A 41,466-nucleotide genomic window follows, 5' to 3' on the forward strand; every position below is an offset into this window, starting at 1 on the left:
ACATTATTAGAGATGATTAGCGAAGCGCAAAGAAAAGAAAATGCTACTGTTGTAGACAAATGTTAGAAAATCCTATTCCCTTAACTTTATTAAGGTATCCCTCACTTAAAAAAACATATGTAAAATCAATAAATTATTGTTGATATAAAATGCAATGGTGGGCGTGACAGGGATTGAACCTGTGACCCCTACGATGTCAACGTAGTGCTCTCCCGCTGAGCTACACGCCCATTCATTGATGTTGCATACACCATATAGAATGCCAAACGTCAATGCCTAATTTTATTTTCTCTTTCAACAGATGCAAATAACTTTAAAAAATACTTTTTAAGCAGCGATAAGGATCTTTTCAACCTCATTGACGAGTTCACGTAAGTGAAATGGCTTAGAGAGAACCTTTGCATCAGGAGGGGCATCACTATTTGAATTGAGTGCTACCGCTGCAAAACCCGTAATGAACATTACTCGTAAATCAGGGTCAATCTCAGTAGCACGTCGTGCGAGTTCGATTCCATCCATCTCTGGCATCACAATATCAGTCAGGAGAAGGGAAAATGGCTCTTCTTGTAAACGTTCATATGCGCTAATACCATTATCGAAATCGGCGACTTCGTAGCCTGCACGTTCTAGGGCTTTTACGAGAAAGCGACGCATATCGTTATCATCTTCTGCGAGCAGGATTCGTTTCATGATTATATTCCAATGGCTCCATTTGTCAGAGTTTTGCCGCATCAATTATACAATATAGAGTATTTATAAAAAAGATGGTAAAATGCTCATAATTGAAATGAATGGCAAAATGGTTAATTCTTACATTCTGATTCAAAATACAGCATATTCGTTGTGAGTTGGTTAAATTCGAAATATATGTGATTTTGAAAAAAGAAGGGGTTCTCTAAAACTACTAAGATGATTCATTACTATCTTTTCTTTTAAAGTTACTGATTATTATCAGAATTCCATTAAAAAACTTATGAAAACCGTTATTGTAGGGACTTCCTATATCGAGAAATTAAAAGAATATTATGTTAATTTATTGTTTTTAAAAAGTTCTCCTAAGAAATAGAAATTTTATAGTTATTTGTTTTTATAGAGATTTGTAATAAATATTATAAATGCGCTTTATTTCCAGTTTTTTTCCTTAAATAGATGAAAAATATTGTTTTCCTAGATATAATATTAAATTATCACTTAATAACAGATCAAAAATAGTATTTTGATGCTTTATTTATAAATATGTATCATGTTATATTAAGATAGATTTATTATTTTTATTTATATAAATAGTTTTTTATTAAGTTATTTTTTATGATATAAAATAATATTGTTTAATGTAATGATATACTTTGTATATTAGTTTTTTTATTAGAATGCGTGGTGAATATTTAGGTCATGGCTTGTCTGTAGAGGCTAGAAAACGAATCATATGAGTGGTTGGAAAGTAAAATCCATTATATTAAAAAGTGTTTGTAGATCCAATGCTCGTAGAAAATTTCTTTTTTGATAGGGCGGAGCGGAAATTAAGGTTTAGTGTTATTTTACAGATACATTATCGGGAATAAATGCATCAAATGCAGCCCAAAATTGCTTTTTATAATCTTCGTTAACCATAATTGTATCCAGTTCAGCGCCTGTAATAGTAATACTTTCTGTCAGACGTGTGTGTTGGCATAATTGCTGCACTTCAATGTTGTTTGCAATATTGTTTTGATTGGCAAGAATAAAGAGTGTTGGGATTCGTAAATCTCCATGAAGTACATTTCTCTTCACAGAATCAATCGCATTAAATACTGATGCTATCCATTGGGATGTTGGGGGCTTAATGGAAGAGAGCGGCACTTTATGTATGTGTCCCAATTGTATATTTTTTTGTTTTGTTTTGTTTAATTTTTTACCATCTTTCGCTGGTATAAAGCCAAGACCTATATCAGAAAGAAATTGTGTTAATTTATGTTGAAAACCATTTGTTTTATTGCCGAATGGAGCAAAAAGGGGAGAAACACAGAGCAATCTATTAAACTGATGATTAATGAGATCTAATCCGCTAAGTGCTATCAATCCACCTATGCCGTAGGCAAGCATAGAGTAAGGTGGCGGACAATTAGGATAAACAATATTTTTAAGAAATTTATATAAGTCATTAATATCGTTATTTATATCAAAATAATGATGTCTGTTTTGTTTTCTTATCTTGAGGGATGTTTTTTCTTGATCAAAGCAGTCAAATATTGCTGTATGAAAACCGCGTTTAGAAATTTCATTTATTAATAAAAAATATTTTTCTAAAGCATTTGCGTAGCTTTTGAGAATAACAATTGTTCCCTTAGATTTTTCCACCTCAGGATATGTTATAGCAAAACGAATTTCATGATCTATTGCTATTTTAAGAGTACCATGATGGACATTAAGAGGAGTGGCCCCCCAGTCTATGGGATAAAGAGGTGTTTCCAATTGAAATCCTTTACAGTGTATTTGCTGCTTAGTGCTTTGACATTTATGTAATGAAGAAAAAGGATTTAAAAAGGGGTATATTGCTTTTTAGATAGTTTTTATCAATTTAGGTCCCAAAGAGTTGAAATAAAGAAAAACGATTACTAGATAATATAGTGCGGTTGCCATGATGGGGCCGCAGGTTCACAAGTAAGTTTGCCATGTGGGAACTTTGTGAATTAGTTATAAATTATAGTCGCTCTAGAGGAGGGCAATATTATGCGTCAAGTAGATTTTTCACCATTTTATCGTTCTACAGTAGGTTTTGATCATCTTTTTAACTGGTTTGATTCTAGAACACAACCAGACGAAGTTTCTTCTTATCCCCCTTATAATATCGAGCGTTTAACTGAAGATTCTTATAGAATTTCTATGGCTGTTGCTGGTTTTTCTCAAGATGAAATTGATATTGAAACGCATTGTAACCAGCTGATCGTTAAGGGAGACAGAAAGTCTAAAAATGATGATGAAGAGCGAGAATTCCTTTATCGAGGTATTGCTTCGCGTGCTTTTGAACGGCGTTTTCATTTGGCTGATCATGTTAAGGTTATTGGGGCAGAACTTGGAGATGGGCTTCTTCATATTCAGCTTAAAAGGGAAATGCCAGCTGAATTAAAACCCAAAAAGATAACCGTACAGATGTCACCATCCATTACAAAAAATGATAACAGCGACGTTATCGTGTAAAGAAAATTTAGAAAATATGAGATCGGATAATTATAAATTTTTCTGAAAAATAAAAAACGCGAGGCAAAAGGTCTCGCGTTTCGTATGTGTTTTCCTAAGAACGAAGCGCATTTTAATAAAAAAGCTTATCTCGAATTTATGATAAAATATCATTGCACATTATTCTACGTTGAAGAAAAAGTTCATGTGTGTGCAATTGAAATGCATAATGATTCACTTTTTAAGTAAGCTTATTTATAGCATTTTAAAAATGGTCGGAGCGGCGGGATTTGAACCCACGACCCCTTGACCCCCAGTCAAGTGCGCTACCAAGCTGCGCTACGCTCCGAGTTCGTGTAAAACGATTAAATGACTGTTTCTTTAAAGGCAAGAGAAAAAATAAACAGAATAAAATCTAAAATGCTCTTGCACTTAGAGCTTTTGAAAGTAAAAATTTTGGACATCAATATTTTGTTGTTAATTCAAGATAAATAACGAATTTGTAAAATTCTTTGTGATCATTAAATTTTTAGCTCTATAGTTAATAGATGTATGCATTTAATTACTTTTGAGATTGTGAGGAGGGGGGTAAGATTGGTGTAGAGGTATGAATTGGAGCAAATGAGTGCTGAAGGTATATTTTTTTCTTACCTAATCGTTACTTTTCTAAAAAGATAAAGATTTTCAAAAGAAGAGGAGTGAATGTATGGTTTTGAAAAGTTTTCGTTTTTTAGAGTTTTATAGACGAGGTATTTTCATTTTATATGGATAAAAAATTGTAAGTTCTGGATTGTATAATCACAAATCTCATTTTACGGGTATGTATTTTTATCCAAATAAACAAGATCAGAATGCTTTAATTTATGTTTTGTTGTTTTTTTTCTAAAATATCAGATAAAATATTATAGAGGAAAAACTTTCAAAGTGTCTATTGAACTAAGAAAAGAGTAAAGGATGAGCCGTTTTTCGGTAATAAATTTGACGCAAGCAGCAGTGGATCGTGTTAAAGCGATTATGGATGCAAAAGATGCACAGGGTATTCTTGTTGGTATCAAAAAAGGTGGTTGTGCAGGGATGGAGTATACAATTACTCTTGTCAAAGAAAAGGGGATAGATGCGGATGTTGTTGAAGTGAATGGTGCCCGTGTTTTTGTAGCACATGATGCGGTATTATTTTTATTAGGGACGCAGATGGATTATGAAGTGACAACGCTTCAGTCTGGTTTTATCTTTAAAAACCCTAATCAAGTTTCAGCATGCGGGTGTGGCGAATCGGTGGAACTTCGTCCTGCTACGCAGGATCAATATAAAACAAATTGAGCTGAGCTAAATTATAATTTAGTAATTTTAGAGGGGCTTGTTCTTTTAGGTAGAAGAAATCTACTATTTTTTATCGTTCATTTTTAGCTTGCTTCCAAAGTGCTTCCATTTCATTCAAGGATGCGTCAGTGAGTGTTTTAGATTGAGTGGATAGCTTTTCTTCAATATAGGCGAAACGATTTCGAAATTTTATATTCGTTTTTTTTAATGCTTTTTGTGAATCAATCGCTAAGTGGCGCGCGAGATTAAGAAGTATAAAGTAGAGATCTCCAAACTCTGCTTCTATCTCTGAGTTTTGTTTATTTTTGATGGCTTCTTTGAGCTCTTCCAGTTCTTCTTCTATTTTTTCAAAAACTTTATCACTTTTTTGCCAATCAAAACCTACTTTAGCTGCTGTTTCTTGTAAAGCAAGTGCCTCTTGGTTTGCTGGCTGGATTTGTTTTACTGTTGCGAGTATGCTTATGGAGGAATTGTTGTTTTTTTCTTCGCACATTCTTTTTTGTTCAACCTGTTCTCTTTTTTTTATATATTCCCACTCCTCTTTTATAAATCCTCGTTTTTTTTGCTCGGCATTTCCAAAAACATGAGGATGGCGTCGAATCATTTTTTCCGTGATTGCATAAACAACATCTTCAAAAGTAAAGCTGCCTTCTTCTTGTGCTATGGTAGCATGATAGGCAACTTGTAAAAGAAGATCCCCAAGTTCTTCACAGAGATCCTTTCGATTCTTTCGTTCAATGGCATCGATGACTTCGTAAACTTCTTCGAGCATATAGGGTATGAGGGATTCAAAAGTTTGTTTTTTATGCCAGATACAACCATTATCAGAGTTTCGTAATGCAGTGATAATTGCAGTGAGATCTTTGATATCTTTTGAGGCTAACATTTTGCACTTCCTTTGTAAGCAATAGAGCTTATGTTAGATGTCCCAACGTCTATGTAACCACATCCATTGTCCAGGATATTCACGGACCCAAGATTCAACAATATCATTTAATTTTTGCGTAGAAGCAGCTATATCGATATCATTTTTTTCATCACGTGGAAGTTCTACATGTTCATATAACTCTAAACGATGACGTCCACTAGGCAAACGAATACAACGTGCTGGATAAATATCACAGTCATATTGTCGAGCAAGTTTTATAATTAAGGGGTTTGTTTTAAGAGGTCTGTTAAAAAATGTTCCCATGATACCGCGGCGAAATTTTTGATCAACGAGCATACCAACATTTTCACCTTCTTCTAATTTGGCTGCTAATGCCCATGCTGCTCCGGCCTTGGAGGGAACAAGGTGTCCCATAGAAGTTTGTCGTGCTTTAAGGATTCGTTTGGCAACATAGGGATTATTGGGTGGTCTAAATAATACCGTAACATTAAGATCAAAACTTTGTGCACAAATAGGCAGAAGTTCAAAATTTCCAGTATGTGCGGTGAAAAAAATATGTGGTTTTTTTTCATTTTTTAATCGCTCAAATATTTCAGTGCCTTTAACCTCAATGAAACCTGGCTCGTCTGCATGAGGATCAAAATCAAAAATTTTATCAAGAAAAATATATTCAGCTAGGAAACGTCCTATATTTTCCCACATTTCTATTGCAATCGCACGGAGTTCTTGCTCTGTTTTTTCTGGATATGCACTCCTAAGGTTTGCGAGTGTGATTTGATGACGATGTACAAGGGGACCAATTTTTTTTGCTAACCAAGCAAAAAAAGAAATTCCCATTTTGGCTGGAAAACATTTTAGAATAAATAAAGAACCAAAGAGCAGATATGCCCATAACAAGTAGGATATTTTTTTAGCTATAATTTTAATACGATATATGAGATTTTTAAGAGAAAGCTTCATCATGATTTAATCGATTTTAAGGATAATTTTACCAAAAACATCACGACTCTCCATTCGTTTTAAAGCTGTATCAATTTCATCCAGCCCAACAATTGTATCAATGACAGGGTGTACGGCTTTTTGTGCCATTTTTTGCATGGCATTTTTCATATTTTCCATACGGCAGCCAAATGAACCGAATATTTTAAGCTGTTGCTGGAATAATTGCATGAGATTTATTGGTGCTGAAACACCAGAGGTAGAACCGCAAGTCACTAAGCGTGCTCCTTTTTTCATACATAACAGAGAACCGTTCCATGTATCGACACCAACATGCTCAAAAACAACGTCAACACCTTTTTTTTGGGTTAATTTACGCACTACACCTTCAAAACGATCTTTACGATAATTAATCACATGATCTGCCCCAAGAGAGTGCGCTTTTGCAATTTTTTCATCTGAACCTACAGTTGTGATAACTGTACAGCCCATGTGTTTTGCAAGTTGAATGGCTGCAGAACCAATACCTGAGCCACCAGCCTGTACCAGGATTGTTTCTCCTGCTTGTAGTTTTGCGTTATCGAAAAGCATATGTTCTACGGTACCAAAAGTAATTGGAGCAACTGCTGCTTGCAATTCATCACATTGGGGAGGTGATGGAACTAATAAACGTGCTGGCAAATTGACAAGCTCACACGCAAATCCATCAAGGTGAAAACCATAGACTCCCTTTACATTACTGCAAAGATTATCCCGTCCTTCATGACAAGCTTGGCATACTCCGCAGGTTTGTGCACCATAAATTGAGACAATCTGTCCAAGTTGGAGATGTTCAACGCCATCTCCTATTTGTATAACCTCACCAGAGGCTTCTGCACCAATGATGAGTGGCATTTTTCTTTTCGCAAAAGCCATGCCACGCCATCCCCATACATCAATATGATTAAGAGCAACGGCTTTTATCCGCACAGTTACTTCACCTATACTAGGTGAAGATGGCGGGGAAATATTGGTGATTTCAAGCCGACGATCATCGAAGAGTTTCAGTGCACGCATTATCATCCCCCTTAAATATATTATTGGTTAGCGTTATAAAATTTTATTATTAAAGGATTATCCTTTATATGCAGTGATAACAAGACTCATATTTTGACCACCAAATCCAAATGAGTTTGACAAAACCGCATTGACACAGGACTTACGGCTATGATGAGGAACAACATCTAAAGGGATAGTAGGGTCAGGATTATCATAATTTATTGTCGGTGGAAGTATTCCCGATTGAATGGTTAAAAGCGAAAAAACCGCTTCTATTGCACCAGCAGCAGTTAATGTATGCCCAATCATTGATTTATTAGAAGAGACAGGAATATGCTCTAAAAGATCACCGAATACTGTTGATAATGCAAGATATTCCATTTTCTCATTTTCAGGTGTTGAAGTTCCGTGGGCATTAATATAGTCAATTTCATTGATGGTTATTTTTGCATCGTCTAAAGCTTTGCGAACGGATTCAATTGCTGGTGATGCATCGGGTTTTGAACGTGTACGGTGAAAGTCATCGGCGGTTTCTCCACAGCCAGCTAAAATTCCTAAAACTGTAGCATTACGGTTTAATGCGCTTTGAAGAGATTCAAGAACAAGAGCGCCTGAGCCTTCTGCCATAACAAAACCATCTCGATCACGGCTAAAGGGTTTTGCTGCTTTTTCTGGAGGCTCATTCTGAGTTGAAAGAGCAGATAGTAGCGAAAAACGAATAAGAGATTCTGCTGAAACTGATCCATCTGTCGCAATTATGAGAGCTCTATTTGTCTCTCTCCGTCTAATAGACTCAACACCTAATTGAATTGCTGTTGCACCAGATGCACAGGCAGTGGAAAGTGTAACAGGAAGTCCTTTTGTGCCAAATGTTTTTTGAAGTTTTTCTGCAATTGCACCAAATTGTGTGGATTCAAAAAGCGTCTCATGGAGTTTATCCTTACAGACTTTAAGAAGATGTGCATAAGAAGGCTCATTATTGAATTCTTCCTCTTGATCAAGACTAAAACGTGCTTTCCATTCAAGTTCAACAGGAGGAGCAGCTAGAAAGAGTGGTCCATTAAATTTTTTTTTATCAATAGTAGCTTGTTCTAAAGCTTCTTCAGCAGAAAGATGTGCAAGCTTCTCAGAGAGAGCTGAAGCACCAAGTGTACTTTCTTTAAGAAAATCAATTGTTCCAGCAATATATGTATTTAATCCCTCAACGGGAAAACGTGTTATTTTGTGGATACCACTTACACCGCTAGTTAATTTTTGCCAATTTTCATGTTTCCCTTGTCCCAGTGATGTGACAATGCCTGCACCAGTTATTGCTACAAGTGGACGCCCAAAATGATCATGATATTTCACTATAGAAATTCCCCTTCAAACAGCAGTAAGACGCACAATACCTTCAGCTCTTTTTATACCAATCGTTGTAACAAATATTTCACGTACTTCTTTAGAAAAAGGTTTTTCATGAGGACTTAACACTGGAAAACCGCGTTTTTTTTCAATTGAAAGTGCTGCAAGAGCTAGAGCTAGAGGAAATTGTGCTTCCCGCATATAACCAAATAATGTTGTAATGCCACGGTAAAATAGATCAGCATTATCAAGAGCATTTTGTTCTGCTTTTGTTGCTTCGTGAGCTCCTGAGGCTGCTGAAATGGCTAAGGCAGATTTAGCGCCCGCAGTTTTTAACATTGTTGCAATTGAATCTCTAAGTGGAATTTTGGTTCTATCTGTTTGGTCTGTAATAATTTGGCTAATTTCAGCATAAGCACGTGCGTTGCGTTTTTTGGCATGTTCTCCACTTTCAATAACTAGGAAGATCCCACCAGAACCTGCTATGACACCGCCGCCTGGATAGATTCCACGATCCCACACTGGGCTCCATCCATTATGGGTTAAAAGACCACCAAGCTCATGCGCCAACAACATATCATAACTTTGTGCATTATAGGAACTTCCTACAAGAGCATGGGTACTTTGACCTGATTTAATACGAGCTACAGCAATTTGAAGTGCAGAAAGACCACTGCCTTCTTCTCCCATAAATGTACGAGATGATCCAGTGACTTTATGAACAATTGAAATGTTTCCTGCCAAAAGGTTTGAAAGTTGTGCCAAAAATAATGTTGGACGAAGTTCAGTTGAAAGAGCAACATTTAACATAGAAGCATGATCGGCAACTGCGCGCGCTTTAGAAAGAATCTGTGTATCAACAGTAATATCACGTTCTCCCCCACTTGCCGCTACGATCATATCCATTGTTGAAGTGAGTTGTTCATTATTTTTCATGCCAGCATCATCAAGAGCAAGACCAGCCGCATAGGTACCAAGACGCTGCCATGTTCCCATTTGCCGTTGATCACTTTTTTTAGGAATTTGTAAACTCCAATCAATTTCGGGCAATTTATGAACCGTGTAAGGTGAAAAAGTTGTATAATCTAGGTTTGGTGTACGGATTGGATCATTTAAGAGATTCCAATGTTGATCAGTTCCTTCCCCCAGAGAGCTTATGAGACCTATACCAGTGATGAATACAGATTGATCATGCATGGCGAAAAAACTACTCCGCCTGTTTTAAGGCAACGAGATCATCAATTTTTGCACAAAGGTTTTTAAGAACAAAGTATTCTTCTGTTGCAACGGTACCTTCGTTGACTTCTTGTGTCCATTGTTCTAGAGGGACTTTTATTCCAAAAGCTTTATCAATAGCGAAAACAATATCAAGAAAATCAAGACTGTCGATTCCTAAATCGTCAATTGTATGACTCTCAGGTGTAATTGTATTGCGATCAATTTCACTGATTTCTGCAATGATATCAGCAACTTTATCAAACGTGGAAGGCAATGTACGGATTCCTTATTATAGAGTTAGTAAATTCAAAATACATTTAATATTGTTCTTCTAGCCTTTTTTCTCTTTAAAAAAAAGACTTAATCCAGAATATAGCTGTCTTTATCTATAGAGAAAAGAGGTTTACAGTACATGAAATACTATATCTCAATATTTAAAAAACTTTGAAATTTTATTACGCATTTATTTTACGAGACTATTTTTTCTATTGGCAGCAAGGACAGCAAGGGCTGTTATATTAACAACTCCCCGGGAAGTTACTGAAGGTGTTAAGATATGGGCGGGACGTGCTGCCCCGATTAGAATAGGACCAACATGGAGTGCATTTGTGAGGCTTTTAACAGTGTTGAGCGTGATATTGGCTGAATCAAGTGTTGGAAAGACAAGCAAATTAGCTTCACTTTTAAGACGAGAATTAGGAAAAACACGATCACGAAAAACTTTGGAAAGGGCAGCATCAGCATGCATTTCACCATCTGCTTCTAAATCAGGGTGTAATTTGGCAAGAATTTCTGTTGCACGTCGCATTTTACGCGCACTTTCTGTGTTTTTAGAACCAAAGTTTGAGTGTGATAATAAGGCTGCTTTTGGTGTTATTCCAAATGCTTCAACTTCTTGAGCTGCCAACACAGTCATTTCAGCGATTTCTTCTGCAGAAGGATTTTCATTGACGTAAGTATCTGTAAGGAAAAGAGTACGTTGTTGAGAGATAAGCAAACTCATAGCAGAAAAACGGTGAACATGAGGATCAAGACCGATAATTTGTTCAATCAATTCAAGTTGACGTTCAAAGCGTCCTTCTAAGCCGCAAATCATTGCATCTGCTTCTTCACGCATAACGGCAAGGGCAGCAATAGCCGTTGTTGATGTTCTCACTACTGTTTTTGCCATTTCAGGCGTAACACCACGCCTTCCTGTATAATGAAAAAATAAATTAACATAATCACGAAAACGTGGATCATCTTCAGGGTTTGTTAATTCAAAATCTATACCGGGACGAATTCTTAAACCAAAGCGTTTTAATCTTGCTTCTACGACATGTGGACGGCCGATAAGGAGGGGCGTTGCTGTTTGTTCTTCAATGACAACTTGTGCCGCACGAAGGACGCGTTCATCTTCACCATTGGCATAGATGACGCGTTTACGTTTTGCTGTTTTTGCTGCAGCAAAAACAGGTTTCATTGTTAAACCAGAAAGAAAGACAAATCGATTGAGGATATCATAGTAGGCCTCCATATCTTCAATGGGACGAATGGCAACACCAGTTGTCATTGCTGCTTTAGCAACAGCGGGGGCAATACGCAGTATTAAACGCGGATCAAAAGGAGAGGGGATTAGATAGTCTGGTCCAAAATTGGGTGGTTCTTTTGAGTATGCACGTGCTACAACATCTGAAGTTTCTTCACGTGCAAGGGCAGCAATCGCATGAACAGCGGCCATTTTCATTTCTTCATTAATTGCACTAGCACCTACGTCTAATGCACCACGGAAGATATAGGGAAAACAAAGGACATTATTAACTTGATTGGGATAATCAGAGCGTCCTGTGCAGATCATTGCATCTGGTCGTATAGAGCGTGCTTCTTCAGGCATAATTTCTGGTACTGGATTAGCCAGTGCTAAAATGAGTGGATTTTGAGCCATTCTTTTAAGATATTCAGGCTTTAAAACACCACCTGCAGATAGGCCTAGAAAAATATCCGCATCATCAATAATATCAGATAAAGTTCGTGCGTCCGTTTTTTGTGCGTAATTGATTTTCCAACGATCCATAAGGGTCTTGCGACCTTCATAAACAACTCCCTCTAAGTCACTAAGCCAAATATTTTCAACTTTTGCCCCAAGACGAACCAAAAGATTAAGGCAAGCGAGGGCAGCAGCACCTGCACCTGAGGTAACTATTTTTGCATTTTCAATTTTTTTTCCTGAAAGATTTAAGGCATTTAATACAGCCGCAGAAACAATAATGGCAGTTCCATGTTGGTCATCATGAAAAACTGGAATTTTCATTTTAGCACGAAGCTTTTCTTCGATGTCAAAACATTCAGGAGCCTTAATGTCTTCAAGATTAATACCACCAAATGTAGGTTCTAAAGTCGATACCGTTTGTACCATTTGTTCTATATCGGATGCATCAATTTCAATATCAAAGACATCAATATTCGCAAATTTTTTGAATAAAACGGCTTTACCTTCCATAACTGGCTTTGAAGCAAGAGGGCCAATATTTCCTAAACCAAGAACAGCAGTTCCATTGGATATAACAGCGACTAAATTAGAACGGGAGGTATATTGAGCAGCAAGATTAGGATCTTCATGAATTGCAAGACATGGTGCAGCAACACCTGGAGAATAAGCAAGAGCTAAATCACGTTGGTTATCAAGAGGTTTTGTTGCTTGTATTTCCAATTTTCCAGGTTTAGGGTACTGGTGATAAAAAAGTGCGGCACTGTCAAGTTCAGCTTTTGGTGAACTGAAATCACTATTTCGTTCTCTAGACATTTTTATGATATCCAAGTTAGCGTATGTGTATATGAGATGTTCCATCTACGATAAGGTTTTGTCCACTAATAGATCCTCATTTCTCTGAATATCAAAATGCATGAGTATGAGAAAACTCTTCTGGATCGTAAAACCAGTTTGATGATTCTTTTTGTTTGTGTGCATGAATAATTTCATTGATAGAAGCACGATTAGTTTTTTCTTTCCTTAATAAAACGCGTAAAAATTGATTAGTCTACAAACGAATAAAATATTACTAATAATTACATTACCAAGCCATTATTTTTTTTGCAATGCTTACAACTTAAGGAAAGAAAAGAAGAGTGTTTTCTATTAACTTCATCTTCTTTATTTAAATTTCTATAGGGAGGTAGAAGAAATTTTAAATAACAATTTGCAATTTATAAATTATTTTTGCAGCTATTTAAAAGGAAATTGGAACTTTAAAAATGGGAGTTGTTTTGTTTATTATTCAATTGAACTCTTAATAATGCAAACTTTATAATTTATAATGAATCATCTCGTATGTTGAATGAGAAATTTGAATACAATAAGATTCTTTTAGCTCAAACTCATCTAATATAATAAAAAATATTTACTTACATAATTCAAACGAGAGTAATATGTGGATAAAAAACATTAAAAAAAAATAAATAGAAGTGTTTCTATGAGCTATTTTAATACAAAAGCATGAATTTTTTTCACAATTAATAAAAATAATTATTACCGATTTTGTACCTTTATGAAACTATGAAAAATAAAGGAGTTAAGAAAAAGATAAGGAAATAGAAAACATGCTTTATCATTCTTAGAATGATACGTTGTTTGATAAGCCATTACGCTTCTTTAGGGTTATTGCTTAGGATATCAAAGAAAACCGCATGCCAATTATCCCAACCTTTGAAGTACAAAGCTACAGTTGAAAAAAAAGCATTCTATGATGAGCCATTAAAACAACTGGAGAGAGAAAGTGGAAAAATATCTTTTTCCACTTTCTTATTTGTTATTGGATTCGACCACTTGCATGAGCAAGCATAGTATAAACTTTTCCGGTATCTGATATCAAGTACTTGCGAACTGAGTTGGAAGAGCCAGAACTGCGCGATATATCACGTAAGAGCTTTTCGAAATCTGTAACATATTGATTCACTGAACGTTTAAACCCAAAATCGCTCATATATTTTTTCTTAATCATTTCAAATATTTTTTGTCCATTTAAGGTATAAAGGCGTTCTGTTACGATGTTTTTTTGTCCACGTTGATAATGATCCCATAGCTCAACAATGGCATTGTGATTAATAGCTTGCACTATACCAGAAGCTAATGAATTAAGAGAGCAGTTTGCAGGAGATGGTTTTGTTTGCACTGATGTTAAAACATCATCACTAGGGGGAGCATCATAAAATGTTTCTTCACGTGAAGCTCTTTCTAAGAGATTTGATACCCATTTATTTGGTCTTTTTTTGCTTTGATCTTGTTGCAAAATAGGCTTAGGTGGCACAATCTTTTTAACAGACTCAGTGGAACTGTCACTTTTTTGATTAAACATTGATGATGTAGGAAATGCTGACATTAGCTGTTTTTGTGCGCTCTTTTGATCATTTTGTATAACACTGACTAAATCTTGTAACGCTGTAATCTGTTCATTCAAAGCTGTGCGAATTGTTTGCGTTGTTTCTTTTGTTTTTTCTGGAAGTTTTTTTACATTTTCATTGATATCATTATTAATCTTTGAAAGCTCTAAACGAACTTCATCAGCGGAGCGACGTATATCTTCTGCTGCTTCTGAAAAACGCGTTGATGCTTCACTAACAAGCTTATTAAGTGATTGTTGGAATGAATTTGTGGAGTTACGCGCATTCTTATCAGAGCGTTCAAGTGCTAAGTTGAAGATTTTTTCATAATGCCCAATCATTTGATTAATTTCATGAGACTTTGAAACAAGAGCATCGCTTAATACAGAAAGCGTATTATGTTTTTCTTCAAGTGTTGCACTAAGTGAATTTTCAGACTGTTCAAGAACATGAATAGTTTGGGAAAGTGTCTTTGCATGTTCACCAAAACTGCTCGTTATATGATTAATTTGTTCAAAGGTACTCTTTGAAAGTCCTTGCAGAATTTCAACATTAGTATTGAGCGCTTGATTTGAAGCTGACAAACGCTCTGCTACTTGGTCCGTGTTGCGGAAAAAATTATTCGTACTCTCATTAAACTGCCCATCAATATTTTGAACAGCCGATAATAAAACATTACTATTTTCGTGAAAATTGTAAATTGATTGATTCAACTGTGTTAAGATGGATGAGACATTATTAACAAGCTCTTCCTTCATAATCGTTATTGTTTGAAGTGTTTCAGAGTTAGCTTTGGTTAAGCTATTCACTAAAGATTCATTATGTGCATAAATTCTTTGTTCAGCATCTTGTGTGGAAAGAGAGAGTTGTTCACCGATATGCTGTGTTAAAGAATCAATTGATTCTGTCGTATTTTGCGCTGCTTGATTTAAGTGATTTGTAAGCTCTGTTATTTTTCCAACATGTTGTGAAATTTGTGTTGTTGTTTGATTTCCAGCATCTTCCAGACGGCTCGTTACATCAGAGAGCTGATATCCTAAATTATTTTTAAGATTTTGCATAGAGTGATGAAGAACATCACAGCGTTCATTAAGAACTTGTTCTATTGCTGTTGTTGATGTGTGAATAGTTTCATTCAATAATGCTTGTGCATTATGGCTGGCTGTTGCGAAAGCTTCGACAGTATGCGCTGTTTGTTCAGACAGAACTGACAGAACTTTTTCACTGGTATCATAAACAGTTTTTTTGACATTTGATACAATGCGATTGCCTGATTCTGAGAGAATATTTTCTGCTTGTGCAGTAACATTTGTAACAGATGAAAGAATTTGTTCACTCGTAGAAGAAAGAATATCAGAAGCTTTTATAATCTTATTATGCAGGTTATCTGTCACTGTATTAACAGAGTCTTCTAAGGTTACACGCATATTGTCAACACTGCTTTCCAGCGCTTGTTGAATTATCTGACTTTGCTCATTACTAATCATGAGAGACGTTTTTAATGTGTCAGAACGTTCCTCAATAACAGATGTTTGCATATCAATGGCTTCACAGATTTGGCTAAATTTTTCAGATAATGTTTCCTCTAGCGTTGTTGTCCGTTCAAAAATTTTGTGTGCACGATCTTCTAGATCTGTATCGAATGATTCCATACGTGTTTCAAGGGTTTCAAAGAAAACACCACTCGATTGAGAGAGAGTATTCTTTAAAATTTCGGCATGGCTTTCAAGGTTTTTGATATGATCTTGAACCGTTTCAGTAATGTTTTTATTATTGGCGACAATTGCACTCTCAACTAAATCTATTTGTTGTTTCAATGCAACATCGACACGTATATCACTTTTTGCAATGAGATTATGGATTGTTTCCATGCGTTGTTCAAGTGTGCGTGCTTGATCGGCAAGAACTTCATTGAGAGAAAAACTATTAATCGCTAAAGAATCGCGCAGAGCATCGGCACGGATATCAATATTTCTCGCTTGTGCTTCTAAAGCATCTTGGGTTGTATTACAACTTTGTACAATGACATCTTGTAACTTTTCAGTGCATTGAATGATGTTTGTAATATGATTTTCAGCTTGTTTATCAACGACTTGAACATTATCAGCCAAAACTTTTTCAATATGAGAAGTATTTTGGGACAAAACATCAATTTGATTTCTTAATGTATCCGCAATTTTATTTTTCTCGTTATCGAGCATGTCTGCCATAAGAGCTCGTTGATCAGAAAGTTGTACTTTAAAATCTTGTGAACGTTCTTGTATGATATCAACAATGGCATTGTCGACATATTGAATTTCTTCTCTCAGACTTTCCTTACTTTTATCAATTGCAGAAAGAATAGCTTCACGTCCATTTGTAAATGCATGGGTAATGTCTGCTGTTTTTTCTTGGAGGTTCTCATTTATTTTCAAGACATGAGCTTCCAAGAAGTTACCAAGTTTTTCAGCATTATCCTCTAAAGCCTGACTGCGTTCTATAAAGGAATCAATGATGGAATCACTATGTTCTTTAAGAGAAAGATCAACAGTTGCTAAACGTTGTTCAAAGGCTCCAATTGCTTGCGAGGTTACGTTATCAAATTTAGAAGAGAGTTTATGTGCTTGGTCGTCGAGCTTTAAGATCTTCTCATCAAAATTCTGTAGAGATTGATTATTACGATCAATAAGAGCTTTATCCAAGGCTTTAAACTTTTCATCAACAGCGTGCAAAGTTTGATCTGTTACTGCTTGTATATGTGTTGCAATTTTAGCAACATGTACTTCTGCTTTTTCAGCTGTTTCATTAAAAGTTTTTTCTATTTGTTTTTCATTATAATCAAATCGTTTTGCAAAACCATCAAAGTTTTTTCCTAATTCATGAAAAAATTCCGTGTTTTTCTGCTGAATTTGTGTTGTTGTTTTGTTAAATTTTTCAACAAGTTGATTTGTTACGCCATCACCGGCATAGGAAAGTTTTTCAACAAGGTCTTCACCTTGTTTTTGTAAAGTTTGAGAAAGGGTTTGTGCAAGCTTTTCAACATTGGTCACAATGTTAGAGGTAACCAAACCAAATTCATCACTCAGTTGTTCTTGGGTTCCTTTAATTGTTGATTGTACGCGATCTGCGTGATTCAAAATGGCTATGCGTTCATTACTCAATTCTTTGATTAATGTGTGAATGCGTGATTCATTCTCAGCATAGGCTTGTTCTAGATTGTGAACTTCACCTTGTATGATTGCTTCAAGTTCAACAGCACGTCCGAGGGTACGTTCAATACCTTCGTTCATTGCCGCTACTTCTTCACGAATGGTTTGCCCTATAGCAATAGCTTGTTTTTCAGATAGATGTTGTGGTTCACTAAGGCGCTGTGCAGCATTGGTCATAAGAAGCGCAATATTATGCAAGTCGTTTGAACGTTTTGTTAATTGAGCAACGCCCCAAGATATAAGGATAGGAATTGCTGTTCCGGCTGCTACAGCAAGTCCTGTTGGGGATGTAACAAAAGTGCTGATATTGGATAAGGAGCTGAGTCCGGTAGGTGCGAGTTTATGCGCAATAAAAGCTCCTCCCGTTGCCCATAAAGCACTAAGCGCTGTTGTATACCAGTAGACTCGAGAGGAAGAACGCTGCTTGAATGGTCCAAAATTTACAGGGGTTGTTATATCATCATTTGCAGGAAGAAGTTTTGTAGGCAATAATGTATTATGAACAGTTCCACCTGAAATATCAGGTGAAGGTTTTGGAGCAAAAAGCTGTTCAACAACGGATTTATCAATAACAGCGTCATCATGAATATTAGAAACAAAAGTTGACGTACCGTTTTCAGCAAAAAATTCTTCTTCTGCCATTGCAATTTTTTGAATCAGATCATCGACATTAACAACATTTTCAGAATTATTGGATGATATCGTTTCAAATCCTGTGTCATCGAAATCAAAGTTCATAGCTTTTGTGAGGGCTTCTTCAACTTCAACTTCAAATGTTTGCAATTTTGTTCTGCGTGCCATACTCGCCTCGTACTCTTACAGCCGGAAAAGGGATACGTCCTCTTCCACATAATTTCTACATACTAGCTGTTAATTATTTAGAAAGGAATATGCTTAGGGAAAAATTTTAAAAACTTATCAAGATAAAGTTAACGCGGTTTCTTGTACCCTGTTTAAAAATGTTATAAAATATAGTAAAAACAATTTATTATTTAAATCTAACTAAAACAAAAATACTGTTTACAACTTGTGTTTATAGAAAGCTTTATAAGCCGGCAGTCTTTGAAATAAGGACAATTTAATAGCGGTTATATATACAGTAAGGTGCGAATGTCTCTCTTTAATATCGATAATCGTTAATAAATGTTGTTGTCCGCTTACTTTTATTGATTCTAAACGAAGCAGATTTATCATCACATATAGTCTGTAATAGCTTAGGATGTATAAAAGTATGCCTTTGAATTGTAAGCTCATAAAAAAGTAAACGTGGAAAAATTTTTAATTTAATATAGCTTTTCGTAAGTTGTACTTTATTATTGTCTTAAAGAGCTGTTTTTTCTCTAATTTCAGTTGTTTGTTGCTGAATTTTTAAGCTTCTACGTTGACAATTGGATATTTTTCAGTCGATATGCATGCACGAATATTTTATGCAATCTAGATAAAGGTGTAAGAATAATGGCAGAGCGATCACAACACCTGCAAGATGTGTTTTTAAATACGGTGCGTAAGCAAAAAATTTCCCTTACAATTTTTCTTGTCAATGGCGTTAAACTCACGGGTATTGTAACTTCATTTGATAATTTTTGTGTTCTTTTGCGCCGAGATGGACACGCGCAATTGGTTTATAAGCATGCTATTTCTACGATTATGCCTGGACAGCCTGTACAGATGTTTGAGGGTGAAAGTCCTGAGTAAACATATCATTTTAAGATAGACCTCTTATCCCATTTAAAAGTACTTAGATTGCTATGATAAATGAAAATGAGAGATTAGGAGGGGTATTTTCGCAGAATACAGGACAGGTGCGCGCACTTGTTTTGATACCGATTTTTCAAGAAAATAGAAGTGAAAGCTCTTTGAGAGAGTGTTCTATATCTTCTCGTGTTAAAGAATCATTGGGGTTAGCACGTGCTATAAGGTTAGAAGTTGTTAATTATGAAACGATTAATATTGCAACGCCTCGCTCTGCGACTCTCTTTGGAAAAGGTAAAGTAGATGCGTTAACCTGTTATATAGATGAATATTCTATTGAGCTTGCGATTGTAGATCACTTTTTAACGCCAGTACAGCAGCGTAATTTAGAAAAATTGTGGAATTGCAAAGTTATCGATAGAACGGCTTTGATTCTTGAAATTTTTGGGGACCGTGCACGAACAAAAGAAGGAGTTTTGCAAGTAGAGTTAGCGCACTTGTCCTATCAAAAAGGGAGGCTTGTGCGGAGTTGGACGCACTTGGAAAGGCAACGGGGGGGGCGTGGCTTCCTAGGTGGACCTGGTGAGACGCAAATTGAAGCAGATAGGCGTCTTTTACAAGAAAAAATTATTCGTATTCGCCGCGAATTGCAAACGGTTATTAAAACACGTGCACTTCATAGAGCAAAAAGGAAAAAAACATCTTATCCTGTTGTGGCACTGGTAGGATATACGAATACAGGAAAGTCAACTCTCTTTAACCGTTTAAGCGGTGCAGATGTTTTAGCAAAGAATATGTTATTTGCAACGCTTGACCCGACTTTGCGCAAAGTTGTGCTTCCCCATGGAAAAACTGTTCTTTTGTCTGATACTGTAGGGTTTATTTCTAACTTGCCAACGAATTTGATTGCAGCTTTTAGAGCAACCCTTGAAGAAGTGGTTGAAGCGGATCTCATTCTTCATATAAGAGATATGTCAGATCTTGATCATCGAGCACATGCCCAAGATGTTTTAGAAGTGCTTTCAAGTCTTGATATCGATATTGATGATATGGAGCATATCATAGAAGTTTGGAATAAGATTGATATGTTAGATGAGCAAGCATTGAATGTTTTACAAACAAGCGCAAAGACGCGATTAAATCCTGCTCTCATGGTATCAGCACTTAAGGGGGATGGACTCGATCAATTATTAAGAGCCATTGAAAAGCGAATTTTTGGAGAGGTGCAAAGCATTGAATATCTTTTACAACCTCATGAAATGTCGCTTATTGATTGGTTTTATGAAAACTCTGCGGAAATAGTGCAAGAAGGGCATGATGATGGGTCTATTACCATTAGAGCGGTTGTTACTTCTGAAGCAAAAAAACAACTAGAGAGCCTCAAAAAAAATATGAATTAAGTTCTTTAAAGCTATTTTTGAACATTTGTTCTTAAATTTTATATTTTTATTATCTCAAAATAATATGACAGCAAGTTAAGAGGATAGTTACTACTTTCTCTTAATAAAACAATATGAAGAAGTATTTTGCTGGTTAAAATAAAGATGAGTCTTACATGTAATAAAAGACTATTCGTACGTACCGTATGGCGAAGCATTTTGATTGTTTTGCTATTACAAATGCTATGTGTATCTTTGATTTGGTTGTATTATTTTGTCCAGCCTCGTGGTTACCAAGCAACTTTAACATTTTCATTATCTGATTCTGTAGGAAAGCCATTACCAATTAAAAAGAAAGACAATGTTATCGCCTTTTTGTTTTCACAGCCTATGTTCTTCAATGATTCGAATTTTTCTTTAAGTGCTTCTTATAAGAAAAAAAATCATGAAAATATCCGTTTATCGCGTCATGGTGATTTTATCGATCTTACTTTTGAAGCCGAGACACTTGAAGCAGCTCAACGTGGGTTGGAAACTTGGTTTTCCGCATTTTCACAAGCAATCATAAAACAGAAACAATTCTTGTTAAATGATAAATTAGAAGACAAACAATATGATAATATTGCAATCCTTAATATCGTGCAGGAATTTCGTAAATCTATTGATTCTTTTATTCAGCGTGGTGTAAAACAAACAGAGCTTCATGATCTTTCGATGCAATTAACGCAAGCAACTTTAAAGCGTATTCATTTAACAAGTTTGAATTCAACGATTAACATGATGCGTGAAAATGGGCAGTCTTTACTGTCTTTATCGTTTATTGCAGGCAATTCAGCAATTGCTGCTCTGGAATCTAAACGTGATCTCTTGGAAACACAAAGAGCACATATGGCTGTGCAATTAGGGTGGACACATCCTCAAATTAAAGCGATGACTGCAGAATTAGAGACAGTTTCTCATCAATTAAAAAATAAAATTTTACAAATCGTTTATCAAGTTCATTCAGATGAGGTTATTGCAACGGAATTAGAAAAACAGCTCAAAAAAAGAATGAACTTTTTTGTAAAAGATCAATCCCAATCTTTGAATGAAATATTTAACGAGTTTGAAAATAAAATAAAAGTAGCAGTCGATGCCCAAAATGAAGCGATGAGCAAGTCTGCTCAACGAAGAGAAAAAATTATTGATTCATATCGGAGATTGAGTGATGATCCTCTTCTCTTACAAAATACAAATATCCACGTGGTCACGCCAACAACGTTAGCACCAATTTCTTTTATGGCTCTTTATGGAAAAAATATTCTTGTGAGTGCATTGGTCAGTTTCCTTACTCTTTTGCTAGGAATATTGTTATTCTATCCGTGCTTTAAAAGGAAAAAAGACCAAATCTCAGAAGAGGATTTGAGATCAAAAGAAAATGATCTTAAGAAGAATGAGAGTATTTTAGTCTCTCAAGAAATGAAAAATTTTGAAGCTTTTATTACGATAGAGGGATTATCTGATGTTTTGAAATGGCGTGCTTCAACCATTATTTCAATCATTGGACCAGAAGCTGCACGGACAGCGGCAAAGCTTTCACTTCATCTCACAAAAGAGAACAAAACAATTTTGTTGGTCGATATTTCTGGTCAACAAATAGAGAAAGTCATTGGCCCACATCGCGGACTGAGTGATATTTTAACGGGCAATGCCAAGTTGCATGATGTTATTTACCGTGATTATGATACGGGGGTTGATATTCTTCCTCAGGGGTTAACAAGTGCTATTTCAGCACAAGATTTTTCAAATGATATTTTTCATATATTACAAGAATTTAAAAAAGAATATGATTTTATCATCCTAGAGATGGCAAGCGAACCAAAATATGGGGTTGAGCAATTTGCAGAGCTAACAGACTATTATATTTGTAATACTGTTCTTAATGAACAAGAATGGATGATGCGTATGGTAGACAGCTTTCCAAAGACTGTTTATCGCGTTGTAGCATCATAAGCTTCGTAAAAAAGAAATATGTATCGCATGTTATAGTGGTACGCTTGTTTTTTGCTAAAGTTGTAGTACATACTAAAATAGACAAAGAGTTAATGTTTAAATTTTAAAATGCATTTTAGTTGGAGAGAAGCGTGGGGCAATCAGAGATGGCAGTAAAGAGATTAAACAATAGCATTTTAACGCCTGTGCAAAAGGAAAATAGAAAACATATACAGGTGTGGCTTTACTCTATTTTATTGCTTTGTTTGGCAATTGTCTTAGTAGGTGGCGCTACTCGTTTGACGGGATCAGGATTATCTATAACGGAATGGAAGCCAATACACGGCGTTATTCCACCGATTGGTGAGGATCAATGGCAAGAGGAATTTTTAAAATATCAACAAATAGCACAATATAAGCTGCTTAATCCTGATATGACCTTAAGTGCTTTTAAGGTCATTTTTTGGTGGGAATGGGCGCATCGTGTTCTTGGGCGTCTTGTTGGTCTTGTCGCTTTATTGGGGCTCATTTGGTTTTGGGCGACTAAGCGTGTTGAAAAAAATATCTTACTCCCGCTTATTGTTGTACCTATTCTTATCGCCTTTCAAGGCTTTATTGGTTGGTGGATGGTTGCTTCAGGGATTGGGCAAAGTAATTTAACAAGTGTGAGCCAATATCGTTTGGCATTTCATCTTATAACGGCATGTTTTGTTATTGTTTTTGTTACTTATTTATCTCGAGGGCTTGCAGAATATTCAGAAAAACCAGCAAATAAAAAGGTGCAATATTTTGCGGCATGGCTTGTTATTCTCGTCTTGATAGAGATTTATTTCGGAGCTTTGGTTGCAGGGCTTCATGCTGGAAAAGTCTATAATACATGGCCCCTTATGGATGGGCAGATTATTCCTGATGGATTGTTGCAGCATCGTCCTGTTTGGCTCAATTTATTCGAAAATTCCTTAATGGTTCAATTTATTCATCGGTTTTTTGCTTATTTTTTATTGATTGCCTCGGCTATTCATGCTTTCTATGTACAAAAAAATGCTCCACATTCAACTCATTCTCGTCGTGCATTTCTTATCTGTGTTATGATTATTATCCAAGCAGTCTTGGGTATCTTAACACTGTTACATGAGGTTCCGATAAGTTTGGGGCTCATTCATCAAAGTATGGCATTAGTCGTGTTGTGTTTTGTTGTTGCACATTGGCGAGCAACAAAAGGGGCTTATCGCGTTGTTGAATAAAAGTTTGTGGGTAGGGAGGTTTAGTCGCTTGAAAGCATTAAATTGAGGTTTTGGATAGCTGCAGCTGATGCGCCTTTTCCTAAATTATCGAATATGGCGCTGAGATTAAAAATACCTTCACGATCATTTCCAAATACGAACAGTTTCATACCATCTTTATTGGCTAAACACTCTGGATTAAGTCTTTGAAGTGAAGCAGTTTCTTCTTGTGATGCAACTAAAATGGTATTTTGTCCATCGTAATGGTTTGCGAGAATTTCGCGCAAATCAGAACAGTTTGCTGATTTTGTGAATAAATGGCGATGCAGAGGAAGATTCACAATCATTCCTTGGGGAAAACGACCCACACTTGGTATAAAAACTGGGGGTTGATTGATTTGTCCATAGATTTTAATTTCTGGCACATGTTTGTGTTCAAGATTAAGACCATAGATAAAATAATTGTCCTGAATATTTTGTTGAGATTGATTTTCCATTTGTAAAATCAACTGTTTTCCACCACCGGTATAGCCGGAGATTGCATTAATCGAGATGGGATAATCGGCGTCTAGCAGTCCTGCTTCACGGAGTGGGCGAATCAAACTAATGGCACCGGTAGGATAGCATCCGGGATTGGTTATATAATGTGCTGCTTGGATGCGCTTTCTTTGTCCTGCTGTCATTTCAGGAAAACCGTAAACCCAGTCTGGTGCAACACGGTGGGCTGTCGAGCTATCAATAATCCTAATGTTTTTATTTTTTTGAAGCCAATGAACCGTTTCGCGTGCAGCATCATCTGGAAGACACAAAATAGCAATATCGGCTTGATTAAGATAGTCTTGTCGCAGATGAACATTATGGCGATCTTTATGAGCAAGAGAGAGTAGTTTTAAATCTGTACGCCTTTCTAAGCGTTTTTGTATTTGTAGTCCGGTTGTGCCATGTTCACCATCAATAAAAACTTTGGTTAGCATTTTTATTTGCCTTCGTATTAACTTTGCCTATTATATTCAGCTTTTCACATTATAAATTATTTTTAATCATTAAATTATTGAATTTCTTTAGATTATAGATATTTTTTGTAAAAGGTGTAAACAAATAAGAGTGTAAAAAAAGAAATGTAATCTCATTTTTTACTATTCTCGAGAGGAAAGTTTTTCGCTGTTTTTATAACAAAGAATAAGATAAATATTTGCCTCATTATTTTTGAGTGTAAGTAGTTTAAAATGTTTGGTTTGCATGGTTTGCTGTGTTATCGTTCCTTGACTTTATTTTTTTTATGTTAGGAATGTGTTTTATGACTCAGCAAGAAAATGACGCACAAAAGCGCTTTTTTAATGATAATTTACAAACTGTTGATGGTGCAATTTTTGACGCAATTAGAGGGGAGTTTGAGCGTCAACAACATGAAATTGAGCTTATTGCTTCAGAGAATATTGTTTCAAGAGCGGTCCTTGAAGCGCAGGGGTCTGTTTTAACCAATAAGTATGCAGAAGGTTATCCAAGAAAGCGCTACTATGGTGGGTGTCAATTTGTTGATGTCGTTGAAGATTTAGCTATTGAAAGGGCAAAACTGCTTTTCGGTGCTGCGTTTGCGAATGTACAGCCTAATTCTGGTAGCCAAATGAATCAAGCTGTCTTTTTAGCTTTACTTCAGCCTGGTGACACATTTATGGGGTTGGATTTAAATGCTGGAGGTCACCTTACGCATGGTTCACCTGTTAATATGTCAGGAAAATGGTTTGATGTTGTTTCCTATGGTGTGCGTCAAGAAGATCAGATTATTGATATGGATGAGGTTGAGCAGCTTGCAAAAGAACGTAAGCCAAAACTTATTATAGCAGGGGGCTCATCTTATCCACGGCTATGGGATTGGGAAAGATTCCGTGAAATTGCAGATGAAATCGGTGCTCATTTACTCGTTGATATGTCTCATATTGCTGGTCTTGTTGCTGGTGGCGTGCATCCTTCACCTGTTCCACATGCGCATATTGTAACAACAACAACACATAAATCGCTTCGAGGTCCTCGGGGTGGTTTAATATTGACAAATGATGAGGCTTTATCCAGAAAAATTAATTCTGCAATTTTTCCTGGTCTTCAAGGTGGTCCTTTAATGCATGTGATTGCCGCAAAGGCTGTTGCGTTTGAGGAGGCTTTGCGGCCCTCTTTCAAGAGTTACAGTGCCAATGTTGTCGCTAATGCGAAAACTTTAGCAAAAACATTACAGGGTAATGGTTTTAATATTGTTTCTGGTGGTACAGATAATCATTTGTTGTTGGTTGATTTACGTTCTAAAAATCTAACAGGTAAACGTGCTGAATTGGCTTTGGGACGCGCTCATATTACCTGCAATAAAAATGGCATTCCTTTTGATTCTGAAACGCCATCTATAACATCGGGAATTCGTTTGGGATCACCTGCTGCCACGACGCGTGGTTTTTTAGAAAAAGAGTTTATTCAAGTTGGTCATCTGATTTCAGAAGTTCTTGATGGTCTTCGGAGTGCAAAAAGTGATGAAGATAATCATGCCGTTGAAATGGCTGTTGAGAAAAAGGTAAAAGATATAACGAATCAATTTCCTCTTTACTCTTATCTTACCACTCGTTAAGGATACAAAGGATGCGCTGTCCTTACTGCCAATATGAGGATACACAGGTCAAAGACTCTCGTCCAGCAGAAGAGGGGGCAGTGATTCGCCGCCGCCGTGTGTGTTCCGTTTGTGGTGGTCGTTTTACAACTTTTGAACGTGTTCAGTTGCGTGAGCTCTTGGTTGCTAAAAAAAGTGGACGATGTGAACCCTTCGATCGTGATAAGTTAATGCGATCAGTTGATGTGGCTGTACGTAAGCGCAATATTGATCCCGATCATATTGAACGAGCAATTTCTGGCATTGTACGCCAGCTTGAAAGTTTGGGAGAACCAGAGATTTCTTCAGAAAAAATTGGGCATCTTGTGATGGAAGCATTGAAAAGAATTGATGATATTGCTTATATTCGTTTTGCTTCTGTGTATCGAGATTTTCGTAATGCAAGCGATTTTCACGATGTTATAGATGAATTGTCAAAGGGTATCGCGGATACAGAATCTCGTTTTGATGAATAAAAAAGTGCAAGATGAACGGTTTATGGCTGCAGCTATTCGTTTAGCAGAACGTCATGTCGGTCTTACAGGTGAGAATCCTTCCGTTGGTACGTTAATTGTGCGAAACGATAATGGTGCTGTGGGGGCTTTTATTGTTGGCTATGGCGTAACAGCTATTCATGGGAGTCCTCATGCGGAAGTGCAAGCTTTACACATGGCAGGTTCTTTGGCTCAAGGAGCGACTGCTTATGTTACTTTAGAACCTTGTGCGCATTATGGAAAAACTTCGCCGTGTGTGAATGCGCTTATTGATTCAGGTGTTTCTCGAGTTGTTATTGCGCTGACTGATTGTGACAAGCGTGTTGATGGTCATGGTATTGCTCTTTTGCGAGCGGCGGGTATTGAAGTGGTTGAGGGCATTTTAGCTGAAGAGGCTTTTGAATCCTTATGGACGCATTGGTGCATAAGGAAGATACAACGCTGTGCGGTCACTTTTAAAATGGCAATTTCTGCCGATAATGGTGTTGGAAAAAGAGAGAAGGGCAGCGTAAAAATTAGTGGAACACTTTCTCATGCCCATACGCATATTCTACGTGCTCAAAATAATGCTATCCTCGTTGGTATTGGTACTATATTAGCAGATGATCCACAACTCAATTGCCGCTTGCCAGGGATGGAGATGCGCTCACCAATTCGTATTATTTTGGATGCAGATTTATCTATCCCCCTTGATGCAAAAGTTGTCCAAACAGCCATAAAAATTCCTACATGGGTTATTTGTGATGTGGATATTTCAAAGAAAAGCAAAAAAAATGCATTGGAGCAATATGGTGTGTCTGTTTATTCGGTCGAGATGAACAATGGTTGTGTAGAACCCTTTGCTCTTTTACAGATGCTTTATAAACATGGGATTAATAGTGTTTTATTGGAAGGGGGTGTCAAGACAGGGGAAAAATTTTTGAATGCTGGTTGTGTTGATCATTTGATATGTTTTCATACCCCCATTGTTTTAGGCAAAAATCGTATTGAAGCCCCTCATTTTGGAAATTATCTCTCGCAGTTTCATGAGATTGAGACAAGAATGTTTGGAAATGACCGTTTTTATAAGTGGAGACGTAAGACATTATGTTCACAGGAATTATAACGGATATTGGTTGTGTTGAAGATGTTCAACCTTTAAAGCAGGGGATGCGTTTAAAGATTTCTACCCGCTATGCTATAGAAAGCTTAGCAATTGGGGCGTCAATTGCTTGTTCAGGAATTTGTCTGACAATTGTAGAGCGAGGATTAAAGCAAGAAGATTCCAATTGGTTTGTTGTCGAGGCGTGGGAAGAAACATTACGTTTAACGAATCTTGCACAATGGATAAAAGGAACTTTTGTTAATTTGGAACGTTCGCTTCGATTGGGTGATGAAATGGGAGGACATTTAGTTTCTGGTCATATTGATGGTTTGGCTGAAATCATTGATCAAAAAAATGAAGGGGATGCAATTCGCTTTTATTTAAAAGTTTCAAGACAATTTATGCCTTTCATTGTTAATAAGGGATCTATTGCACTTAATGGGACATCTTTGACTGTTAATGGTGTTGAGGATTGTGTTTTTGATGTTCTTATTATTCGCCATACACTTGAAATGACAACGTGGGGACAAGCTAAAATTGGAGATCGGGTCAATTTGGAAATTGATCAACTTGCTCGTTATGCTGCAAAACTTTTTACTTTAAAAAGAGAAGATGAATAAGCCAACACTCTATTGATCGTTTTCAGAATTTTATGCTTTATAACTTTGATTTTTTTGATTCGTTTTTTGTGGAATTCCATTATGATGAAAGAGATAGGTAAAAAGCCTCACGTATTGATTGTTGAGGCACGTTTTTATGAGGGGATTTCTGATGCACTTTTGAGAGGTGCAGTGAATACTTTGCAAAAAGCTGAAGCAAGTTATGATGTTGTAACGGTTCCTGGAGCATTAGAAATACCAAGTGCAATAGCTTTTGCTGAACAAAACAAGATATCGTATGATGGTTATGTTGCTCTTGGTTGTGTTATTCGGGGTGAAACATATCACTTTGAAATTGTTGCTAATGATTCTTGTCGTGCATTGATGGATTTAACTGTTCATCAGCACTTGGCTATTGGAAATGGTATTTTGACTGTTGAAAATGAAGAACAAGCATGGGTGCGTGCAAAACTAGATGATAAAAATAAAGGTGGTTTTGCGGCTGAAGCTGCTTTATGTATGATCGCTCTAAAAAAGAGATTTGGAGATAATCGTTAAATATGGCTGATATAAAAAGCAGACATTTTCCGCGTTCAGCCAATAAACGTGGAGCAGCAAGACTCGCTGCAGTTCAAGCACTCTATCAAATGGATATCGTGGGTTCGGGGGTGATGGAAACGGCAGCTGAGTATGAGGCTTATCGTTTGGGAAAAGATATTGATGGAGATCAATATCTTGAAGCTGATTTTCAGTGGTTTTTGGCTATTATAACGGGTGTTGTAAAAGATCAAAAGCAGCTTGATCCGCTGCTTCATCAACAGCTTTCTGCAGAGTGGTCTCTTTCACGTCTTGATTCTATATTGCGAGCAATTTTACGAGCAGGTTTATGGGAGTTGATCAACCGTAAAGATGTTCCCGTTGCAGTTGTCATGAATGAATATGTTGACATAGCAAAGGCGTTTTTTGAAGGTGATGAGCCAAAACTTGTTAATGCAGTTCTCGACAGTATGGCAAAAAAAGTCCGCCTCTAAGAGCTACAAATCCCTATTATAGATCTGATATTATCAGACCTATAATATTGAAACGGTATGCAGACTATATAATTTAGTTATGGGGTGGCAAATTCACAGGGCCTTTTATAATTTGAATTAAGAAAGGATGTTCTTTCGTTACAGTTGGTGTTGTTTGTGTAATAAAATCAAACACTTGACCGTCTTGTAATCCGTAATTTGCAACTTTTGTAACCTGATTATTTTTACTGAAGTAAATGGCTAAAACTTTGCGATCAATAATCTTTGTTTTCATAAACTGCATCCCACGATAACGTGTCTGTGAGATGTAATAAAAAACTTCATTATCATATTTTGTTTTTAATGAAGGGGTCCCTAAAGTTAAAAGAACTTGCTCTTGACTTGAGCCAATAGAGATAGAACTTAGAGCATTTTTATCAAGAACATAGCCCTCTCTATAAATTTGGCTCGAACCTGAAGAATCAAGAAGGCTACACCCAGCAAGCATTCCTATGCTTGCTATTGATAGACCAATCAATAATTTACGTTTGATTAAGGCTATTATGTGAGGCATTTGAAACAATGGTATCTCCTTTTTATACTGAGATGTAGGACAAGAAGGCAACCTCAAGTTTTTTCTAATTTTAACTTAATCTACCGTAGCTTACACTGAGTTTCCCTGTTATAAAGCAAATTATGCCATATAGAATTTCTTTAGAAAAGAAAAAAATGCATAAATACTTGAGATAAATAAAAACATAGTGCTTTACGCGTTTTTATGTTTGGGAGTTGTCAATGAATGTTCAAAATGTTCCTCAAATGACATTTGCTTTGGCTTATCCAATATCTGTACGTTCTCTACCTGCTAAAGGTATAAGGGTTCATTTTTGTGCAAACAAAAAAGAATGTACACATTTAGCCCAGAACCATGATTTAATTGAAGTAAAATCTTGTGAGGGAAAATTCCATATTTTCCCGTGGAAAAAACGCGGAGTGCGTATAAAAGGTCTGTTGCAAGCGCGTATACTACAGTTATGTGTTGTTACATTGGAACCATTAGAAAATATCCTTTGTGAAAATATTGAGGTTGTTTTTGTTCCTGAAGATTCAAATTTGATGAAGCCCCAAATATCAGAGGATACAGGGGAATTGTTTTTAGATGTGGGGGGGCTTGATACTCCTGAAGTGTTTTATGATGATAAAATTGATATTGGCGCAATCATGGAAGAGTTTTTTGAGTTGTCTATTAATCATTATCCACGTAAAGAAGGGATAAAGATGAATATGGGTGAAAATTTAGAAGAAGCAGAGCGAAAATTCTCTCCATTTTCTGTTTTGAAAAATTGGAAGTGATTGTAGAAACATACAAAAAATATCTATTGTATGCTAAACGGTATTTTCTGCGGAGCGATTTTCGCAAGATGTGCTGTGTGAGTATTCAGGAGCCAAAAATCATAATATGTATTTAAAGATGTAAATGAAAAGATGTGGGATATGCAAGCGTGATTAGAATTTCTGTGGATGTCATGGGCGGTGATTACGGTCCAGAAGCAGCTATTGCAGGAGCAGCAATTGTACAAAAATATTTATCAAATATTTATTTTCTATTTTATGGAGTAGAGGAGGCAGTTCGTCCGGTTTTAAAAAAATATCCCTGTTTGGATTCTGTATCGCGCTTTTGCCCTACAGAAAGTTATACACGCATGGATGAAAAGCCAAGCCAAGCACTTCGTAATGGACGTGGTAAATCATCAATGTGGTACGCCATTGAAGCGGTAAAAAATGGTGAAGCTGATGCTTGCATTTCTGCTGGTAATACGGGTGCACTCATGGCCATGTCTTATTTTTGTTTGAAAATGCTTGCAGAGGCTGAACGTCCTGGTATTGCGGGTATCTGGCCAACACTGCGCAGTGAGAGTATTGTTTTAGATATTGGAGCAACAATTGGTGCCTCTGCTAGTCAGTTGGTTGATTTGGCGGTTATGGGAGCAGGTATGTTTCGCGCTTTATATCACACTGAAAGACCAAGTGTTGGGCTTTTAAATGTGGGGGTGGAAGAGGTTAAAGGACTTTATGAAATAAAAAAAGCAGGAATGATATTGCGTGAAGTGCAATTAGAAGGATTGGAATATAAAGGATTTGTTGAGGGCAATGACATTGGAAAAGGAACAGTCGATGTTGTTGTGACAGAGGGGTTTTCTGGTAATATTGCTTTAAAAACCGCAGAAGGAACCGCGCGACAGATAGGAGAGATTTTAAACTCTGCAATGCGCAGTTCTTTTTTAACATCTCTTGGTTATTTTTTATCACGGGGTGCTTTTCGTATACTGAAACATAAAATGGATCCTGATAGGGTGAATGGAGGAGTTCTTTTAGGTTTGAATGGTGTTGTTATAAAAAGTCATGGCAGTGCTAATGCTAATGGCTTTGCTTCTGCTATCCGCGTTGGTTATAAAATGGTTAATAATGGACTTTTACAAAAAATAACGGCTGATTTACGGCGATTTCATGAAAATAAAGCAACACTTTTTGACCAAGAAGATGAAGCGGTGATGAATGGAGAGTCCTTATGATAAGCTCTTATAATAGAAATAAAAAATTTGAAGAAAAGGTAAGAGCTGAATGATTCGGTCAATTATACGTGGTGTAGGAAGTGCTTTGCCGAAAAGAAGTTTATCAAATGATGAGATTGCAAAGTTTGTTGAAACGTCAGATTCATGGATTGTTCAGCGTACAGGAATACGCCAACGTTATATTGCCAGTGAAAATGAAACAACTGTTTCTTTAGGAGTTGAGGCTGCGCAAGCAGCACTTACAAATGCTGGTTTAACAATAAAAGACATCGATTGTATTATTTTAGCAACGTCCACCCCGAATCGTACTTTTCCTGCTTCTGCTGTTGAAATTCAGCATGCTTTGGGAATGAGCCATGGATTTGCTTTTGATATTCAAGCTGTTTGCTCTGGTTTTATTTTTGCTTTAACAACAGGAGATTCTTATTTACGGTGTGGAGGGGCTAAAAGAATTTTAGTTATTGGATCCGATACATTTTCTCGAATTTTAGATTGGGAAGATCGTACGACATGTGTTTTGTTTGGTGATGGTGCTGGTGCTGTTATTTTGGAAGCACTAGAAACTGAGGGTGATATTGCTTTTGAGCGTGGTATATTGTCTGCGAAATTGCGCTCTAATGGTGCTTATATAGATAAGCTATATGTTGATGGTGGACCTTCAACAACACAAACGACAGGCTATTTGCGTATGGAAGGACGAGAAGTTTTTAAATATGCTGTTGGTATGATAACGGATGTGGTTGATGATTGTTTTGCAGCTGCAGGTATGGATTCTTCACAACTAGATTGGTTTGTACCTCATCAGGCTAATAAGCGCATTATTGAAGCATCTGCTAAAAAGCTGGGAATTTCACTAGATAAAGTTGTGATTACCGTTGATCAACATGGTAATACGTCTGCTGCATCAGTTCCGTTGGCTTTAACAACAGCTGTTTGCGATGGAAAAATAAAAGAAGGAGATCTTATCATGTTAGAAGCCATGGGAGGTGGATTTACATGGGGAGCAATTCTTATTCGTTGGTAAATTATGGCTACTTGACCATATTTCAAGAAAACGTATAAGTCATTTTGTAATTTTTAATATTTTAATAGGTGGTTATAATGACAAGTAAGACAGTAACGCGTGCAGATTTAGCGAGCGTAGTTTGTAAAAGAGTGGGCTTGTCACATACTGAATCAGCAGCTTTAGTCGAATTGGTTTTGGATGAGATTTGCAACTCACTTGTAAGAGGTGAAGCGGTTAAATTATCTTCTTTTGCAACTTTTCAGGTTCGCAGTAAAAATGAACGTGTTGGACGCAATCCAAAAACAGGTGTTGAAGCACCGATTCCGCCGCGACGTGTTGTGACGTTTAAGGCTGCCAATGTCCTTAAACAGAGAATTTTAGATTCGCATCGTGCAAAACAGAAAAAATGATATCTCATAAATAAATGCCATGGTATGTTTGGTATTTGTTAAAGAAATGTATAAAATAAGGGTCTTTATTTTTTAGAAAAAGACTGGTGAGTAAGGTATCAATGATGGTCTTATTTTTGACTAATCTTGTTGAGAAATTGAGACAGAATGAGTCATTGTGAAGTAATTTATTTTGTTTTAAATAAGGTGTTACAAAATGGATAAAAGCTCTGATGCTTTTCGCACAATTAGCGAAGTAGCGGAGTTATTGGAGCTTCCGCAGCATGTCTTAAGATTTTGGGAAACACGTTTTAGGCAGATTAAACCAATGAAACGTGGGGGAGGAAGGCGCTATTATCGTCCGGTCGATGTTGATTTGCTCAATGGTATCAAGCAGTTACTATATGATCAGGGTTATACAATAAAAGGTGTGCAACGCCTTTTGAAAGAAAATGGTGTTGCTTTTGTGACTGCATTGGGTAATGGTGATCTTGATGCTATGAATGTGGTCATAGAGAAGAAACATGCAGGACAAACTTCTGAAAATGCTAGCAATAAGCCTAAGAAATCTTCTTTTGGGCTTTTGAGTTTCATGAGGAATGAGGGAGAAACATCTGTCGGTTCTGTGAATCTTTACAAAGATAAAACTGATAAAGCATTGTTACAAGAAATTCTGTTTGAACTCATTGAATGTAAGCGTGTTCTTGATAGAGCACGATAATAATATTTTTTTATTTTATATGTGTTTCGTAGATATTTAGATGTTTTATGGATGTGCACAGAATTTTATACGTTCAACGAGTAGTCATATATCGTATGTGTATATTTAACGAGTTTTTTATAAGAGTTTTTCATTTGGTAAAACATGAAGAAGAGAAAGAATAAACGCTGAGTTTTGCCATTTTTTTTGATTTGGCTTTATAAAAATTAAGGCAATATCTCATCAGTGTAGATTGCGGGATGTAGAATGCCATTAGCTTACCAATTCATGTGCTTGTTTTAAAGAGATGTTTCTTAAGGCTTCTTAATCTTATTTTACCATAATGCCTCGTGAATGATTAATGGTAAACTCGTTGAGTACCGCTATTTTTATACTTATGAAGGTTCAAGTCGGCATCATCATTATAATTATAGCCTGTTCTCAATGACTGCAACAATTCTTAGCACTTTAGGCGGTTCATTGTAGGCATTTTAAAAGTCCTTTCTCAATAATTTTTATCCACGCACTCATTCCGCTTGTTTCGTGCAAGCAAATGATTTTGATAGATTCAACATAAACATATTAAAAATAAGAGAAGCCTATGATATTCGAAACCTTATTTAATATGAACAACGATATATTATCATTATAAATCAATATCTTGTCCTTTTTATAAGGGCTTATCTTACGAATAAGAAATATCATTGTTCAGCTAATTTTACATATTTTTTATTAATAAATATAATCTTGTTTTCAGTTTTCTTGCTTGATGTTTCTATAATTATTGTAATGATCTATCCATGATAATAGCAGAATTTTTTCATTATAAAGGTAAAAGATTAATGTTATTATTAATATTCAATTGTCTATGATTTTTGCATTTAAACAGCTCATAGCTTATATTCAACTTTTTCACCAATCCACCTTGTAGAGAAAGAGCACGTTATTCTTTCTGGTGACAGGTCATTGTGCATGAAACAAAAACACACTACAATATCAAATTATTTCATTTTGTACAAAAACTGAAAATTTATAGTAAAAAATTAACGTATTACCATCTTCCGTGATATTATGCATTTATTACACGTTGCAAATCTGGAGGTGTTGCTTCATTTGAGAGTTGTTTAATCACATCTTCTACAGATAAAAGGGTTTGATTTGTACTTCCTAAGCGGCGCATATTTACGCTGTTTGTTTCAGCTTCACGTTTGCCACATACCAAAATTACGGGGACTTTTTGTAAAGAATGTTCTCGTATTTTATAGTTAATTTTTTCATTGCGGAGATCTATTGTTGCGGAAAGCCCAACAGCTTTAAGTTTTGCTGTTATTTTTTGGGCATATTCATTTGCTTCGGATGTAATTGTTGCAACAACAATTTGTTCAGGAGCAAGCCAAAGTGGCATATGTCCAGCAAAATTTTCAATTAATATACCAAGAAAACGCTCCATTGATCCAAAAATAGCACGGTGGATCATAACAGGTTGACGTTTTTCTGAATCTTTATCAATATAGAATGCACCAAAACGTTCAGGGAGATTAAAGTCTATTTGTGTTGTTCCACATTGCCATTCACGACCGATAGCATCCTTTAATGTATATTCAAATTTTGGACCATAAAATGCTCCTTCACCTGGAAGGATGCTTGTTTTGATTTGTCCTGCAAATTTTGTTTCAATCGTTTTAAGGACAGATTCCATGATACTTTCTGCATGATCCCATAATGCATCAGATCCAACTCGTTTTTCTGGACGGGTTGAAAGCTTAAGACTAATTTCTTTAAAACCAAAATCGGCATAAGTTGATAAAATAAGATCATTAATACTGAGACATTCATCGGCTAATTGTTCATCAGTACAAAAAATATGCGCATCATCTTGTGTAAAACCACGCACACGCATAAGACCATGTAAAGAGCCTGAAGGCTCATAACGATGAACAAGTCCAAATTCAGCAAGTCTAATAGGCAAATCACGATAAGATTTTAAACCATGTTTAAAAATTTGCACATGACCAGGGCAGTTCATTGGTTTAAGGGCATAAACATTCCCATGATCTGAATCTTCTTCTGCTGAAATTACTTTGAACATATTCTCCTTATACCAACCCCAATGGCCAGATATTTCCCAGAGTGACCTATCGAGAACTTGTGGTGCATTAACTTCAGCATATTGATGATCATCAAGGCGTCTACGCATATAGCTGATCAAATTTTGGAACATTTTCCAACCTTTTTTGTGCCAAAAAATCATTCCTGGCCCTTCTTCTTGAAAGTGAAATAAGTCCATTTCACGTCCCAAGCGGCGATGATCACGTTTTTCAGCTTCTTCTAGCATATGGAGGTAGGCTTTTAAGTCATTTTCATTTGCAAATGCTGTTCCATAAATTCTCGTGAGCATTGGATTATTGGCATCGCCACGCCAATAAGCTCCTGCAACTTTCATTAATTTGAAAGCATTCCCAATTTGCCCTGTAGATTGCATGTGCGGTCCGCGACAAAGATCAAACCACTCCCCTTGATAATAGATTTTTAAATCTTGATTTTCAGGAATGCTATCAATAAGTTCAACTTTATAAAATTCCTTTTTCTCAGAAAAAACTTTTCTTGCTTTTTCACGAGACCAAATTTCTTTTCTAAAAGGTTTATTGCGTTGGATAATTTCACGCATTTTCTTTTCAATGACGGTGAGATCATCTAATGTGAAAGGTTGTTGGCGTGCAAAATCATAATAGAATCCGTTCTCAATGACAGGACCTATTGTTACTTGCGTTTCAGGAAAGAGCTCTTGCACTGCTTCAGCAAGGACATGGGCGCAATCATGCCTTATGAGCTCAAGAGCGCGTGAATCTTCTCGGGTAATAATCTCTACTTGACCAGATTGTCCCAATGGATCCGATAAGTCTCGCGTGATACCATCAAGACTATAGGCGACTGCTTTTTTTGCAAGTGATTTAGAAATAGATTCTGCTAATTCCAAGCCTGTCATTTCAGCGGGGTAATTACGTTTTGAACCATCGGGAAAAAAAAGAGAAATAGAGCAAGACATAAAAACACCCTTTTAATCCAATTCCGCTAACGATTGCGGATGGTTTCGTGAAAATTGAGTAAAAAGCTTATAGACTAATTTTTTATCAATACATGTGAAAAAAGAAAAGGATTATTTGTTGTGTTTGTCAGAAATTTTCCAGTAACGCCAAGGTTTATAAAAACAGCAAGAATTTCCAAGCGATGGAGGGACTGGATCAAAGCCATCTGTTCCAAAGGGCCCACAACGCATGATACGAAAGAGTCCCATCCATGCACCAGCCCAAAGCCCATGGCGTGCAATCGCTTCATATGTATATTCTGAACAAGTCGGGGCATGGCGACATTGATTACCTATAAGGCTCGAAAGTGTTATTTGATAGAACCGTATTAAGAAAATACCCAATAATCGTCCGGGTGTTTTTTGCCAAGTGCCTGTGTAATTCCGAGTCAACTTTTTTTGTCTAGATTGTGATTTGAACATTTATTTTTCTTCAATTTTTTGAATGCAGTCTATCGTTGCATCAAAGGGTAGTAGTGTTGCTGCATGGCGCACTTTATAGTCTTTAATGGGCTGTAAGCAAGAAAAATCCTCAAATGGAGCTTGAGGAGAAGGGCCATTTTGCGTTAGCATTTGGTAGATAACTTCACGCAATATTTTAAGATCTTGAGTTGTTTGTCCGATGATATGAGATGCTAAAAGTGAAGCTGAAGCTTGCCCTAGCACACATGCATGTATTTCGTGAGCAAAATCGGTAATAATACTATTTTCCACTTTTAAATCTACAGTGATTGTCGAACCACAAAGGTGTGCATGTTTTCTTGATGTTGCATCAGGATTATTAAGACGCCCAATTTTGCCTATATGTGCAGCATATTTAAGTATTTTATCATTATAGATAGTATCAATCATGCGCTATTGCCTGAAATTTTGAAAGTCGTGATTGTTTAAACTTTTAATTCGCTTATATAGAGATTATACAAAATGAGATAGGTATGGAGCAAATGCTTTGTATAGAGTAAGCTTGGAGTTTTTGAATGCGTAATGTTGTTAAAGAAGACGCAAATTTATCTGAAGAAAAGCGTCCGAGTATTGAAAAGGTGGAAGAAGCGATTCGTACATTACTCTTATGGATAGGGGAAAATCCAAATAGAGAAGGGCTTTTAGATACTCCAAAACGTATAGCCAAGGCATATCGCGAGCTTTTTAATGGTTATAGTCAATCGGTTAAAGAAACCTTAGGTACAGTTTTTGAAGAGGTTTCAGGATACAATGAAGCCGTAATCGTAAAGAATATACCTTTTTATTCACACTGTGAGCATCACATGATCCCAATTATTGGGAAAGCACATATAGCATATCTTCCTAATGCAAAAATTGTTGGTCTTTCAAAAATTGTACGTGTTGTAGATATTTTTTCTCGTCGTTTACAAACTCAAGAAGCTATGACAGCGCAAGTGGCTCACGCGTTAAAAACGTATCTGAAGCCTCATGGTGTAGCAGTATTGATTGAGGCTGAGCACATGTGTATGGCTATGAGAGGAATCCAAAAACAGGGCTCTACAACAATTACAAAAAACTTTCATGGTTATTATGAAAAAGATCAAGCGGCACAAGCACATTTTATGATGATGGTTCAAAGGTCATAGTAAAGCCCATATTTCTCTTAATCTTTATTAAGTTATAAAGCATCCGGATAAAATAAATTATGAGAAAAAGAAAATTGGCTTGTACCTTTCTTTATGATTTGTTAAAGGCTAAAAACCAAGATTTTTTCTTTCCACGTGCGGTCGTGGCGGAATTGGTAGACGCGCAGCGTTGAGGTCGCTGTGGGGCAACCCGTGGAAGTTCGAGTCTTCTCGACCGCACCAGTTAGCAGTGAGTCTCTCCATAATGAGATGAAGTTATGTTAGAGAGAGGGGATTTATAGGCATTATAGAAAAATCTTTTTTGTATGTTATTTGTTGGTGTGTTGCCAATAATGTTTCGTTTTTTATTACTTTATCTATGCATTTGAAATGTTATATTTTTATAAGGTGGGGTGAAGTTGCAGTGAGAAGTATAATGATTCTGAGATATTTAACACTTCTTATTTGTATTTCTTTATTATCAGCGTGTAGTGATTCACGTGCTGTACTTTGGCATGGGGTGCATGCAACACCTTCTATGACTGCCGTAGAAAGGGAAGTTGAAGGGAAACCAGTTTCTCCAAAAGCCGTCGTTCCAGTGTATGTTGCAACAAGTCGTATGATGCAAAATAATTACGCTCAACCTTATGGTGCAGAGCGATCAAATAAAGTTCATTATAATCGCGTTGACGTAGGAATTCCTCAGCAACATGTAAAGGGAGTTGTTGAAATAAATGCCTATAAACCTACGCATGATAAGTATTTTGCAGCAGTAGCATTGCAAAAATACGATAATAAAGAACAGTTTAAACAGCAATTAAATGCTGCTTTAGCAAAAAAGCCAAAAGGAAAAAGAGAAATTTTTCTTTTTATCCATGGGTATAATAATAATTTTGCAGATGGTACATTTCGTACAGCACAATTTACACACGATTATTCTTTAAATGTTGTCGCTGTGCATTATTCTTGGCCTTCGGCCGGATCAGTTCCTCTTTATATTTATGATCGTGACAGTGCTAATTTTGCCCGTGACGGATTGATAGAGCTTTTAACACTTATTAGTGAAACCAATGCTGATCAAATTTCGGTTATTGCACATTCTATGGGCAATTTTGTTATAATGGAAGCATTTAGAACGTTAGCGTTACAGGGAAAATATAAGCCTATTCGTCGTATTACAAGTTTATTAATGGCTGCACCAGATATTGATGTTGATGTATTTGAGCGCCAACTTAATGATATAAAAAAACTTCCGCAGCCAACCGCTATTTTAGTATCCAGAGCGGATAAAGCTCTTGCGGTTTCAGGACGTCTTACGGGTGGACATCATCGTGTGGGCGATGGCTCAGATATTGAAATGTTGCGTAAAAATGGAATAGCTGTTCTTGATTTTTCTCATGTGGATGGGGGAGCACACAATGTCTTTGCATCTTCGCCAACGTTGATGGCTCTTTCTCGAGAAGGTTCTTTGGCTTCCACAATTATGCAAGGTACAGAATTGTCACCTAGTCAAGCCCTTCTTGCTGATGGTAGTAGTGTGTTGGAAAAAACAACACATCTTATCCTTTATACACCTGTACGTTTTCTCTCTCCACGGATTCCACGTTGATCGTGAAAAGAGAGAAGGGGCTCCATCGAATAATGTATTGGAGGTAATATTTTTTAGCACTTTCTTTAGAATGGTCTTGTAAAATGAAAAATAAATAGCGGGATGAATGTAAAAAACAGTCATTAGGTGAGTTTGTGATGATTGCACGGAAACGCTATGTTAATACGCCTACAGTTGTTGATTATTTGTCTCATTCCGCAATTAAGTTATTAGACATTCATGCTATGCTTGTGAAGGTGAGAAAAGGTGATATGGGGGAAAAACCAAATTTATTGCGTCAAATTGATTCTACAAAAAAACAGTTAGATGAGATAAGCCATGCTCTTATTTTAGAATATCGTAAACGCCAAGAAAATGAGCGTTTTTTAAAACAAATTCTGCTATCCATTTCTGATCAACTTTTTGCACTTAATAATGGTTTTAAGGAAACAGGACGTCTTTTTTTTCAAGAAGTTAGAATACTTCAATCTCAGATGCAATGTTTATATGAGGGAAAGGAGAGGCTGCATTTGTTGAATAGCCAAGAATCTTTTTGTTCTCCGTCAAAGATTGATGAAGTCATTAAACAGTTACAAAAAGCACGAGAAAAGCTTATTCTTGAAAGCCCACATCTCTTTGAAAAAAGCACAAAAGCTAAACAATAAAAGTTCTTTAGTTGAGCAGATAGATAATTTGAATTTTACAGCAAAAACGCTGTTAAATAGAAGGCTATAACCTTTTTAAAGCAAATTCTTTTCTTTAATAAATGAAACACATGCCTTATATCTTTGCTAAAGTTAAGGCTGATGAATTAGGTGGCTTTATTGAAAAAAATGTTTGTGGAAAGAATTTTACAAAAAACTTTCTGATTCTTTTAATAATAGCCCGCCGGATAATTTTACCAATGTCATAAAGTTGTTAGTATATTCATTAGGCAAATAAAAAGCAAGTAAAATAAAATAGTTATGTCTAATATAAGGGAATAGGTGAATCTTGATTCTATTGAGTTTTTTTGCCTCTATCCCTCA

General features: G+C 36.3%; 35 protein-coding genes and 3 tRNA genes. 21 read left to right on the forward strand and 17 right to left on the reverse strand.

Going from position 1 to position 41,466, the window contains the following annotated elements; translation table 11 throughout:
- Positions 1–155: 155 nt before the first annotated feature.
- From ACFIK4_RS00035 to ACFIK4_RS00045, 3 genes are all read right to left on the reverse strand, one after another.
- Positions 156–230, reverse strand: a tRNA-Val gene (locus ACFIK4_RS00035).
- Positions 231–327: 97 nt separating this feature from the next.
- On the reverse strand, positions 328–690 hold the full coding sequence (cpdR, locus tag ACFIK4_RS00040) for a cell cycle two-component system response regulator CpdR (protein ID WP_005773448.1): 363 nt from the start codon (positions 688–690) through the stop codon (positions 328–330).
- Positions 691–1,533: 843 nt separating this feature from the next.
- Complete coding sequence (locus ACFIK4_RS00045) at positions 1,534–2,451, reverse strand: serine aminopeptidase domain-containing protein (RefSeq protein ID WP_375674466.1); 918 nt, start codon at positions 2,449–2,451, stop codon at positions 1,534–1,536.
- 258 nt (positions 2,452–2,709) lie between these two features.
- On the opposite strand from ACFIK4_RS00045, the gene ACFIK4_RS00050 reads away from it, so the two are divergent.
- Positions 2,710–3,177 carry an Hsp20 family protein gene (locus ACFIK4_RS00050; RefSeq protein ID WP_375613075.1) on the forward strand — a complete coding sequence of 156 codons (468 nt, stop codon included), beginning with the start codon at positions 2,710–2,712 and terminating at the stop codon, positions 3,175–3,177.
- Positions 3,178–3,428: 251 nt separating this feature from the next.
- On the opposite strand, the gene ACFIK4_RS00055 is transcribed toward ACFIK4_RS00050, so the two are convergent.
- Positions 3,429–3,505, reverse strand: a tRNA-Pro gene (locus ACFIK4_RS00055).
- A gap of 605 nt (positions 3,506–4,110) precedes the next feature.
- Here ACFIK4_RS00055 and ACFIK4_RS00060 point away from each other — a divergent pair.
- A complete protein-coding gene (locus tag ACFIK4_RS00060) occupies positions 4,111–4,476 on the forward strand; it encodes an iron-sulfur cluster assembly accessory protein (RefSeq protein ID WP_375674469.1) in 366 nt (121 codons plus the stop codon).
- A 70-nt stretch (positions 4,477–4,546) separates the two neighbouring features.
- Here the strand turns inward: ACFIK4_RS00060 and mazG are convergent, their stop codons facing one another.
- The 8 genes from mazG to ACFIK4_RS00100 form a co-directional block, all read right to left on the reverse strand.
- Complete coding sequence (gene mazG, locus ACFIK4_RS00065; RefSeq protein ID WP_375621309.1) at positions 4,547–5,362, reverse strand: nucleoside triphosphate pyrophosphohydrolase; 816 nt, start codon at positions 5,360–5,362, stop codon at positions 4,547–4,549.
- A gap of 33 nt (positions 5,363–5,395) precedes the next feature.
- Positions 5,396–6,325 (reverse strand): lipid A biosynthesis lauroyl acyltransferase, encoded by a 930-nt coding sequence (locus ACFIK4_RS00070; RefSeq protein WP_375611589.1) that lies wholly within the window; start codon positions 6,323–6,325, stop codon positions 5,396–5,398.
- Between the two features lie 6 nt (positions 6,326–6,331).
- Entirely contained in the window at positions 6,332–7,360 is a 1,029-nt protein-coding gene (locus ACFIK4_RS00075) for a zinc-binding dehydrogenase (protein ID WP_375633158.1), read from the reverse strand.
- 57 nt (positions 7,361–7,417) lie between these two features.
- Positions 7,418–8,692: a beta-ketoacyl-ACP synthase gene (locus ACFIK4_RS00080; protein ID WP_375674471.1), complete on the reverse strand. Its 1,275-nt coding sequence runs from the start codon at positions 8,690–8,692 to the stop codon at positions 7,418–7,420.
- 15 nt (positions 8,693–8,707) lie between these two features.
- Positions 8,708–9,883 carry a beta-ketoacyl-ACP synthase gene (locus ACFIK4_RS00085; RefSeq protein ID WP_375674473.1) on the reverse strand — a complete coding sequence of 392 codons (1,176 nt, stop codon included), beginning with the start codon at positions 9,881–9,883 and terminating at the stop codon, positions 8,708–8,710.
- A gap of 10 nt (positions 9,884–9,893) precedes the next feature.
- Complete coding sequence (locus ACFIK4_RS00090) at positions 9,894–10,178, reverse strand: acyl carrier protein (RefSeq protein ID WP_005773457.1); 285 nt, start codon at positions 10,176–10,178, stop codon at positions 9,894–9,896.
- 189 nt (positions 10,179–10,367) lie between these two features.
- The gene (locus ACFIK4_RS00095; RefSeq protein ID WP_375611563.1) at positions 10,368–12,686 is read right to left on the reverse strand and encodes an NADP-dependent malic enzyme; all 2,319 of its coding nucleotides are present in this window, start codon (positions 12,684–12,686) and stop codon (positions 10,368–10,370) included.
- Between the two features lie 1,003 nt (positions 12,687–13,689).
- Positions 13,690–18,249, reverse strand: a complete 4,560-nt coding sequence (locus tag ACFIK4_RS00100) for a hypothetical protein (protein ID WP_375674475.1) — start codon at positions 18,247–18,249, stop codon at positions 13,690–13,692.
- Between the two features lie 654 nt (positions 18,250–18,903).
- On the opposite strand from ACFIK4_RS00100, the gene hfq reads away from it, so the two are divergent.
- From hfq to ACFIK4_RS00120, 4 genes are all read left to right on the forward strand, one after another.
- On the forward strand, positions 18,904–19,143 hold the full coding sequence (gene hfq / locus ACFIK4_RS00105; protein ID WP_005773461.1) for an RNA chaperone Hfq: 240 nt from the start codon (positions 18,904–18,906) through the stop codon (positions 19,141–19,143).
- Positions 19,144–19,196: 53 nt separating this feature from the next.
- Positions 19,197–20,540 carry a GTPase HflX gene (gene hflX / locus ACFIK4_RS00110; RefSeq protein ID WP_375629395.1) on the forward strand — a complete coding sequence of 448 codons (1,344 nt, stop codon included), beginning with the start codon at positions 19,197–19,199 and terminating at the stop codon, positions 20,538–20,540.
- A 144-nt stretch (positions 20,541–20,684) separates the two neighbouring features.
- Positions 20,685–22,511, forward strand: a complete 1,827-nt coding sequence (locus ACFIK4_RS00115) for a hypothetical protein (protein ID WP_375674477.1) — start codon at positions 20,685–20,687, stop codon at positions 22,509–22,511.
- Between the two features lie 146 nt (positions 22,512–22,657).
- Positions 22,658–23,734 (forward strand): COX15/CtaA family protein, encoded by a 1,077-nt coding sequence (locus ACFIK4_RS00120; protein WP_375629412.1) that lies wholly within the window; start codon positions 22,658–22,660, stop codon positions 23,732–23,734.
- Positions 23,735–23,754: 20 nt separating this feature from the next.
- Here ACFIK4_RS00120 and argC read toward each other — a convergent pair whose 3' ends face one another.
- Positions 23,755–24,687 carry an N-acetyl-gamma-glutamyl-phosphate reductase gene (gene argC, locus ACFIK4_RS00125; protein WP_375674479.1) on the reverse strand — a complete coding sequence of 311 codons (933 nt, stop codon included), beginning with the start codon at positions 24,685–24,687 and terminating at the stop codon, positions 23,755–23,757.
- A 323-nt stretch (positions 24,688–25,010) separates the two neighbouring features.
- Here argC and glyA point away from each other — a divergent pair, with 323 nt between their 5' ends.
- The 6 genes from glyA to nusB all read left to right on the forward strand — a co-directional run bounded on the left by glyA (position 25,011) and on the right by nusB (position 29,550).
- Positions 25,011–26,324 (forward strand): serine hydroxymethyltransferase, encoded by a 1,314-nt coding sequence (glyA, locus tag ACFIK4_RS00130; RefSeq protein ID WP_375674481.1) that lies wholly within the window; start codon positions 25,011–25,013, stop codon positions 26,322–26,324.
- 11 nt (positions 26,325–26,335) lie between these two features.
- Positions 26,336–26,818, forward strand: a complete 483-nt coding sequence (gene nrdR, locus ACFIK4_RS00135; protein ID WP_375611570.1) for a transcriptional regulator NrdR — start codon at positions 26,336–26,338, stop codon at positions 26,816–26,818.
- Complete coding sequence (gene ribD / locus ACFIK4_RS00140) at positions 26,811–27,941, forward strand: bifunctional diaminohydroxyphosphoribosylaminopyrimidine deaminase/5-amino-6-(5-phosphoribosylamino)uracil reductase RibD (RefSeq protein ID WP_375611590.1); 1,131 nt, start codon at positions 26,811–26,813, stop codon at positions 27,939–27,941. The genes nrdR and ribD overlap by 8 nt, the downstream gene beginning before the upstream one ends.
- Positions 27,923–28,540, forward strand: coding sequence for a riboflavin synthase (locus tag ACFIK4_RS00145; RefSeq protein ID WP_375611571.1), 618 nt, complete (start codon positions 27,923–27,925; stop codon positions 28,538–28,540). The genes ribD and ACFIK4_RS00145 overlap by 19 nt, the downstream gene beginning before the upstream one ends.
- A gap of 81 nt (positions 28,541–28,621) precedes the next feature.
- On the forward strand, positions 28,622–29,077 hold the full coding sequence (locus ACFIK4_RS00150) for a 6,7-dimethyl-8-ribityllumazine synthase (protein WP_375611572.1): 456 nt from the start codon (positions 28,622–28,624) through the stop codon (positions 29,075–29,077).
- 2 nt (positions 29,078–29,079) lie between these two features.
- Entirely contained in the window at positions 29,080–29,550 is a 471-nt protein-coding gene (nusB, locus tag ACFIK4_RS00155) for a transcription antitermination factor NusB (RefSeq protein WP_015856452.1), read from the forward strand.
- A 73-nt stretch (positions 29,551–29,623) separates the two neighbouring features.
- Here the strand turns inward: nusB and ACFIK4_RS00160 are convergent, their stop codons facing one another.
- Positions 29,624–30,103, reverse strand: a complete 480-nt coding sequence (locus ACFIK4_RS00160) for an outer membrane protein assembly factor BamE (protein WP_375674487.1) — start codon at positions 30,101–30,103, stop codon at positions 29,624–29,626.
- Positions 30,104–30,324: 221 nt separating this feature from the next.
- Here ACFIK4_RS00160 and ACFIK4_RS00165 point away from each other — a divergent pair, with 221 nt between their 5' ends.
- The 5 genes from ACFIK4_RS00165 (at position 30,325) to ACFIK4_RS00185 (ending at position 34,218) form a co-directional block, all read left to right on the forward strand.
- Positions 30,325–30,882 carry a DUF177 domain-containing protein gene (locus ACFIK4_RS00165; protein ID WP_375613060.1) on the forward strand — a complete coding sequence of 186 codons (558 nt, stop codon included), beginning with the start codon at positions 30,325–30,327 and terminating at the stop codon, positions 30,880–30,882.
- A gap of 149 nt (positions 30,883–31,031) precedes the next feature.
- Positions 31,032–32,102 carry a phosphate acyltransferase PlsX gene (gene plsX / locus ACFIK4_RS00170; protein WP_375613059.1) on the forward strand — a complete coding sequence of 357 codons (1,071 nt, stop codon included), beginning with the start codon at positions 31,032–31,034 and terminating at the stop codon, positions 32,100–32,102.
- 49 nt (positions 32,103–32,151) lie between these two features.
- Positions 32,152–33,126 carry a beta-ketoacyl-ACP synthase III gene (locus ACFIK4_RS00175; protein WP_375629381.1) on the forward strand — a complete coding sequence of 325 codons (975 nt, stop codon included), beginning with the start codon at positions 32,152–32,154 and terminating at the stop codon, positions 33,124–33,126.
- Positions 33,127–33,203: 77 nt separating this feature from the next.
- Positions 33,204–33,518, forward strand: coding sequence for an integration host factor subunit alpha (locus tag ACFIK4_RS00180; protein WP_273791377.1), 315 nt, complete (start codon positions 33,204–33,206; stop codon positions 33,516–33,518).
- A 196-nt stretch (positions 33,519–33,714) separates the two neighbouring features.
- Positions 33,715–34,218: a MerR family transcriptional regulator gene (locus ACFIK4_RS00185; protein ID WP_375607116.1), complete on the forward strand. Its 504-nt coding sequence runs from the start codon at positions 33,715–33,717 to the stop codon at positions 34,216–34,218.
- Between the two features lie 1,048 nt (positions 34,219–35,266).
- Here the strand turns inward: ACFIK4_RS00185 and thrS are convergent.
- The 3 genes from thrS to ACFIK4_RS00200 form a co-directional block, all read right to left on the reverse strand.
- Positions 35,267–37,243: a threonine--tRNA ligase gene (gene thrS, locus ACFIK4_RS00190; protein ID WP_375611577.1), complete on the reverse strand. Its 1,977-nt coding sequence runs from the start codon at positions 37,241–37,243 to the stop codon at positions 35,267–35,269.
- A 111-nt stretch (positions 37,244–37,354) separates the two neighbouring features.
- Positions 37,355–37,705, reverse strand: coding sequence for a membrane protein insertion efficiency factor YidD (gene yidD, locus ACFIK4_RS00195; protein ID WP_375607118.1), 351 nt, complete (start codon positions 37,703–37,705; stop codon positions 37,355–37,357).
- A complete protein-coding gene (locus tag ACFIK4_RS00200; protein ID WP_375611578.1) occupies positions 37,706–38,134 on the reverse strand; it encodes an iron-sulfur cluster assembly scaffold protein in 429 nt (142 codons plus the stop codon).
- A gap of 125 nt (positions 38,135–38,259) precedes the next feature.
- Here ACFIK4_RS00200 and folE point away from each other — a divergent pair, with 125 nt between their 5' ends.
- The 4 genes from folE to ACFIK4_RS00220 all read left to right on the forward strand — a co-directional run bounded on the left by folE (position 38,260) and on the right by ACFIK4_RS00220 (position 41,103).
- Positions 38,260–38,871 carry a GTP cyclohydrolase I FolE gene (gene folE, locus ACFIK4_RS00205; protein ID WP_375611579.1) on the forward strand — a complete coding sequence of 204 codons (612 nt, stop codon included), beginning with the start codon at positions 38,260–38,262 and terminating at the stop codon, positions 38,869–38,871.
- A gap of 137 nt (positions 38,872–39,008) precedes the next feature.
- Positions 39,009–39,093 (forward strand) — tRNA-Leu (locus ACFIK4_RS00210).
- A 193-nt stretch (positions 39,094–39,286) separates the two neighbouring features.
- Positions 39,287–40,459, forward strand: coding sequence for an alpha/beta hydrolase (locus ACFIK4_RS00215; RefSeq protein ID WP_375611580.1), 1,173 nt, complete (start codon positions 39,287–39,289; stop codon positions 40,457–40,459).
- Between the two features lie 137 nt (positions 40,460–40,596).
- The gene (locus tag ACFIK4_RS00220; protein WP_015856440.1) at positions 40,597–41,103 is read left to right on the forward strand and encodes a hypothetical protein; all 507 of its coding nucleotides are present in this window, start codon (positions 40,597–40,599) and stop codon (positions 41,101–41,103) included.
- The last annotated feature ends 363 nt before the right edge of the window (positions 41,104–41,466 follow it).

This window comes from Bartonella sp. AP9QHHD (assembly GCF_042195625.1).
Taxonomy (GTDB): Bacteria; Pseudomonadota; Alphaproteobacteria; order Rhizobiales; family Rhizobiaceae; genus Bartonella.

Excerpts from the sequence above, each read along its gene's own strand:
- cpdR (WP_005773448.1), bottom strand. The coding sequence starts at position 690 with ATGAAACGAATCCTGCTCGCAGAAGATGATAACGATATGCGTCGCTTT.
- ACFIK4_RS00050 (WP_375613075.1), top strand. The coding sequence starts at position 2,710 with ATGCGTCAAGTAGATTTTTCACCATTTTATCGTTCTACAGTAGGTTTT.
- ACFIK4_RS00060 (WP_375674469.1), top strand. The coding sequence starts at position 4,111 with ATGAGCCGTTTTTCGGTAATAAATTTGACGCAAGCAGCAGTGGATCGT.
- mazG (WP_375621309.1), bottom strand. The coding sequence starts at position 5,362 with ATGTTAGCCTCAAAAGATATCAAAGATCTCACTGCAATTATCACTGCA.
- ACFIK4_RS00070 (WP_375611589.1), bottom strand. The coding sequence starts at position 6,325 with ATGAAGCTTTCTCTTAAAAATCTCATATATCGTATTAAAATTATAGCT.
- ACFIK4_RS00075 (WP_375633158.1), bottom strand. The coding sequence starts at position 7,360 with ATGCGTGCACTGAAACTCTTCGATGATCGTCGGCTTGAAATCACCAAT.
- ACFIK4_RS00085 (WP_375674473.1), bottom strand. The coding sequence starts at position 9,883 with ATGCATGATCAATCTGTATTCATCACTGGTATAGGTCTCATAAGCTCT.
- ACFIK4_RS00095 (WP_375611563.1), bottom strand. The coding sequence starts at position 12,686 with ATGTCTAGAGAACGAAATAGTGATTTCAGTTCACCAAAAGCTGAACTT.
- ACFIK4_RS00100 (WP_375674475.1), bottom strand. The coding sequence starts at position 18,249 with ATGGCACGCAGAACAAAATTGCAAACATTTGAAGTTGAAGTTGAAGAA.
- hfq (WP_005773461.1), top strand. The coding sequence starts at position 18,904 with ATGGCAGAGCGATCACAACACCTGCAAGATGTGTTTTTAAATACGGTG.
- hflX (WP_375629395.1), top strand. The coding sequence starts at position 19,197 with ATGATAAATGAAAATGAGAGATTAGGAGGGGTATTTTCGCAGAATACA.
- ACFIK4_RS00115 (WP_375674477.1), top strand. The coding sequence starts at position 20,685 with ATGAGTCTTACATGTAATAAAAGACTATTCGTACGTACCGTATGGCGA.
- ACFIK4_RS00120 (WP_375629412.1), top strand. The coding sequence starts at position 22,658 with ATGGCAGTAAAGAGATTAAACAATAGCATTTTAACGCCTGTGCAAAAG.
- argC (WP_375674479.1), bottom strand. The coding sequence starts at position 24,687 with ATGCTAACCAAAGTTTTTATTGATGGTGAACATGGCACAACCGGACTA.
- glyA (WP_375674481.1), top strand. The coding sequence starts at position 25,011 with ATGACTCAGCAAGAAAATGACGCACAAAAGCGCTTTTTTAATGATAAT.
- nrdR (WP_375611570.1), top strand. The coding sequence starts at position 26,336 with ATGCGCTGTCCTTACTGCCAATATGAGGATACACAGGTCAAAGACTCT.
- ribD (WP_375611590.1), top strand. The coding sequence starts at position 26,811 with ATGAATAAAAAAGTGCAAGATGAACGGTTTATGGCTGCAGCTATTCGT.
- ACFIK4_RS00145 (WP_375611571.1), top strand. The coding sequence starts at position 27,923 with ATGTTCACAGGAATTATAACGGATATTGGTTGTGTTGAAGATGTTCAA.
- ACFIK4_RS00150 (WP_375611572.1), top strand. The coding sequence starts at position 28,622 with ATGATGAAAGAGATAGGTAAAAAGCCTCACGTATTGATTGTTGAGGCA.
- nusB (WP_015856452.1), top strand. The coding sequence starts at position 29,080 with ATGGCTGATATAAAAAGCAGACATTTTCCGCGTTCAGCCAATAAACGT.
- ACFIK4_RS00160 (WP_375674487.1), bottom strand. The coding sequence starts at position 30,103 with ATGCCTCACATAATAGCCTTAATCAAACGTAAATTATTGATTGGTCTA.
- ACFIK4_RS00165 (WP_375613060.1), top strand. The coding sequence starts at position 30,325 with ATGAATGTTCAAAATGTTCCTCAAATGACATTTGCTTTGGCTTATCCA.
- ACFIK4_RS00175 (WP_375629381.1), top strand. The coding sequence starts at position 32,152 with ATGATTCGGTCAATTATACGTGGTGTAGGAAGTGCTTTGCCGAAAAGA.
- ACFIK4_RS00180 (WP_273791377.1), top strand. The coding sequence starts at position 33,204 with ATGACAAGTAAGACAGTAACGCGTGCAGATTTAGCGAGCGTAGTTTGT.
- ACFIK4_RS00185 (WP_375607116.1), top strand. The coding sequence starts at position 33,715 with ATGGATAAAAGCTCTGATGCTTTTCGCACAATTAGCGAAGTAGCGGAG.
- thrS (WP_375611577.1), bottom strand. The coding sequence starts at position 37,243 with ATGTCTTGCTCTATTTCTCTTTTTTTTCCCGATGGTTCAAAACGTAAT.
- yidD (WP_375607118.1), bottom strand. The coding sequence starts at position 37,705 with ATGTTCAAATCACAATCTAGACAAAAAAAGTTGACTCGGAATTACACA.
- ACFIK4_RS00200 (WP_375611578.1), bottom strand. The coding sequence starts at position 38,134 with ATGATTGATACTATCTATAATGATAAAATACTTAAATATGCTGCACAT.
- folE (WP_375611579.1), top strand. The coding sequence starts at position 38,260 with ATGCGTAATGTTGTTAAAGAAGACGCAAATTTATCTGAAGAAAAGCGT.
- ACFIK4_RS00215 (WP_375611580.1), top strand. The coding sequence starts at position 39,287 with ATGATTCTGAGATATTTAACACTTCTTATTTGTATTTCTTTATTATCA.
- ACFIK4_RS00220 (WP_015856440.1), top strand. The coding sequence starts at position 40,597 with ATGATTGCACGGAAACGCTATGTTAATACGCCTACAGTTGTTGATTAT.